This window comes from Saccharopolyspora sp. MMCC62 (genome assembly GCF_057736575.1).
Map to the genome: position 1 here is coordinate 56410 of NZ_JBYKCM010000003.1, position 57476 is coordinate 113885.

50 protein-coding genes (1 of these 50 running past the window's edge) are annotated in these 57476 nt (G+C 72.7%); 28 read left to right on the top strand and 22 right to left on the bottom strand.

All coding sequences use genetic code 11. From position 1 onward, the window contains the following. Nucleotides 1-1039 carry the 3' portion of a basic secretory protein-like protein gene (locus AC29IT_RS07855; RefSeq protein ID WP_488218280.1) on the top strand. 206 nt of this gene lie to the left of the window's left edge, so only the last 1039 of its 1245 coding nucleotides appear in the window; the start codon falls outside the window, past its left edge; the stop codon is at nucleotides 1037-1039. Between the two features lie 42 nt (nucleotides 1040-1081). Here the strand turns inward: AC29IT_RS07855 and AC29IT_RS07860 are convergent, their stop codons facing one another. Continuing rightward, nucleotides 1082-2875, bottom strand: a complete 1794-nt coding sequence (locus AC29IT_RS07860; protein ID WP_358432826.1) for an AMP-dependent synthetase/ligase — start codon at nucleotides 2873-2875, stop codon at nucleotides 1082-1084. Nucleotides 2876-3284: 409 nt separating this feature from the next. On the opposite strand from AC29IT_RS07860, the gene AC29IT_RS07865 reads away from it, so the two are divergent. The 5 genes from AC29IT_RS07865 to AC29IT_RS07885 all read left to right on the top strand — a co-directional run bounded on the left by AC29IT_RS07865 (nucleotide 3285) and on the right by AC29IT_RS07885 (nucleotide 7579). Continuing rightward, entirely contained in the window at nucleotides 3285-4073 is a 789-nt protein-coding gene (locus tag AC29IT_RS07865) for a metallophosphoesterase family protein (protein ID WP_488218281.1), read from the top strand. Nucleotides 4074-4153: 80 nt separating this feature from the next. Then, nucleotides 4154-4594: an SRPBCC family protein gene (locus AC29IT_RS07870; protein WP_358432830.1), complete on the top strand. Its 441-nt coding sequence runs from the start codon at nucleotides 4154-4156 to the stop codon at nucleotides 4592-4594. A gap of 181 nt (nucleotides 4595-4775) precedes the next feature. Next, complete coding sequence (locus AC29IT_RS07875; protein ID WP_488218282.1) at nucleotides 4776-5996, top strand: ArsA family ATPase; 1221 nt, start codon at nucleotides 4776-4778, stop codon at nucleotides 5994-5996. Between the two features lie 33 nt (nucleotides 5997-6029). Continuing rightward, nucleotides 6030-6626, top strand: a complete 597-nt coding sequence (locus AC29IT_RS07880) for a hypothetical protein (RefSeq protein WP_488218283.1) — start codon at nucleotides 6030-6032, stop codon at nucleotides 6624-6626. Further along, nucleotides 6620-7579 (top strand): ROK family protein, encoded by a 960-nt coding sequence (locus tag AC29IT_RS07885; RefSeq protein WP_358432836.1) that lies wholly within the window; start codon nucleotides 6620-6622, stop codon nucleotides 7577-7579. Before AC29IT_RS07880 ends, AC29IT_RS07885 begins: the two co-directional genes overlap by 7 nt. A gap of 66 nt (nucleotides 7580-7645) precedes the next feature. Here the strand turns inward: AC29IT_RS07885 and AC29IT_RS07890 are convergent, their stop codons facing one another. Continuing rightward, a complete protein-coding gene (locus AC29IT_RS07890; RefSeq protein WP_488218284.1) occupies nucleotides 7646-8098 on the bottom strand; it encodes a DUF308 domain-containing protein in 453 nt (150 codons plus the stop codon). After that, nucleotides 8095-8862 carry an alpha/beta hydrolase gene (locus tag AC29IT_RS07895; RefSeq protein WP_358432840.1) on the bottom strand — a complete coding sequence of 256 codons (768 nt, stop codon included), beginning with the start codon at nucleotides 8860-8862 and terminating at the stop codon, nucleotides 8095-8097. The genes AC29IT_RS07890 and AC29IT_RS07895 overlap by 4 nt, the downstream gene beginning before the upstream one ends. A 175-nt stretch (nucleotides 8863-9037) precedes the next feature. Here AC29IT_RS07895 and AC29IT_RS07900 point away from each other — a divergent pair, with 175 nt between their 5' ends. The 9 genes from AC29IT_RS07900 to AC29IT_RS07940 all read left to right on the top strand — a co-directional run bounded on the left by AC29IT_RS07900 (nucleotide 9038) and on the right by AC29IT_RS07940 (nucleotide 18657). After that, on the top strand, nucleotides 9038-9802 hold the full coding sequence (locus AC29IT_RS07900) for a lysophospholipid acyltransferase family protein (RefSeq protein ID WP_358432842.1): 765 nt from the start codon (nucleotides 9038-9040) through the stop codon (nucleotides 9800-9802). 78 nt (nucleotides 9803-9880) lie between these two features. Beyond that, the gene (locus AC29IT_RS07905; RefSeq protein WP_358432844.1) at nucleotides 9881-10381 is read left to right on the top strand and encodes a polyadenylate-specific 3'-exoribonuclease AS; all 501 of its coding nucleotides are present in this window, start codon (nucleotides 9881-9883) and stop codon (nucleotides 10379-10381) included. Between the two features lie 156 nt (nucleotides 10382-10537). Beyond that, a complete protein-coding gene (locus AC29IT_RS07910) occupies nucleotides 10538-11575 on the top strand; it encodes a 6-phosphofructokinase (RefSeq protein ID WP_358432846.1) in 1038 nt (345 codons plus the stop codon). Between the two features lie 154 nt (nucleotides 11576-11729). Next, nucleotides 11730-13115: a class II 3-deoxy-7-phosphoheptulonate synthase gene (locus AC29IT_RS07915; protein WP_358432848.1), complete on the top strand. Its 1386-nt coding sequence runs from the start codon at nucleotides 11730-11732 to the stop codon at nucleotides 13113-13115. 409 nt (nucleotides 13116-13524) lie between these two features. Beyond that, on the top strand, nucleotides 13525-14286 hold the full coding sequence (locus AC29IT_RS07920) for a DeoR/GlpR family DNA-binding transcription regulator (protein WP_358432850.1): 762 nt from the start codon (nucleotides 13525-13527) through the stop codon (nucleotides 14284-14286). A gap of 22 nt (nucleotides 14287-14308) precedes the next feature. Beyond that, complete coding sequence (locus AC29IT_RS07925) at nucleotides 14309-15664, top strand: ABC transporter substrate-binding protein (RefSeq protein WP_358432852.1); 1356 nt, start codon at nucleotides 14309-14311, stop codon at nucleotides 15662-15664. Beyond that, nucleotides 15661-16584, top strand: coding sequence for a carbohydrate ABC transporter permease (locus AC29IT_RS07930; RefSeq protein WP_488218285.1), 924 nt, complete (start codon nucleotides 15661-15663; stop codon nucleotides 16582-16584). The genes AC29IT_RS07925 and AC29IT_RS07930 overlap by 4 nt, the downstream gene beginning before the upstream one ends. Then, complete coding sequence (locus AC29IT_RS07935) at nucleotides 16581-17399, top strand: carbohydrate ABC transporter permease (RefSeq protein ID WP_358432854.1); 819 nt, start codon at nucleotides 16581-16583, stop codon at nucleotides 17397-17399. The genes AC29IT_RS07930 and AC29IT_RS07935 overlap by 4 nt, the downstream gene beginning before the upstream one ends. A gap of 256 nt (nucleotides 17400-17655) precedes the next feature. Further along, a complete protein-coding gene (locus AC29IT_RS07940) occupies nucleotides 17656-18657 on the top strand; it encodes a zinc-dependent alcohol dehydrogenase family protein (RefSeq protein WP_358432856.1) in 1002 nt (333 codons plus the stop codon). 115 nt (nucleotides 18658-18772) lie between these two features. Here AC29IT_RS07940 and AC29IT_RS07945 read toward each other — a convergent pair whose 3' ends face one another. The 3 genes from AC29IT_RS07945 to pknB form a co-directional block, all read right to left on the bottom strand. After that, the gene (locus tag AC29IT_RS07945; protein ID WP_488218286.1) at nucleotides 18773-19921 is read right to left on the bottom strand and encodes a Cmx/CmrA family chloramphenicol efflux MFS transporter; all 1149 of its coding nucleotides are present in this window, start codon (nucleotides 19919-19921) and stop codon (nucleotides 18773-18775) included. Between the two features lie 472 nt (nucleotides 19922-20393). Next, nucleotides 20394-22100 carry a polyprenol phosphomannose-dependent alpha 1,6 mannosyltransferase MptB gene (gene mptB, locus AC29IT_RS07950; RefSeq protein WP_488218287.1) on the bottom strand — a complete coding sequence of 569 codons (1707 nt, stop codon included), beginning with the start codon at nucleotides 22098-22100 and terminating at the stop codon, nucleotides 20394-20396. Nucleotides 22101-22206: 106 nt separating this feature from the next. Further along, a complete protein-coding gene (gene pknB, locus AC29IT_RS07955) occupies nucleotides 22207-24213 on the bottom strand; it encodes a Stk1 family PASTA domain-containing Ser/Thr kinase (protein ID WP_488218288.1) in 2007 nt (668 codons plus the stop codon). Between the two features lie 162 nt (nucleotides 24214-24375). On the opposite strand from pknB, the gene AC29IT_RS07960 reads away from it, so the two are divergent. Both AC29IT_RS07960 and AC29IT_RS07965 read left to right on the top strand, forming a co-directional pair. After that, nucleotides 24376-24741, top strand: coding sequence for an Rv2175c family DNA-binding protein (locus AC29IT_RS07960; protein WP_224955337.1), 366 nt, complete (start codon nucleotides 24376-24378; stop codon nucleotides 24739-24741). Between the two features lie 359 nt (nucleotides 24742-25100). Further along, the gene (locus AC29IT_RS07965; RefSeq protein WP_358432864.1) at nucleotides 25101-25670 is read left to right on the top strand and encodes a VanZ family protein; all 570 of its coding nucleotides are present in this window, start codon (nucleotides 25101-25103) and stop codon (nucleotides 25668-25670) included. Nucleotides 25671-25797: 127 nt separating this feature from the next. On the opposite strand, the gene crtI is transcribed toward AC29IT_RS07965, so the two are convergent. The 3 genes from crtI to AC29IT_RS07980 are packed head-to-tail and all read right to left on the bottom strand — an operon-like array spanning nucleotide 25798 to nucleotide 29146. Continuing rightward, the gene (crtI, locus tag AC29IT_RS07970) at nucleotides 25798-27258 is read right to left on the bottom strand and encodes a phytoene desaturase family protein (protein ID WP_358432866.1); all 1461 of its coding nucleotides are present in this window, start codon (nucleotides 27256-27258) and stop codon (nucleotides 25798-25800) included. Then, complete coding sequence (locus AC29IT_RS07975; RefSeq protein WP_488218289.1) at nucleotides 27258-28406, bottom strand: polyprenyl synthetase family protein; 1149 nt, start codon at nucleotides 28404-28406, stop codon at nucleotides 27258-27260. Before AC29IT_RS07975 ends, crtI begins: the two co-directional genes overlap by 1 nt. A 59-nt stretch (nucleotides 28407-28465) precedes the next feature. Beyond that, nucleotides 28466-29146: a DUF3153 domain-containing protein gene (locus tag AC29IT_RS07980; protein WP_488218290.1), complete on the bottom strand. Its 681-nt coding sequence runs from the start codon at nucleotides 29144-29146 to the stop codon at nucleotides 28466-28468. Nucleotides 29147-29261: 115 nt separating this feature from the next. Here AC29IT_RS07980 and AC29IT_RS07985 point away from each other — a divergent pair, with 115 nt between their 5' ends. Continuing rightward, nucleotides 29262-30941, top strand: a complete 1680-nt coding sequence (locus tag AC29IT_RS07985) for a DUF885 domain-containing protein (RefSeq protein ID WP_488218291.1) — start codon at nucleotides 29262-29264, stop codon at nucleotides 30939-30941. Between the two features lie 236 nt (nucleotides 30942-31177). Here AC29IT_RS07985 and AC29IT_RS07990 read toward each other — a convergent pair whose 3' ends face one another. Together AC29IT_RS07990 and AC29IT_RS07995 are read right to left on the bottom strand one after the other, a co-directional pair. Further along, nucleotides 31178-31960: a maleylpyruvate isomerase mycothiol-dependent enzyme family protein gene (locus AC29IT_RS07990; protein ID WP_488218292.1), complete on the bottom strand. Its 783-nt coding sequence runs from the start codon at nucleotides 31958-31960 to the stop codon at nucleotides 31178-31180. After that, entirely contained in the window at nucleotides 31957-32490 is a 534-nt protein-coding gene (locus AC29IT_RS07995) for an SAV_6107 family HEPN domain-containing protein (RefSeq protein ID WP_358432874.1), read from the bottom strand. The genes AC29IT_RS07990 and AC29IT_RS07995 overlap by 4 nt, the downstream gene beginning before the upstream one ends. Before the next feature lie 384 nt (nucleotides 32491-32874). On the opposite strand from AC29IT_RS07995, the gene AC29IT_RS08000 reads away from it, so the two are divergent. After that, nucleotides 32875-33450: a GNAT family N-acetyltransferase gene (locus tag AC29IT_RS08000; protein ID WP_358432876.1), complete on the top strand. Its 576-nt coding sequence runs from the start codon at nucleotides 32875-32877 to the stop codon at nucleotides 33448-33450. 89 nt (nucleotides 33451-33539) lie between these two features. On the opposite strand, the gene AC29IT_RS08005 is transcribed toward AC29IT_RS08000, so the two are convergent. Both AC29IT_RS08005 and AC29IT_RS08010 read right to left on the bottom strand, forming a co-directional pair. Beyond that, the gene (locus AC29IT_RS08005) at nucleotides 33540-38129 is read right to left on the bottom strand and encodes an ATP-dependent helicase (protein ID WP_358432878.1); all 4590 of its coding nucleotides are present in this window, start codon (nucleotides 38127-38129) and stop codon (nucleotides 33540-33542) included. Nucleotides 38130-38432: 303 nt separating this feature from the next. Further along, nucleotides 38433-38558 (bottom strand): hypothetical protein, encoded by a 126-nt coding sequence (locus tag AC29IT_RS08010; protein WP_488218586.1) that lies wholly within the window; start codon nucleotides 38556-38558, stop codon nucleotides 38433-38435. A 42-nt stretch (nucleotides 38559-38600) separates the two neighbouring features. Here AC29IT_RS08010 and AC29IT_RS08015 point away from each other — a divergent pair, with 42 nt between their 5' ends. The 4 genes from AC29IT_RS08015 (at nucleotide 38601) to AC29IT_RS08030 (ending at nucleotide 41743) form a co-directional block, all read left to right on the top strand. Next, nucleotides 38601-38795, top strand: coding sequence for a DUF3046 domain-containing protein (locus AC29IT_RS08015; RefSeq protein ID WP_358432880.1), 195 nt, complete (start codon nucleotides 38601-38603; stop codon nucleotides 38793-38795). Nucleotides 38796-39032: 237 nt separating this feature from the next. Continuing rightward, complete coding sequence (gene recA / locus AC29IT_RS08020) at nucleotides 39033-40079, top strand: recombinase RecA (RefSeq protein WP_358432882.1); 1047 nt, start codon at nucleotides 39033-39035, stop codon at nucleotides 40077-40079. Between the two features lie 131 nt (nucleotides 40080-40210). Further along, nucleotides 40211-40930 carry a regulatory protein RecX gene (locus AC29IT_RS08025; RefSeq protein WP_488218293.1) on the top strand — a complete coding sequence of 240 codons (720 nt, stop codon included), beginning with the start codon at nucleotides 40211-40213 and terminating at the stop codon, nucleotides 40928-40930. Nucleotides 40931-41059: 129 nt separating this feature from the next. Beyond that, a complete protein-coding gene (locus AC29IT_RS08030) occupies nucleotides 41060-41743 on the top strand; it encodes an HAD family hydrolase (RefSeq protein ID WP_488218294.1) in 684 nt (227 codons plus the stop codon). 125 nt (nucleotides 41744-41868) lie between these two features. Here the strand turns inward: AC29IT_RS08030 and AC29IT_RS08035 are convergent, their stop codons facing one another. From AC29IT_RS08035 to edd, 4 genes are all read right to left on the bottom strand, one after another. Further along, nucleotides 41869-42612: a hypothetical protein gene (locus AC29IT_RS08035; RefSeq protein ID WP_488218295.1), complete on the bottom strand. Its 744-nt coding sequence runs from the start codon at nucleotides 42610-42612 to the stop codon at nucleotides 41869-41871. 26 nt (nucleotides 42613-42638) lie between these two features. Continuing rightward, nucleotides 42639-44039 carry a polysaccharide deacetylase family protein gene (locus AC29IT_RS08040; RefSeq protein ID WP_358432888.1) on the bottom strand — a complete coding sequence of 467 codons (1401 nt, stop codon included), beginning with the start codon at nucleotides 44037-44039 and terminating at the stop codon, nucleotides 42639-42641. A gap of 181 nt (nucleotides 44040-44220) precedes the next feature. Beyond that, entirely contained in the window at nucleotides 44221-44844 is a 624-nt protein-coding gene (gene eda / locus AC29IT_RS08045; protein WP_358432890.1) for a bifunctional 4-hydroxy-2-oxoglutarate aldolase/2-dehydro-3-deoxy-phosphogluconate aldolase, read from the bottom strand. A gap of 82 nt (nucleotides 44845-44926) precedes the next feature. After that, nucleotides 44927-46786, bottom strand: a complete 1860-nt coding sequence (edd, locus tag AC29IT_RS08050) for a phosphogluconate dehydratase (protein WP_488218296.1) — start codon at nucleotides 46784-46786, stop codon at nucleotides 44927-44929. A 354-nt stretch (nucleotides 46787-47140) separates the two neighbouring features. On the opposite strand from edd, the gene AC29IT_RS08055 reads away from it, so the two are divergent. Continuing rightward, a complete protein-coding gene (locus AC29IT_RS08055) occupies nucleotides 47141-47773 on the top strand; it encodes a transporter substrate-binding domain-containing protein (protein WP_488218297.1) in 633 nt (210 codons plus the stop codon). A 22-nt stretch (nucleotides 47774-47795) separates the two neighbouring features. Here the strand turns inward: AC29IT_RS08055 and AC29IT_RS08060 are convergent, their stop codons facing one another. The 4 genes from AC29IT_RS08060 to AC29IT_RS08075 form a co-directional block, all read right to left on the bottom strand. After that, on the bottom strand, nucleotides 47796-48662 hold the full coding sequence (locus AC29IT_RS08060) for an amino acid ABC transporter permease (RefSeq protein WP_358432896.1): 867 nt from the start codon (nucleotides 48660-48662) through the stop codon (nucleotides 47796-47798). Further along, entirely contained in the window at nucleotides 48659-49309 is a 651-nt protein-coding gene (locus tag AC29IT_RS08065; protein WP_358432898.1) for an amino acid ABC transporter permease, read from the bottom strand. The genes AC29IT_RS08060 and AC29IT_RS08065 overlap by 4 nt, the downstream gene beginning before the upstream one ends. A 73-nt stretch (nucleotides 49310-49382) precedes the next feature. Continuing rightward, the gene (locus AC29IT_RS08070; RefSeq protein WP_358432900.1) at nucleotides 49383-50276 is read right to left on the bottom strand and encodes a glutamate ABC transporter substrate-binding protein; all 894 of its coding nucleotides are present in this window, start codon (nucleotides 50274-50276) and stop codon (nucleotides 49383-49385) included. A gap of 71 nt (nucleotides 50277-50347) precedes the next feature. Continuing rightward, nucleotides 50348-51076: an amino acid ABC transporter ATP-binding protein gene (locus AC29IT_RS08075; protein WP_358433068.1), complete on the bottom strand. Its 729-nt coding sequence runs from the start codon at nucleotides 51074-51076 to the stop codon at nucleotides 50348-50350. Nucleotides 51077-51769: 693 nt separating this feature from the next. Here AC29IT_RS08075 and miaB point away from each other — a divergent pair. Further along, the gene (gene miaB / locus AC29IT_RS08080) at nucleotides 51770-53260 is read left to right on the top strand and encodes a tRNA (N6-isopentenyl adenosine(37)-C2)-methylthiotransferase MiaB (protein ID WP_358432902.1); all 1491 of its coding nucleotides are present in this window, start codon (nucleotides 51770-51772) and stop codon (nucleotides 53258-53260) included. A gap of 188 nt (nucleotides 53261-53448) precedes the next feature. Beyond that, the gene (locus AC29IT_RS08085) at nucleotides 53449-53937 is read left to right on the top strand and encodes an Rv2732c family membrane protein (RefSeq protein WP_358432904.1); all 489 of its coding nucleotides are present in this window, start codon (nucleotides 53449-53451) and stop codon (nucleotides 53935-53937) included. A gap of 248 nt (nucleotides 53938-54185) precedes the next feature. Here the strand turns inward: AC29IT_RS08085 and AC29IT_RS08090 are convergent, their stop codons facing one another. Continuing rightward, nucleotides 54186-55514: a DUF349 domain-containing protein gene (locus AC29IT_RS08090; protein WP_488218298.1), complete on the bottom strand. Its 1329-nt coding sequence runs from the start codon at nucleotides 55512-55514 to the stop codon at nucleotides 54186-54188. Nucleotides 55515-55792: 278 nt separating this feature from the next. On the opposite strand from AC29IT_RS08090, the gene AC29IT_RS08095 reads away from it, so the two are divergent. Both AC29IT_RS08095 and miaA read left to right on the top strand, forming a co-directional pair. Then, nucleotides 55793-56503 carry a class III extradiol ring-cleavage dioxygenase family protein gene (locus tag AC29IT_RS08095; protein ID WP_488218299.1) on the top strand — a complete coding sequence of 237 codons (711 nt, stop codon included), beginning with the start codon at nucleotides 55793-55795 and terminating at the stop codon, nucleotides 56501-56503. 47 nt (nucleotides 56504-56550) lie between these two features. Next, the gene (miaA, locus tag AC29IT_RS08100) at nucleotides 56551-57468 is read left to right on the top strand and encodes a tRNA (adenosine(37)-N6)-dimethylallyltransferase MiaA (protein WP_488218300.1); all 918 of its coding nucleotides are present in this window, start codon (nucleotides 56551-56553) and stop codon (nucleotides 57466-57468) included. Nucleotides 57469-57476: the final 8 nt, after the last annotated feature.

A 57476-nucleotide genomic window follows, 5' to 3' on the forward strand; every position in this document is an offset into this window, starting at 1 on the left:
CACGGCTTCGCTGGACCCGGCGGCCCCCGACGACTTCCAGCGCAGGCAGCGCGAGCTCTTCCGCAGCCTCGCCGAGGTGCCGCTCGCCGAATGGGGCTACGAGGTGCGGGACGCCCCGGCCGCGGGCGGGACGCCGGAGGTGGTGCTGCGCTACGCGCTGGCCGGCGTCGACGAGGTGCCCACCGAACGCCCGACCGGGTTCACCTTCACCCGCCGGGACGGGCGCTGGCTGCTCAGCGGCGACGAGCGGGCACGGGGGCGGTCCTGGCGCGGGCCGTGGGACTTCGGCGACTGCCGGGTCCGGGTGCTGCCGCACGGCGTGATCATCGGCCACGACGGGTCCGAGGAGCTCGCGGACCGGGTGGCGGGGGAGCTGGATTCGGCGGAGGCGGCGGTGACCGCGGTGTGGGGGCCGGACTGGCGGCGCCAGGTGGGCGTGCTGCTGCCGCGCTCCCAGGAGGAGCTGCGCGAGCTGGTGGGCGCCGAGTTCGCGGTGGACGGCATCGCCGCCGTCGCCGTCGCGGACAAGGTGGACACCGCCTCCCGGCGGGTGGAGGGCCCGCGGGTGGTGCTCAACACCGAGACCGCGGACCGGCTCTCGGACACCTCGCTGCGGGTGGTGCTGCGGCACGAGATGGCGCACGTGGCCGCGCGGGCCGACACCGCGGACGGCGCGCCGATGTGGCTGCTGGAGGGCTTCGCGGACTACGTCGGCTACCGGGCCAGCGGGTTGTCGCCGGAGCGGATCGCGCCCGACCTGGCCCGGCGGGTGCGCACCGGGGAGCCGCCTGCGGGGCCGCCGCCGGACACCGAGTTCCACGCCTCCGGCCGCGATCTGGACCTGGCCTACCAGCAGTCCTGGTCGCTGGTGGCGCACCTGTCGAAGCTGGTGGGGGAGCCGAAGGTGGTGCAGCTGTACAAGCGCATCGCGGGCTCCGGCTCACCGTCCGAAGTGGACCCGGCGCTGCACGAGATCGCCGGGTTGTCCACCTCGGACCTGCTCAGGTCCTGGAGATCGGAGCTCCGCAGGATGTTCTGATCGGCCGTTCCCCCTCGCGCGGCGAGGGGATTCCGGGGGAGATCAGCCGTAGATCGCCTCGATGTCGGCCGCGTGGTTCTCCGCGACCTTGTTGCGCTTGAGCTTCATGCTCGGCGTCATCTCGCCGGTGGCCTCGGTGAAGTCCTTCGGCAGGATGCGGAACTTCTTGATCGCCTCGGCGCGGGAGACGGCCTTGTTGGCCTCGTCGATGGCGGCCTGCACGTCGGCGTGCACCTCGGGGTCGTCGACCAGCTCGGTCAGCGGGGTGTCCGCGGAGCGGCCGTGGTTGCCCAGCCACGCGGGCAGGAACTCCGGGTCGAGGGTGACCAGCGCGCCGATGAACGGCTTCTTGTCGCCGACGACCATGCACTGGCTGATCAGCGGGTGCGCGCGCAGGTGGTCTTCGAGCACGGCGGGTGCGACGTTCTTGCCGCCCGCGGTCACGATGATCTCCTTCTTGCGCCCGGTGATCCGCAGGAAGCCCTCCTCGTCGAGGGAGCCGAGATCGCCGGTGTGGAACCAGCCGTCCTCGAGGGATTCCTTGGTGGCGGTCTCGTTGTTCCAGTAGCGGCGGAACACGACGTCGCCCTTGAGCAGCACCTCGCCGTCCTCGGCGATGCGCACGCTGGTGCCGGGGATCGGCTTCCCGACGGTGCCGATCTTGTAGGCCTCTTCGACGTTGACCGCGGCGGCCGCGGTGGTCTCGGTGAGCCCGTAGCCCTCCAGCACCGGCACGCCCACCCCGCGGTAGAAGTGCGCCAGCCGGTCGCCCAGCGGTGCCCCGCCGGAGACGGCGCCGAGGCAGCGGCCGCCGAGCGCGGCGCGCAGCTTGCCGAAGACGAGCTTGTCGAACAGGAAGTGCTTGGCGCGCAGGCCGATGCCGGGCCCGCCGGTGTCCAGCGCCTGGCTGTAGGCGACGGCGGTGTCCTCGGCGGCGTCGAAGATGCGGCCCTTGCCGTCGCCGTGCGCCTTCTGCTTGGCGGTGTTGTAGACCTTCTCGAACACGCGCGGCACGGCGAGGATCAGCGTGGGCCGGAACGATCCGAGGTCGCTGACGAGGTCCTTGACATCGCCGGTGTGCCCGAGCGTGGTGCGCGAGTAGACGCAGGCGGTGGCGATGGCGCGGGCCAGCACGTGCGCCATCGGCAGGAACATCAGCATCGAGTTGCCCTGCCGCAGCAGCTGCGGGAAGACGCTGACGTCGCCGCGGACCTCGGCGAGCAGGTTGCGGTGGCTGAGCTCGCAGCCCTTGGGGCGGCCGGTGGTGCCGGAGGTGTAGATGAGGGTGGCCAGCTCGTCGGCGCGGACTTCGCGGCGGCGCCGGTGGGCGTCCTGGTCGGTGATGTCGGCGCCGAGCTCGGTGAGCGCGTCGACGGCGCCCTCGGCCGCGTCGATCTGCCAGACGTGCTCCAGGGCGGGGAGCTTCTCGACGACGCCGTCGAGCTCCGCGCGGTGCGCGTCGGTCTCGACGAACACGGCGCGGGCGCCGGAGTCGCTGAGGATCCACTCGGCCTGGTCGGCGGAGGAGGTCTCGTACACCGGCACGGTCACGCAGCCCGCGGACCAGATGGCGAAGTCCAGCAGCGTCCACTCGTAGCGGGTGCGGGACATCAGCCCGACCCGGTCGCCGTGCTGCAGCCCGGCGGCGATCAGCCCTTTGGCGATCGCGAGCACCTGGGCGGCGAATTCGGCGGCGGTGACGTCGATCCAGGTGCCGTCCACCCGGCGGCGGAAGCTCACGTTGCCGCCGAAGCGTTCCGCGTTCGCCCACACCATGTCGGTGAGGTTCTCGTCTTCGGCCACGGCCTCAGTCGCGGGGACGCTGAACTCTCGCACCTTGAAACCTCCGATGAAACGCGAAATGTGCGGACAACCTAACGCTGATGGTTACCGAGCGGTAGACCCGAGCCCCCGATTACGAAACTAGTCCGACTCGTTTACTGCCCCCGCCCGCAGCCTGCCACGCCGCGATCCGCCGCGCACCGGTGCCCGCCCGAGTCGTTTCCGCCGGTGGTGAGGATCATGGCAGGCTGTCCGGTGCCACCGCTAACCACGTCCGGAGCAGTCGAGGGCCCGCGGAACCGTCCGCGCGGACCACTCGGCGCCGCCGAACGGCTGGCCCGCGCCGTCCCGGACGGTGATCGCTGCTGGTTCCATCCCGCGCGGCACGGCAGCATGGCGGTGCGGCGGACAGCGGCGTCCGCGCTCGCGACCCGGTCGGCAGAACTGCGGTGAGGAGTAGATCGTGCGCGTGCACGTGGTGTCCGATGTCCATGGCAACGCCGAAGCCCTGAAGCGGGCCGGTGACGGTGCCGACGCGCTCGTCGTGCTCGGCGACCTGATCGACTTCGTCGACTACCACGACCACGGCCGGGGCATCCTCGGCGCGGTCTTCGGCGCCGAGAAGGTCGCGCACTTCGCTGAACTGCGCCGCAACCACCGCGGTGCCGAGATCGGTGCCTACGCGCGCTCCCTGTGGGCCTCGCTGGACGAGCCCAAGCGCGTCGTGCGCGAAGCCGTCCGCGAGCAGTACGCCACCCTGTTCGCCGCGATGAGCGCCCCGACCTACGCCATCGCGGGCAACGTGGACGAACCCGAGCTGTGGCCCGAGTTCGCCCGCGACGGCGTGCACTTCGTCGACGGCACCAGCGTCGAGATCGGCGGCCTGCGGTTCGGCTTCGTCGGCGGCACCGTGCTGTCCCCGGGCGGCGTGCTGCGCCGGGACGCGGCCTGGGTGCCGTACCTGCGGCCGGAGGAGGAGTACGACGCCGCCGTCGCGGCCCTCGAACCGGTCGACGTGCTGTGCAGCCACTTGCCGCCCGCGGTCCCCGACCTGGTCTACGACGTCATCGCCCGCCGCCCCGAGCACGGTTCCGCGGCGCTGCTGGAGCGCATCCACCGGGACCGGCCGCGCTGGTCGCTGTTCGGGCACGTGCACCAGCCGCTGGCCACCCGGGTGCGGGTCGGGAGCACCGAATGCGTCAACGTCGGGCACTTCCAGCGCACCGAGCGGCCCTACGCGCTCCGCTGGTGACGATCACGAACGATGGACGGCGCCGGACACCGGGCCGCCGGTCGCGCCCCGCCCGCGCGCGGACCTGTAATCTTCGGGGCATGGTCGATCAGTCCACCCAGTCCATCGTGATCCAGGCGGCCGCTGCCGACATCATGGCGGTGATCGCGGACTTCGCGAGTTACCCGGAATGGGCGGAAGCGGTCAAGGAGACCGAGGTGCTCTCGACGACCGGCGGCGGGCAGGCCGAGAAGGTGCGCTTCGTGCTCGACGCCGGGGTGGTCAAGGACACCTACGTCAACGTCTACGAGTGGGCCGAGGACGGGCTGTCGGTGAGCTGGACGCTGTCCGAAGGGCAGGTCCAGAAGGCGCAGCAGGGCAGCTACCGGCTCGCGCCGAAGGACGGCGGCACCGAAGTGACCTACAGCCTCGCGGTGGACCTGGCGATGCCGATGATCGGCATGTTCAAGCGCAAGGCCGAGAAGATGATCATGAATACCGCTCTGAAGGAGCTCAAGCGCCGGGTCGAAGCCCGCTCCTGACCCGGGCGCCCCGCACCGCGGTGATCGTCGGTCCGGGTGCGGGTCCCGACCGACGCGGCACCAGCAGCACCGGTCCCAGCAGCACACCGACCACAGCGGCGGTGACCCCCGAGCCGGTGGCCGGACGGCTCGGCGACCGGTCGGCCCCGGCACCAGCCCCGATCCGATCCAGAGACCGCCCTTGCGCATCCTGTTGTTCACCGGAAAAGGCGGCGTCGGCAAGACGACCCTCGCCGCCGCGACCGCCGCACGCCTCGCCGAGCTCGGGCAGAAGGTGCTGGTGGTCTCCACCGATCCGGCGCACTCCCTGGGCGACTCGCTGGGCACGCCGCTGGGCGCCGAACCCGCCGAGGTCGAACTGCGCGCCGAGCAGCGCACCGCCCGGCTGCACGCCGCCGAGGTGCAGACCCGCGACCTGCTCGACCGCGCGTGGTCCGACCTGCGAGAACACCTGCGCACCATGCTGCTCGGCGCGGGGGTCGGCGAGCTCGACGCCGAAGAGCTCACCCACCTGCCCGGGGTGGAGGACCTGCTGGCGCTCGCCGAGGTGCACCGCTTCGCGTCCGACGGGGTGTGGGACGCCGTCGTCGTCGACTGCGGGCCCACCGCCGAGACGCTGCGGCTGCTGGCGCTGCCCGAATCGCTGTCCGGGTACCTGGAGCGGCTGTTCCCGGCCCACCGCCGCGTGGTGCGCGGGCTGCTCGCGGGCGTCGCGGGCAGCGAGAACGTGGAGCGCTGGGACGGGGTCGCCGAAGCGCTCGGCAGGCTCGCGGACCGGTTGGCGGAGCTGCGCGGCACGCTGCTCTCCCCGCAGACCGGGGTGCGGCTGGTGCTCACCCCGGAAGCCGTGGTGGCCGCCGAGACCCGGCGCACGCTGACCGCGCTGGCCCTGCAGCAGATCCGGGTGGACGGATTGGTGGCGAACCGGCTGGTGCCGCACCCGGGATCGGCCCGCGGGGAGGCGGCCACCTGGCTGCGCACCCGCCGCCGGGAGCAGGAGAATGTGCTGGCCGACGTGCGGGCGGCGACGGACCTGCCGGTGCGCTCGGTGCTGCACCGGGCTGCGGAGCCGGTGGGCCCGGCGCTGCTGGAGCTCGCCGACGAGCTCTACGGGACCGACGATCCGCTGGCCGGCGCCGCGAGCGCCCCGGAGGTGGAGCTCGGCGGCGGGGGCCGGTCGCTGGACGCGGAGTACACGCTGCGGCTGGGCCTGCCGCTGCACGAGGACGCCGAGGTGGACCTGGCGCGGATCGGCGACGAGCTCGCCGTCACCGTCGACGGCAGGCGGCGGCTGATCGCGCTGCCCGCGGTGCTGCGCCGGTGCACGGTGACCGGTGCGGTGGCCGCCGACGACGGGCTGACCGTGTCGTTCCGGCCGGACCCCGGCCAGTGGATGCGATGAGAGCGGCCCCGATCAGTGGAGGTGGTGGACCAGATGCGCGGTGAGCATGCCGATCCCGCGGGAACGGGCTCCGCGGACGAGTCCCGGACGACCGGGGCCGGTCGCGACCGGATGGCCGAGGAGTTCCGGCTGCTGCTCGACGCGGCGGCCGGGCGCGCGGAGGAGTACCTGCGCGGACTCGGCGGCGCGGAGCACGCCGCGCACGCGAGCACCGGCGACCCGCGAACCGGCGACCCGCGGACCGGCGGCGCCGGGACCGGCGATGCGGGAATCGGCGATGCGGGAATCGGAGACCGGCGAACCGGCGCGGGGCGCGCCGAGCCGGGCACCGGCGACCGCGCCACCACCGGCGCGGACCGCGGCGGTCCCACCTGCGGTTGGTGCCCGATCTGCGCGATCGCGAGCCTGCTGCGCGGCGAGCGCCCCGAACTGACCTCCCGGCTGGCCGACCAGCTGGCCGGACTGCTGGACCTGCTGCGCGAATCCGCCGCCGAGCACCACCCGGCGGGCACCGCGAACCCGCCGCCCGAACCGGCCGCACCGGAACCGTCGAAGGTGCAGCGCATCGACGTGCGACGGGTCCGCGGCCGGACCGCCGCGCAGGCCGCGGGCGGAGGTGCCGAGTGCTGACCGTCGGAGTGGACGTCGGCGGCACCAGCCTGCGCGCCAGCGTCGTCGACCCGCAGGGCACCGTGCTCGACACGCTGCGGGTGCCGTCCGCGGGCACCGGCCCGGAACTGGACTCGGCGATCGCCGACACCGTGCTGTGCCTCGCCGACCAGTACCCGGTGGCCGGGGTGGGCCTCGCCGTGGCGGGCTTCGTCAGCGAGGACCGGCGGGTCGTGCGGTTCGCCCCGCACCTGCCGTGGCGGCACGTCGCGGTCGCCGACAACATCGCCGACCGGGTGCGGCTGCCGGTGGTGCTGGAGCACGACGCGAACGCGGCCGCGATCGCCGAGCAGCGCTTCGGCGCGGCGGCGGGCGCGAAGGTCGCCGCGCTCGTCGCGCTCGGCACCGGCATCGGCGGCGCGCTGGTGCTGGACGGCGACGTGTTCCGCGGTGCGCACGGCGTCGCCCCCGAACTCGGGCACCTGCGGCTGGTGCCGGGCGGGCGCGCATGTCCCTGCGGGAAGCGGGGCTGCTGGGAGCGGTACTGCAGCGGCACCGCGCTGGCCGCGACGGCGCTGGAACTGCTGGCCGAGGACCCGTCCTCCCCGCTGGCCGCCGAGGCCGCCAAGGACCCGGGCGAGATCACCGGGGAGCGGGTCGCGCAGGCCGCCGAGCAGGGCGATCCGGTGGCGGCGCGCGCGGTGGACGAGCTCGCGCGCTGGTTGGGCGAAGGACTCGCGCTGGTCGCCGACGTCTACGACCCGGAGGTCGTGGTGCTCGCGGGCGGCGTGTCCGGCTCGGCGCACCTGTTCCTGCCCGCCGCCCGGCGGCACTACGCGGCGGCGCTCACCGGCGCGGGCCACCGCCCGCTGGCCCAGGTGCGGGTCGCCAAGCGCGGTGACGAAGCGGGCATCGTCGGCGCCGCCACCCTGGCCAGGGAGCACGTGGCCGCCACCGCCACCCACCTCAGCTGAGCACGAACGGCGAAGGACCGACCGGCCCGATCTCCGCTGGGGCGGGCGGGCCGTTCGCCCCTGGGATCAGAGCTGGGCGCCGTCGTCGGTGGGGTCCTCCGGCGGTGTCCGGCGCATCCGGAACAGCAGCCAGCCGATGCCGGCGCTCACCGCGACCAGCCCGATCGAGAGCGCGGGCGTGGTGCCCAGGCCGAGGAGCCCCGGCACCAGCAGCAGCGTCATGCCGAGCGCGACCAGCAGCACGCCGCCGACCGTGCCGACCCCGGGACGCGGCATCGGCGGCGGTTCCGGCGGCTCGTAGTGCCCCTCGTCGGGCGCGTCCGCGGGCGGGGTCCAGTCGCGCGGCGCGGCCGCGGGTTCCGGTGCGGCGGCCGGGGACTTCGGCGCCTCGTCGCCGGTGCCGCGGTCCTCCTCGGGCCACCGCGCCATCGGCTCGTCCTGCTCGAGACCTGCGACGATCTCGGCGAAGGCGGCGTCGATGTCCTCCGGGCCGTCGGCGTTCTCATGACGCGTGCTCATGCGGGTTCCTCGACACGCTCGCGGTGGATCCTGCGGACGAATTCGACGCTACCGGTGAACACCGACGCGGCGTCGTGGTCGAGGGTCGCCACGTGGTAGCTGTCCCGCAGCACGACTTCGGTGACGTCGCCGCTTCGGATGCCTTCCAGCACGATCGTCGAGTTCACCGGCTCCACGACGTGGTCGGTGGCGGAGTGGGCCAGCAGCACCGGCTGCCGCACCTTCCCGAGATCGCGGCGCACCAGCCGCCACAACCGCTGCAGGCTCGCGGCCGCGCGCAGCGGCGTCCGGTCGTAGCCGAGCTCCACGGCGCCCGGCTTGGCGATGTCCCCGGCCACGCCCGGGATCGACGGGAGTACCCGGGACAGCAGGGGAAGCAGGACCGCGTCCTTGCGCAGCGTCGTCACCGACGGGTTCACCAGCACGATGCCGGACAGCTCCGGGTGGTTCTGCGCCAGCCGCAACGTGAGCGTGCCGCCCATCGACAGCCCGAAGACGAACACCGACCGGCAGCGCCCGGTCAACTCGGCGAGGTCCCGCTCCACGGCCGCGTACCAGTCGGTCCAGCCGGTGCGGTTGAGGTCCCGCCAGTGCGTGCCGTGCCCCGGGAGCCGCGGGCAGCGCACCGTGAACCCCTCGGCGGCCAGGTGCTCACCCCAGTCCCGCATGCCCTGCGGGGTTCCGGTGAACCCGTGGCACAGCAGGACCCCGATCTCGTCGGACCCGTCGTGCACGAACGGTTCGGCGCCGGGAAGAACGGGCACCGCAGCCTCCTACCGCCATCGATCCGCCGCTGTCCGGACATCGTCGCACGCGAGAGGCCTCCACGGGGCGATCTCCAGCCGCGTGATCCGTCTCGGGCGGGGTCGCATTGTGCGCGCTGACCGGGCTCCGTAACCTTGAACGAGGCATTCCGGGTGTTCAGAAAGGCAGCGGCGCGTGCTGTACTGGGTGATGAAGCACATCGTGCTCGGTCCGCTCATGAAGCTGTTCTGCCGTCCACGGGTGGAGGGCATCGAACACGTACCGGAATCCGGGGCGGCCATCCTGGTCAGCAACCACGTGGCGGTGGCCGACTCGTTCTTCATGCCGCTGATGATGCCGCGGCGGGTGACGTTCCTGGCCAAGCGCGAGTACTTCACCGGCACCGGGCTCAAGGGCAAGCTGCAGAAGTACTTCTTCTCCGGCGTCGGCCAGGTCCCGATCGACCGCTCCAGCGGTGCCGCGGCGCAGGCCGCGCTGGACACCGGAGTGCGGCTGCTGCGCGAGGGCAAGCTCCTCGGCGTGTACCCCGAGGGCACCCGCTCGCCGGACGGCCGGCTCTACAAGGGCAAGACCGGTGTCGCGCGGATGGCGCTGGAAGCCGACGTGACCGTCATCCCGATCGCCATGTTCGGCACCGACAAGGTCAACCCCATCGGCTCCAAGATGTGGTACCCGCACAAGGTCAAGGTGAAGATCGGCGAGCCGCTGGACTTCTCCCGCTACGAGGGCCTCGCCGGCGACCGGTTCGTGGAGCGCTCGATCACCGACGAGATCATGTACGCGCTGATGGAGCTCTCCGGCCAGGAGTACGTGGACGTCTACGCCGCGAAGGCCAAGGACGACCTGGCCGCGCAGGGCAAGCACGTCGCGGGCTGGAACGTGCAGCAGCAGGGCGGTCCCGGCGGCGCCGACCGGCTCCCGCGCTCGCAGGCCGGCTGAACCCCCAGCACACCGCGCATCGGGTGACCGCGGCCGGGGCCGGTCCTGGCCGGTGGGCGGCGTCTTTACGCTGGGTCGGTGCGGTTCTTCTACGACTGTGAGTTCATCGAGGACGGCCAGACCATCGACCTGGTCTCGATCGGGGTGGTGGACGAGACCGGCCGCGAGTTCTACGCCGTGTCCACCGAGTTCGACGAGTCCAAGGCCGGGCAGTGGGTGCGCCGGAACGTGCTGCCGCAGCTGCCGCCGCCCGCGGACAGGGCGTGGCGCTCGCGGAGCAGGATCCGGGACGACCTCTACGAGTTCCTGACCGCACGCGATCAGGACGTCGAGCTGTGGGCTTGGCTGGCCTCCTACGACCACGTGGCGCTGGCGCAGCTGTGGGGTGCGATGCCCGCGCTGCCGCCGAAGGTCCCCAAGTTCACCCGCGATCTGCGGCAGCGCTGGGAGGACGTGGGCAAGCCGAGGCTGCCCTCCGCGCCGTCGAACGCGCACGACGCGCTCGCCGACGCCCGGCACAACCTGACCCGGTGGAAGGTGATCGAGGAGGTGCAGCGCAAGCGCGGGTTCCCGCTGTGAGCGCCCGGCCGCGCTGACCAGGTAGTTCGCCGATCTTCGCGCCGTTCGCGCCCGATCCGTCGCCCGGTCGGAGTACTTGCTGCACCGATACAGGGCGTGACAGGCTCCCGGACGAGATCCAGATCACCGTGGAGCGGATCAAGGGAGGCGGCGACGATGCCGGCTGGAACGCGTATCGGAGTGTTGACCGGCGGGGGCGACTGCCCGGGGCTGAACGCCGTGCTGCGCGCGGTCACCCGCAAGGGGATCGCGGTGCACGGGCACGAGATCGTCGGGTTCCGCAGCGGCTGGCGGGGGCCGATGGACGGCCTCACGATGCCGCTCGGCCTGGAGCAGGTTGAGGACGTCCTCGCCCGCGGCGGCACCATCCTCGGTTCCTCGCGCACCAACCCGTACCAGGAGCAGGACGGCGTCGAGCGGATCAAGCGGACCCTCGCCGAGCACGGCGTGGACGCGCTGATCGCGATCGGCGGCGAGGACACCCTCGGCGTCGCCGAACGGCTCAACCAGGACGGCGTGCCCGTGGTGGGCGTGCCGAAGACGATCGACAACGACCTCGACGCCACCGACTACACGTTCGGCTTCGACACCGCCGTGCACATCGCGACCGAGGCGATCGACCGGCTGCGCACCACCGCCGAATCGCACCACCGCGCGCTGGTGGTGGAGGTGATGGGGCGGCACGCCGGCTGGATCGCGCTGCACTCCGGGCTGGCGGGCGGCGCGAACGTGATCCTCGGGCCGGAGAAGCGGTTCAGCGTGGACCAGGTCTGCGAGTGGGTGCAGCAGCGCTTCGAACGGCAGTACGCGCCGATCATCGTGGTCGCCGAGGGCGCGGTCCCGCAGGACGGCGAGGAAGTGCTGCTGACCGGCGAGACCGACGCGTTCGGCCACGTGCGCCTCGGCGGCGTCGGCACCTGGCTGGCCGACGAGCTGGCCCGCCGCACCGGCAAGGAGTCCCGCGCGGTGGTGCTCGGCCACACCCAGCGCGGCGGCACGCCCACCGCCTACGACCGGGTGCTCGCCACCCGCTTCGGGCTGCACGCGGTGGACGCGGTCAGCGAGGGCGCCTTCGGGAAGATGGTGGCGCTGCGCGGCACCGACATCGTGCGGGTCCCGCTGGGGGAGGCGACGGCGAAGCTGAAGACCGTCCCGCTGTCCCGCTACGCCGAGGCCGAGGTGCTGTTCGGCTGACGCACCGGCGCCGTCCCGCCCGCCGGGTGGGACGGCGTTCGCACGTCCTGGGCGGGTCGCCGCGCGCGGCCGAGCGGGTGAATCGATTCGCCCGGCGTGCGCTCCGTCTCTCCCAGGTGAAAAGCACTGGCCAGCACGGCCTATCCTGGCAAATGTGAATTGGACCGTCGATGTTCCGGTCGATGAACTTCCGGAACTTCCTCCGCTGCCCCCTGAGATGCGCGCCCGCCTGGACGAGGCGCTGAAGCTGCCCGCCGCACAGCAGCCCGAGTGGCCCGAGGAACAGGTCGCGAAGGTCCGCAAGGTGCTGGAGAGCGTGCCGCCGGTGACCGTGCCCTCCGAGGTGGACCGGCTGCGCGGACAACTCGCCGCCGTCGCCCGCGGTGAGGCGTTCCTGTTGCAAGGCGGGGACTGCGCGGAGACCTTCGCGGACAACACCGAGCCGCACATCCGCGGCAACATCCGCACCCTGCTGCAGATGGCGGTCGTGCTCACCTACGGCGCGAGCATGCCGGTGGTCAAGCTCGGCAGGCTCGCCGGGCAGTACGCCAAGCCGCGCTCCAGCGGCACCGACGCGCTCGGCCTGCCCAGCTACCGCGGCGACATGGTCAACTCGCTGGTCGCCACCGAGGAGGCCCGCAGGCACGACCCGTCGCGGCTGATCCGCGCCTACGCGAACGCCAGCGCCGCGATGAACCTGTCCCGCGCGCTGACCAGCGGTGGCATGGCCGCGCTGACGAAGGTGCACGACTGGAACAAGGACTTCGTGCTCAACTCGCCCGCGGGCGAGCGCTACGAGTCCGTCGCCGCCGAGATCGACCGCGGCCTGCGCTTCATGGCGGCGTGCGGGGTGGACGACACCAGCCTGCACGCGGTGGACCTGTACGCGAGCCACGAGGCGCTGGTGCTGGACTACGAGCGGGCGATGCTGCGGCTGGACGGCTCGCAGGAATCGCCGCGGCTCTACGACCTGTCCGGGCACTTCCTGTGGATCGGGGACCGCACCCGCCAGCTCGACCACGCGCACGTCGCGTTCGCCGAGCAGATCGCGAACCCGATCGGCCTGAAGATCGGCCCGTCCACCACGCCGGAGATGGCCGTGGAGTACGTGGAGCGGCTCGACCCGAACAACGAGCCCGGCCGCCTGACGCTGATCAGCCGGATGGGCAACGGCAAGGTGCGCGACGTGCTGCCCGCGATCGTGGAGAAGGTCACCGCCACCGGCCACCAGGTGGTGTGGCAGTGCGACCCGATGCACGGCAACACCCACGAGTCGAGCACCGGCTACAAGACCCGCCACTTCGACCGCGTCGTCGACGAGGTGCAGGGCTTCTTCGAGGTGCACCACCGGATGGGCACCCACCCGGGCGGCATCCACATCGAGCTGACCGGCGAGGACGTCACCGAGTGCCTCGGCGGCGCCCAGGACATCTCGGACACCGACCTGGCGGGCCGGTACGAGACGGCCTGCGACCCGCGGCTGAACACCCAGCAGTCGCTGGAACTGGCGTTCCTCGTCGCGGAGATGCTGCGCAGCTGACGCGCGCGGCGGGCCGCGAGGACCGGCGGGCCGGGGTGGGCGACCACCCCGGCCCGTTCGCGTTCCGGCCGCCGGCAGGCCCGTGACCGGCGATCTCCGGTCGATCGTTGCCCGAATGGGATCTTCATCGGTTCCGAGACCACGGTTCCGGACGGCCCTGTGGTGCCGATGCCGCACATCCTGGGCCGGATGGCCGCTGCCGCCGTCTGCTTCCGAGTCCTTCTGTTTCTGCGCGTATTCCTGTGGTCACGCTCCGAGTTCGCATTGCGCTGATCGGGGCGAGCGCTGGTCCTATTGCTGGTCGTGCACCCTTGACGGTGGCTGTGAACACCGGCTAAACAAACTCGGTCAGATGGAAGCGGACCGATTCGGGCATCGGAGTCGGGTCGAGACCGGAGGACCGACCAGGGTGTACGCGCGTGAACGCCAGCAGCTCATCGTCGAGCGTGCGAGGCAGGAGGGCCGCGTCGACGTGACCGGACTCGCGGGGGAGCTGCAAGTGACCCCGGAGACGATCAGGCGCGACCTGACCGTGCTGGAAGAGCACGGACTCCTGCACCGCGTGCACGGGGGTGCGATCCCGGTGGAGCGGTGGAGTTTCGACCCGCAGCTGTCCGCCCGAGAGAACGTGATGGTCGCCGAGAAGACCCGCATCGCGCGGGCCGCTCTCGCCGAACTGCCTGCCGAAGGCGCCATCCTCATCGAATCCGGCACCACGTGTGCCCGGTTCGCTGAACTGCTGCCGGCCGACCGGCCGCTCACCGTGATCACGGACAGCTTGAGCATCGCCGTCTCCTTGGCGGCGCGGCCCAACCTGTCGGTGCTCACCCCGGGCGGAAGGGTGCGCGTGACCACCAACGGAGGTGTCGGGACCTGGGCTGCGCAACGGTGGCGGGAAGTGTTCGCCGACGTTGCATTCCTGGGCACCGACGGGGTTTCCCTGCATCGGGGACTCACCACTCCGGACCAGAATTCCGCTGAGATCAAAACACTGATGTTGCGCGGGGCGCGACGACGGGTCCTGCTCGCGGACCACAGCAAGATCGGCCCGGTGTCCCTGCACCGGTACGGCGATCTCTCCGAGGTCGACGTGCTGGTCACCGATACCGGGCTGGACCAGGGCATCGCCGAGGACATCGAGGCGATCGGCCCGCGGGTGGTGCGAGCGTGAGCAACGGCAGAAAGGGATGCCGATGAATTTCGGCAGGAAATGGTGGTCGCTGGTCGCCATGATGGCGGCGGTGCTGCTCACCGCGAGTTGCGCGGGAGCGGGAGCGATCGGGTCCGGCGACGGGCGCCGGGTGCTGCGGGTGGCGGTGGTGTCGAACCCGCAGATGGAGGACATGCAGGACCTGGTCGGGGAGTTCGAGGCGCAGCACCCCGACGTGCGGGTGCGGTTCATCTCGCTGCCGGAGAACCAGGCGCGGGACAAGATCACCCAGTCGGTGGCCACCGGTAGCGGCCAGTTCGACGTGGTGATGGTCAGCAACTACGAGACGCCGATCTGGGCGGCGAACGGCTGGCTGCACGACCTGGATCCGCGGATGGACGCGACTCCGGGGTACGACAAGGACGACTTCATCCCGTCCATCAAGGACTCGCTGTCCTACCAGGGCCACATGTACGCGGCCCCGTTCTACGGCGAGACGGCGCTGCTGAACTACCGCAAGGACCTGTTCGCCGAGGCGGGCCTGACGATGCCGGAGAACCCGACCTGGCAGCAGGTCGCGGACATGGCGGCGAAGCTCGACGGCGGCCCCGGCGGTCGCGCCGGGATCTGCCTGCGCGGCCTGCCCGGGTGGGGCGAGGTGATGGCGCCCCTCAACACCATGATCAACTCGTTCGGCGGGCGCTGGTTCGACGAGAACTGGAACGCGCAGCTCACCTCGCCCGAGGTGCGCGAGGCGGTGAACTTCTACGTGAACCTGGTGCGCGACCACGGCGAGCCCGGCGCTTCCAGCAGCGGTTTCACCGAATGCCTCACCGAGTTCGGCCAGGGCAACGCGGCGATGATGTTCGACTCGACGTCCTCGGCGGGCACGCTGGAGGACCCGAAGGAGAGCACCGTCTCCGGCAAGATCGGCTACGCGAACGCGCCGACCGGCCCCGGCGGCAAGCCCGCCAGCTGGCTCTACACCTGGGCGCTGGGCGTGCCGAAGACCACCGAGATGCCCGACGAGGCGTTCGACTTCATCGCCTGGTCCACCTCCAAGCAGTACCTGCGGACCGTCGGCGAGCGGCTCGGCTGGCAGAACCTGCCCCCCGGCAGCCGCCAGTCCACCTACGAGATGCCGGAGTACAAGAAGGCCGCCGCGGCGTTCGGGCAGCAGACGCTGCACGGCATCAGCCGCGTCGACCAGACCACCCCGAGCTCCCAGCCCACGCCCTACCAGGGCCTGCAGTTCGTGCGCATCCCCGAGTTCGTCGACCTCGGCACCCGCGTGAGCCAGCAGATGTCCGCGGCCATCGCCGGGAGCAAGACCGCTGACGAAGCGCTGGAGCAGGCGCAGCGCTACGCCGACACCGTGGGGGAGAACTACCGGCCATGAGCACTGCGGAGATGACCGCGGCCAAGGGCGCGACCCTCAGCCGCAAGGAGAAGTGGTCCCGCCGGGGACCGTTGCTGCCCGCGCTGATCTTCACGATCATCATCACGCAGGCCCCGTTCCTCGCGACGATCTTCTACTCGTTGCACTCGTGGAACCTGCTCAACCCCGGTTCGTGGGGTTTCATCGGCCTGTCGAACTACGCGGACGTCTTCACCGACAGCGAGTTCTACACCGCCGCGCTGAACACGGTCGTGATCACCGTCGGCTGCGTGCTGGTGTCGCTGGCGCTGGGCGTCGGGCTGGCGCTGCTGCTGGACCGGCCGTTCTTCGGGCGCGGCGTGGTGCGCACCATGCTCATCACCCCGTTCCTGATCATGCCGGTGGCCTCGGCGCTGCTGTGGAAGACGAGCATGCTCAACCCCACCTACGGGCTGGTGGACGCGGTGCTCAGCCCGATCGGGCTGGGCGGCATCGACTGGGTCGGGGAACACCCGATGGTGTCGGTGCTGGCCGCGCTGGTGTGGCGCTGGACGCCGTTCATGATGCTGATCGTGCTCGCCGGGCTGCAGAGCCAGCCGCGCGACGTGCTGGAGGCCGCCAAGATGGACGGCGCCACGCACTGGCAGACGTTCCGCTTCATGACGTTGCCGTTCCTGCGCCGCTACATCCAGCTCGCCGGGCTGCTGGGCTCGATCTACGTGGTCAACACGTTCGACGAGATCTTCATGATGACCCAGGGCGGTCCCGGCATCGCCACCACCAACCTGCCGTACTACCTCTACCAGCGGGTCTTCCAGGGCTTCGACGTCGGCCAGGCGGCCGCGCTCGGCGTCGTGGTCGTGATCCTGACCATCATCGTGGCCACCTTCGCGTTGCGCGCGATCTTCACCGCCATTTCCGGCAAGGAGGTTTCGGAATGAAGCGCCGCACGGCGGGAGGGACCGCACTGACGATCATCGCCTGGGCGCTGGGGATCATGTTCGTGTTCCCGGTGTTCTGGATGGTGCTGACGTCGTTCAAGCAGGAGGCCGACGCCTACACCGACGACCCGAAGTTCCTGTTCACCCCGACGCTGGACCAGTACCGGCTGGTGTTCGACGGGGGCCTCGGGCCGTACCTGGTGAACTCGCTGATCGCCACGGTGATCTCGTGCCTGCTGGTGGTGGTGCTGGCCGTGCCCGCGGCCTACGCGCTGTCCATCCGGCCGGTGAAGGGCACCAAGGACGCGCTGTTCTTCTTCATCTCCACCAAGATGCTGCCGGTGGTCGCGGCGATCGTGCCGATCTTCGTGGCCGCGCAGAACATGCACCTGCTGGACAACATCTGGTCGCTGGTCCTGCTCTACACGGGCATGAACCTGCCGATCGCGGTGTGGATGATGCGCTCGTTCTTCCAGGAGGTGCCCTCCGAGGTGCTGGAGGCGGCGAAGGTGGACGGTGCCGGACTGCGCACCGAGCTCACCAAGGTGCTGCTGCCGATGGTGGCCCCCGGCATCGCGGCGACCGCGCTGATCTGCGCGATCTTCGCCTGGAACGAGTTCTTCTTCGCGGTGAACCTCACCGCGATCAACGCACCCACGGTGCCGGTGTTCCTGGTCGGCTTCATCACCAGCGAAGGCCTGTACTGGGCGCGGCTGTCGGCCGCGGCGACGCTGGCGGTGCTGCCGGTGGTCATCGTCGGCTGGATCGCGCAGCGCCAGCTGGTGCGCGGGCTGTCCATGGGCGCCCTCAAGTGATCGGACCGGTTCACCTCGGGTGAACCGGCGGCGGCCGCGGGGGGCCGCGGCCCGGGGCCCCCGGGGGGGGGGGGGGCGGGGGGGGGGGGGGGGGCCCCCCCCCCCCCCCCCCGCCGCCATGCCCCCCGGATCGCGATCCGGCGGAGGTGCGGTCCCGCCTCCCGGTCCGGTCGGGAGGCGAGGCGGGTACCTCGTGCAAGGAGCGAACGGGCGCGCCCGCCCGTTCGGGGAGAGGCGAGAGGAAAGGATGGCCGGCATGCGTGCGGTCGTCGTCGAAGGACCCGGTCAGATCACGGTCACCACGGTGCCCGATCCCACCCCGGGCCCGAACGATGTCGTGGTGGCGGTGGACGCCTGCGGGCTCTGCGGCACCGACCTCCACCTGGTGGACGGGGAGATCCCGGTGGTGAACTACCCGATCACCCCGGGCCACGAGCTGGCCGGCCGGGTGGTCGCGGTGGGCAGCGAGGTCACCCGCCTCGCCGAGGGCGACGCCGTCGCGGTGGACCCGTCGCTGCCCTGCGGGGAGTGCCGGTACTGCCGCAAGGGCAAGGGCAACCTGTGCGAGCCGTGGCAGGCGATCGGCATCAGCTCGCCCGGTGGTGCCGCCGAGTACGTCAAGGTGCAGGCCAAGAAGTGCTACCCGCTGCCGGAGGGCATCTCGCCCACCGCGGCGGCGCTGATCGAGCCGCTGTCCTGCGCGGTGCACGGGCTGGACAAGGCCCCGCACGACCTCACCGACGACGTGCTGATCTACGGCGCGGGCACGATGGGGCTGCTGCTGGCGCAGCTGCTCAAGCGGGCCGGGGTGCGCAGCCTGTCGGTCGTGGACCGCAGGCAGGACCGGCTCGCGGTGGCCGAGTCGATGGGCGTGAGCGCGATCGCCACCGACGCCTCCGCGCTGGACGAGGCGGCCGAGGGCTGGGACCTGGTGGTGGACGCCACCGGCGTCATCGCCGCGATCGAGGACGGGCTGGGCCGGGTCCGCAAGGCGGGAACGTTCCTGCAGTTCGGCGTCGCGGACGCGGCGAAGACCGCGAACTTCTCCCCGTTCAAGGTCTACAACGAGGAGATCACCATCGTCGGTTCGATGGCGGTGCACAACAGCTTCGACCGGGCGCGGGACCTGCTGGTCGCGGGCGCGATCGACTCGGACGCGCTGATCACGAACACCGCGGGACTGGACGACTACGCCGCCGCGCTGGAGGAGTTCCGCACCGGCACCGGCCTGAAGACGCTGGTCCTGCCCTCCAAGTGACGGCTTCCGCCACCGCCCGGCCCACCCCCGTCCGGCCGGGCGGCGGCGGACACCGAGCCCGCACCCGCGGACTCACCCGGGGGGAACGGCCCGTCGGCCTGGTCGATCGGGCCGTTCACCCGGAGGTGAGGGTGCGGAGCCGGGGGAGGGCCGCGAGCAGTGCGAGCGCGGTGAGCGCGGCCGCCACCAGCACCGGCCCGAGCTCGCCCGCGCTCGTCGTGAGCGCCGCGGCCCCGGCTGCGGGACCGCCGACGGCCCCGACGTTCAACGCGGCCGTCGCGTACGCGCCGCCCAGCACCGGTGCCCCCGCGGCGAAGCGCAGCACCAGCGCGATCAGCGTGCCGCCCACGGCGAACGCCGCGGTGCCCTGCGCGAACAGCAGCACCAGCAGCACCACCGGATGCGCGGCGAGCACCGCCAGCAGCACCCAGCCCAGCAGCAGGACCGGCCCTCCGACGGCGAGCACCACCCCGGGCCGCCGATCCGACAGCCGCCCGGCGAGCGCCACCCCCGCGGACGATCCGGCGCCGAACAGCACCAGCGCGGGCGACACCCACCACTCCGCCAACCCGGCCGCCCCGGTGACCACCGGGGCCAGGAACGTGAACGCGGCGAACGTCCCCGCGTTCACCAGCGCGGCGAGCCCCATCGCCAGCGCCAGCCGCGGCACGCGGAGCTGCGCGAGCTCGGCCCGCAACCGCACCGCCGCCGCGTCCGCGCCCCCGCCGGGCACGCCGCGGGCGACGCCCAGCGCCGCGGGCGCGCACAGCAGCGCGACGACCCAGAACGGTGCCCGCCAGCCGAACACCGCGCCGAGCAGCGCACCCGACGGCACGCCCACCACGGTGGCGACCGTCGTCCCGGACAGCAGCACCGCCAGCGCCCGGCCCTGCCGGTCCGCGGGGACCGACCGGGTCGCGGTGCTCAGCGCGACCGCCAGGAAACCGGCGTTCGCCAGCGCGGCCACCACCCGGGTGCCGAACAGCACCGGGAACGCGGCCGTGAGCGCGCCGACCACGTGGCAGCCCGCGAAGACCAGCAGGCAGGCCAGCAGCGCCCACCGGGCCGACCGGCGGCGGGCGAGGGCCGCCATCGCGGGCGCGCCCACCACCATGCCGGCGGCGAACGCCGAGGTCAGCAGGCCCGCGGACCCGATCGGGACGCCGAGATCGGCGGCGATGTCCGGCACCAGGCCGGCGAGCATGAATTCCGAGGTGCCCATGGCGAACACGGCCAGGGCGAGCAGGGGCAGGACGAGCGGCATCGAGGACTCCGGAACGAGCGGACGAGGACGGGACGTCTCGTGACCGCGTCAGCCGGAACGCGCGAACCGGGCGGCCCGCGGGTGCGGCGGGCCGCTCCGGTGCGCAGCGGCGCCGAGTGCTCGGGCCGGCCGGACGTTCGGGCGAGCCGGACGTTCGGCGGGCGCCGGATGCCTCGGGGCGCTGCGTTGCTCAGGGGCGCGTGCTCACCGCCCGTCTCTGAATCTGCTCGGCGGGTCGTGTCGGTGTCCTGTCAGCGGCGAAGTGCTGAGCAGCGACCACCCAAGACATCGGCACCGCCGCTGAGGTTCCGCCACCCGAGCACTACGCGGCAGAAGTGGCGAGAACAGGCGGTCAGGGGTGCTGGGGGCTGACGGCGGTACCGGCAGCCCCCACCTCGGACGCTTCGGGGCTCGACATGCCGCGCACGCTACCCGGCGGCGGGTGCGGGGCCGCAACCCGTTTTCGGTGCGGCTAGGACGTGGCGTCCGCGGCGGGGGAGCGCCGCTCGGGCGGTGCGATCACGTCCACCTGGGTCACCTGGGGCACCTGCGCCGTCCGGCCGCCGTCCGGTTCCCGGTCCGCGCCGCCCTGCTCCGGCGGCTCCTCCGGACCCGGGCCGCCCCGGAAGCGGTTCAGCCCCAGCGGGTCGAACCGCACCAGCGAGAGCGCGGCGAGCACCGCGGCGGCGGCCCCGACCGCGACGAACGGCCAGTTGTACATCGCCTGCTCGCCGTCCGGGTAGTACGCCAGCACCAGCACCACCGACGCCCCCACCACGTAGGACAGCGCCCGCGGCGTCCACCGCAGCGCGCAGCCCAGCGCCACGCTCCAGGTCAGGTACCAGGGCAGCACCACCGGGGAGAGCAGCGCGGCGGCGAGCAGCGCGATCGCGGCCCGGCGCACCGCGGTGGTGCCACCGTCCTGGGCGCGCCACCACTGCCACACCAGCACCCCGGCCAGCGCCAGCGAGCCGAGGGTGCGGCCGACCTCGACGAACGGGCCGCGGTCGACCTCGACGAACAGCGACACCAGCCCGTGCACGGCCTGGCCGATGCCGGTCGGCGCGGACAGGTAGTTCACGATCATGCCGGGCGCGGAGAGCGCGGGCAGCCAGCCGAACCCGACCTTCGCCAGCGCCATGCACGCGGCGAACACCGGCACGAAGATCGCCACCGAGGCGGTGCCCGCCCGCAGCAGCCGCTGCCAGCGGTTGCCCGGCAGCCGCGCCGCCCAGATCCACACCAGGAACGGCAGCGCCACCCCGGCCGTCGCCTTGATCGCCATCGCCAGGGTGACCAGCGCGATCCCGCTCTTGTGCCTGCCGCGCAGCATCAGCAGCGTGCCCATCGCCAGCAGGCCGATCATGAGCATGTCGTTGTGCGGCCCGCCGACGAGGTGCACCACCGTCATCGGGCTGGCCGCGACGAGCCACAGCGCCACCGGCAACCGGCCCCCGAGTTCGCGGACCAGACCCGGCAATGCGAAGATCAACAAGACCAGGCCGCAGAGCAGCACCAGGCGCATCACGATGACACTCGAGATCATGCCGTCGCCGGCGATCAGGATGACGCCCTTGGCGATGCCCATGAACAGCGGCCCGTACGGGGCCGGCGTGGTCTGCCACGTCGGGTGCACGTTGTCCGGGATCGGCCCGGTCAGCGTCGACGGCCCGACCGCGTAGGGATCGATCCCGTGCAGCGCGAGCAGGCCTTGGCCCAGGTAGCTGTAGACGTCCCTGGTGAACAGCGGCGGGGTGATCAGCATCGGCGCGATCCACGCGGCCGTCGCCGCCAGCACGCCCCGCGCGTCCACCAGCTCCGCCAGCACCCCGCGGCCCAGCCGCACCCACGCCCACACCAGCACGCCGAAACCGGTGTAGAGCACGGCCAGCGCGAGATCGCGTCCGTGGCCGTAGCGCATCGCGGACAGCGGGCCGGAACCGAGGATCGGGTCGTGCACGAGCACGCCCGCACCGCCGAACGAACCGGCCAGCAGCAGCAGCGAACCGATCGCTCCGAGGGCGATGGTCCGCAGCGGTAATCGCCTGCTGCGGGTGCTCAGCTCGCGCGCTGTCTCGCCGGTGGGGCGAGCAGTGCTCGGGACGGGGGCTCCGGCGCCGTTCCGGCCCAGGGGGGCCTCGGTCGCGGCGCCCGGCTCGGTGGGCGGACTCGGGGGCATCGTGCGCTCCATGTTTCCACACGGTGATCCGCCGCCGGGCGGGACCGGGCCCGGTTGACCACTTCGTGATCAACCGGGCCCGGGTGAACGCATGATCAAATCCGGGTCACAGCGCCGTGACGCCGACCGTCGAACCCGGCTCCACCTTGCTGCCCGCGAGCGGCAGCTGGCCCAGGATCATGCTGTCGGGGCGCTCGAAGAACGAGTGCACCTCCAGCGTCAGCCCGAGCGCCGCCAGCTCCTGCTGCGCGTCCTGGGTGCGCTTGCCGTTGAGGTCGGGCACCGTCACCGCGTTGGACAGCACCACGCCCACCCGGGGCTTGCCGGACAGCTTCACGACCGTCTCCGGCGCCGGATCGGTGGTGATCACGTGGTCGCCCTCGACGTTGGAGTCGAACTGCCTGCCCGCCTCGTACGGTTCGAACCCGGCGGCGATGAGCGCGGCGAACGCCTCGTCCTTGCTCGCCCCGGTCACGTCCGGCACCGGCACCGGCGGCGGGCCCTTGCTGACCACGATCCGCACCGTCGAGCTGATCGGCAGTTCGGTGCCCGGGCCCGGGTCGACGCCGAGCACCGCGCCTTCCGGCACCTCGGTGTCGTACTGGTCGGCGGAAGCGTCGCGCTCGGGGCGCAGCGATGCGTCGCGCAGCGCCTGCTCCGCCTGCTCCAGCTCGGTGCCCTTGGCGATGTCCGGCACCTTCGGCTTGCCCAGCGACACCACCAGCTCCACCGACTGGCCGCTGAGGATGCGCGCGCCCTGCTTCGGCGAGGAGCTGATGACGACGCCCGCGGGCACCTCGTCGTCGAGCTGCCTGCTGATCTCGGCGCTGAGGTCGGCGCCGCGCAGCACCTGCTGGGCGACCTGCTCGGTCTCGCCGGTCACCCGCGGCACCTGGATGTAGCGGCCGCTGCCCATCCACCACGCGGTGCCGCCGATCAGGCCCGCGACCACCAGGATCGCCAGCGTGATCAGCGCGAACCGGCGGCCGCCGCGCTTGCGCTCCTGCTCGTGGCGCTCGGCGGGCGACGGGCGCACCGCCGCGATCTCGTGCGTGGTCTCCTCGGGAGCGGGCGGGCGCGGCATCGCGCGGGTCCCGCGGGGTCCGCCGGAGTGGTCGTAGGCGTCGGGCACCGAGGCCTCGGTGATCGGCGCGATCCGCTCCGTCGGCGGCCCGCCCGGATCGGCCGAGACCATCTCGGTGCGCTGTTCGGACACCGGCACCGGGACCGGCACCGGCCGCAGCCCCAGCTCGGCGCTGATCCGCTCCAGCTCGCGCAGGAACGCCGCCGCGTCGTCCGGCCGGCCCGCCGGGTCCCGCCGGGTGGCGCGCAGCACCAGGTCGTCGATCGCGGGCGGCAGTTCCGGGGTGATCTCGCTCGGCGGCGGGACGTCGGCGTTCACGTGCTGGTAGGCCACCGACAGCGCGGTGTCCCCGGCGAACGGCGGACGCCCGGTCAGCAGCTCGTACAGCACCACACCGGCCGAGTACACGTCGGTGCGCGCATCCGCGTCCCCGGTCGTCACCTGCTCCGGGGACAGGTAGGCGACGGTGCCGAGGATGACGTTGCCGGTGGTGCTGCCCGCCGACGCGGTCGCCCGCACCAGGCCGAAGTCGGCGACCCGCACCGAACCGTCCAGCCCGACCAGCACGTTCTCCGGTTTGATGTCGCGGTGCACCATGCCCGCGTGGTGCGCGGCCGCCAGCGCCGAGAGCATCGGGCGCAGCACGCTCACCGCCATCGGCAGCGGCAGCGCGCCCTGCTCCAGCAGCACCTCCCGCAGCGTGCAGCCCTCCACGAGCTGCATCACCAGGTACACCCGGTCCCCGTCGACCTCCCGGTCCACGCCCTGGTCGTAGACGGCGACGACGGACGGGTGGTGCAGCCGGGCCGCGGACCGCGCCTCCAGCTCGAAGCGCTCCACGAACGACGGGTTCGCCGAGTAGTGCGAATCCATCACCTTGAGCGCGACCGGCCGGTCCAGCCGGGTGTCCAGCCCCCGGTAGACGACGGACATGCCGCCGCGCGCGATGACCGAATCCACGCGGTAGCGGCGCTCCAGCATGGTCCCGACGAGCTCCGAGCCGCCGCCGGGTCGTGTTTCAGGAGTCATGGTGTGTCCGCCAACCGCCGGGATTCCGCTTGCCTGCGACGATTGTTCCAGGGCTCGTCACCGCGCCGTCGCCCGGTGGGTCGCGGTGGGCGTCGTGCACCGGATCGATGATGACCCTTCCGGGGCACGCTCGCGGCGGGGCGTTGTGGCATCGTGTTCAAGGTGAGTGCTATCCCCGCTGCCCCGGATGTGCTTGCTCCAGATGTGGAGATGACACCGCTGCCCGACGTCGCAGAACGTCTGGGCCTGGTGGTGACCCGGGTGCACCAGCTGATCCGTGACGGCCACCTGCTCGCCATGCGTCGCGACGGCATCCTCGTCGTCCCCGCCGCGTTCCTCACCGAGACCGCGGTGGTGAAGGGGCTGGGTGGCACGATCACCCTGCTCCGCGACAACGGCTACAACGAGGACGAGATCCTCACCTGGCTGTTCACCCCGGACGATTCGCTCCCCGGCACGCCCATCGAGGCGTTGCGCGGCGACCGCGGTCGCGAGGTGAAGCGAAGGGCGCAGGCGATGGGCTTCTAGGCCACCGCGGCGGGCGCCACCGGCCCCGCGCGCTTCCGGACCGTCGGCGGTCCGGAGAGATGAACCACAGCCGACATCCGTTCCACTCCGGTGCCGGGTCGCTCCTGCGAGCGGCCCGGCACCGTCGTTTCCGCCGGGCAGCGCGCCGCACTCGCCGTGCCGTCCGCCGGCGCACCGGGGAGTTCGTTCACCGAATGGGCCCCGTGATTGAAACGTGATTTCACATTCGGATGTTCTCCTGGGGGAGAACTCGGAACGCATCGCCGCGCCCGCGCTTCGCGCAGCAGCGGCGATCGGGCGCGGCCGGACCAGGAAGGTCAGGTCGACAGTTGCGCCCCTTCACGACGGCCTGGAGCGCTGTGATCCCGGCAGCGTCCTCGTACCTGCTGCTCACGATCGCCGCCGCCGCGTTCGCGGTGCTCGTGCGCAGCAGGCGGTTCACCGTCGTCCCGGCGCTGCTGGTGTCCGGCGTCGACGCGGTGCTGCTGCACTCGGCCTGCCTCGTCGGCTACCTGGTGGCCGCGCCGCAGCCCGCTCCGGCGGGAGTCGCGGTGCGGCTGGTGCCCGGCACCGACCTGGGGGCCGCCCTGCAGGCCTCGCCGGGTGACCTGCTGCCGTGGTTGCAGCTGGTCGGGAACCTGCTGCTGCTGGCTCCGTTCGGCGCGCTGGTGCCGGTGCGGGTGTCCTGGTTCGGCGGCTGGAGCCGGATCGCCGCGGGCGCGCTCGCGGTCACCTGCGGCATCGAGTTCCTGCAGTACACCGTGCTCACCGGGCGGGTCGTGTCGGCCGACGACGTGCTGCTGAACGCCTCCGGCGCGCTGCTCGGCGCGTTGGTCACCCGGCCGTGGTGGGGCCGGTTGCCGCAGACGCTCACCGCCGCCCGGCCCGCCCGCGCCCGGCACGCGCTGCGCCCGCAGTACGCCCGGTGAGGCAGCGGCGAATTCGCGCGGCGCAGTGCGCGGCGCGGAATTCGCGGGAAATCCCCCGAATTCGAGGTGCCGGAATCGGTGTTGCGGAATCCGGGTTCGCGGGATTCGACGGGGCGGTGCGCCGAGATCAACCGGTGATCCGCCGCGCCGCCAGCTTCCCGGAGATCAGCACCGGCGGGACCCCCACGCCGGGCGTCGTCCCCGAACCGGCCAGCACCACGTTCTCCGGATCGCGCAGGAGGTTCCGCGGCCGGAACGGCCCGGTCTGGGCGAAGGTGTGCGCTGCCGAGAACGGGGTGCCCGCCGCGTGCCCCTGCGCCGCCCACCCGGCCGGCGTGACCACGCGCTGCACCTCCACCGAGTCCGCGAACCCGTCGAAACCCCGCGCCTCCAACGCCGCGAACAGCTCGTCCCGGTAGGCCGGGCCGATCCGCTCCCAGTCGAACCCGGCGGTGCGCAGGTTCGGGCACGGCGCCAGCACGTAGTGCAGCTCCCGGCCCGCGGGGGCCAGCCCCGGATCGCTCGCCGTCGGCCGCGTGACCAGCAGCGACGGATCGCTCATCAACCGGCCGTCCCGGATGATCTCGGTGAACGTGCGCTCCCAGGCCGCGCCGAACGAGATCGTGTGGTGCGCGGTCCCCGGCCACGAGCGGGTGGTGCCCGCGTGCACCACCACCGCCGACGGCGACCAGCGCAACCGCCGCTGCCGCCCGCCGAGCAGCCCGTGCACCACCGGCGGGTCCGGGGTGAGCACCACCGCGTCCGCCGGAATCCGCTCCTCCCCGGCGTGCACCGCGACCACCCGGTCGCCGCGCCGCTCCAGCCGCCGCACCTCGGCGCCGTAGCGGAACCGGACCCCGGCCGCGGCCGCCGCGTCCGCCAGCGCGGTGGGCAGCGCGTGCATCCCGCCGCGCGGGAACCACACCCCGCCGATCGTGTCCATGAACGAGATCACCGCGTACAGCGCCAGCGCCCGCCGCGGATCCAGCCCCGCGTACAACGCCTGGAACGAGAACACCCGCCGCAGCCGCTCATCGCGCAGGAACCGCCCGATCGCCGGGCCCAGCCGCCCGAATCCGCCCAGCACCGCCAGCCTGCCCAGCTCCGGGCCGACCAGGTCCAGCGGGGAATCGAAGTTCGCGTCGATGAACCGGCCCATCTCGGCGCGGTACACCTCGGTGAGCCAGCCCCGCAGCCGCCGGTACCCGGCGGCCTCCGCCGGTCCCGCGAACCGGCGCACCTCCTGCTCCATCGCCGCACCGTCGGTGTGCACGTCCAGCGCCGAACCGTCCGCGAACCGCGCCCGGTACGCCGGGTGCAGCGGGATCAGCTCCAGCCGCTCGGCCAGCGACGAACCCACCGCGGCCAGCGCCTCGTCCACCAGCTCCGGCATCGTCAGCACGGTCGGCCCGGTGTCCACCCGGTAGCCGTCCAGCTCCAGCAGGCCTGCGCGCCCGCCCGGCAGCGACTCCCGCTCCACCACCGTGACCGAACGGCCCGCCCCGGCCAGGTGCAGCGCGCACGCCAGGCCCGCGAGCCCGGCGCCCACCACCACGACGTGCTCGGTGCGGCCCGGGACGCGGCGCATCAGTGCGTCCGGTCGGTGACGGCCTCCGCGAGCTCCCCGAGCCGCGTCGCGGCCGGTTCGGCCAAGTCGGCTGCGCGCAACGTGGCGTGCGCGGTGGCGGTGAGCTGCGCGATCCGGTCCTCCACGGCCTGCTGCGCGCCCAGCCGCACCAGCACCTCGCGGGCCGAGTCGATCCGCTCCGGCGACACGTCCGGGTCGCCCAGCACCGAGCGCAGCTCGGCGGCACCCGCCGCATCGCCCCGGTCGCCGGCCACCCGCAGGGCCTCCGCGATCAGCAGCGTGCGCTTGCCCTCCCGCAGATCGTCCCCGGCGGGCTTGCCGGTCACCGCCGGGTCGCCGAACACGCCGAGCAGGTCGTCCCGCAGCTGGAACGCCACCCCGATGTCGTGGCCGAAGTCCTCCAACGCCGCCAGCACTCCCGCGTCCGCCCCGGCGATCTCCGCGCCCAGTTGCAGCGGCCGCGCCACCGTGTACGACGCGGACTTCAGCTCCGCGACCCGCAGCGCCGCCTCCGGCGTCTCGTCGCCGCGGACCTGGCTGAACACGTCCAAGTACTGGCCGGCGAGCATCTCGGTGCGCATCGCCCGCCACGGACCCAGCCCGCGGGCCAGCGCCGCGGGCTCCACCCCGGCGCAGTGCAGCATGTCATCGGCCCAGGCCAGCGCCAGATCGCCCAGCAGCACCGCCGCGCTCATCCCGAACTGGGCGGCACCCCCGGCCCAGCGCTCCCGGTGGTGGGCGTGCGCGAACTCGCGGTGCACCGTCGGACGGCCGCGGCGGGTGTCGGACTCGTCGATCAGGTCGTCGTGCACCAGCGCGCACGCCTGGATCAGCTCCAGCGCGCTCGCGACCCGCAGCATCGCCTCCGCCGCCGGACCCGACGCGGCACCTCCGGCGGCGCGCCAGCCCCACCACGCGAACGTCGGCCGGATGCGCTTGCCGCCGCCGAGCACGAACCGGCTCACCTCGTGCGCCGCGGCGGCGAACCCGGCGTCCAGCTCGGCGCACTCGGCGAGCCGGGAGTCCAGGTGTTCGGCGAGGGTGCGCTGCACCTGACCGGGAAGATCGGAGTCCACGGCGTCCTCGGTGGTCGTGTCCGCGGGGTCGTTCAGCTGCGGTGCGGATTCCTTGATGGGCACGGGCACCATCCTGCGCGACGCGCCCCCTCGGGCGGCGCACGGGGCCGGACGCCCAGCGCGACCACCGGTCACGGCACGCGATCGCGGGTCTCGGCGAGGTCCCGCTCGTGCGTGCGCTGCGCGAGCAACCCGATCACCACCACCGCGCCGATCACCAGCGCCGCCAGCCCCATCGTCCAGGCCCAGCCGACGCCGATCCCGGTGCCCGCGTACTGGAAGGTCGCGTTGAGCTGGCTGACCTCGCCCGGCTCCGGCGCCCAGGTGACGACCCCCGACGTCTCCTTGCCGTTCGTCGACGTGATCTCGCCCGGTGCGGTCAGCTCGATCTGCACCGACGAATCGGTGTCCGCCAGCGGCGTCAAGTCCAGCATCGTGGTGAACTCCACCAGCGAACCGCGGCGTTCCACGTGCAGCTGGTAGCGCGACTCCGACGGGCTCAACGCGTTGCTGAGCCGCTCCAGCTCGTCGAACTCCAAGTCCTGGAACGTCAACCGCGACCCCACCCGGCCCTGCTCCTCGACCGGCGCCACCTGCACCCGGTCCGCGAGATCATCCGGCGGGCGCAGCCGGAACGGCACCTGGCCGTCCGGGGTGTCGGTGGTCAGCACCAACGTGCCGGAAGCCTTGTCGTCCTCGCTCAGCGACACCGACGCCGTCGTGTGCAGGCACCCGCTCAGCAACGTGCCGACCAGCACCAGCAGCAACCCCAGCCCGGCACGGCGGCCGGTGCGCATCGTTTCCCCTCGCACGCCGGTGATGCTCGCACCGGCCCGGACTGATCGCCGTGCTCCGCGGTCGCCGCGCGATCACCGCCGGACACCGAAGGTGGCCGGGCGCCCCCACCGGCGCGATAACCTTCGCCCCATGGCATCCGAGCGCAGTGGCGTCCACCAGATCAGCGACCGCTTCGTCGACGAACTCGCCGAACTGGACCCGATCGAGGCGACGGCCCTCGGCCTTCCGGGTGGTGATGAGCTGCTCACCGACTACTCGCCCGACGGGCACCGCGCCCGCGCCGAACTGGCGCGCCGCGCACTCGCCGAGATGACCGCCGCCGAACCCGCCGACGCGGGCGAGCGCGCCGCGAAAGCGGTCTTCGAAGAACGCATCGGGCTCGACGTCGAACTGCACGACGCCGGTGAGGACCTCGCCTCGCTCAACGTGATCGCCAGCCCCGTGCAGAACCTCCGCCAGATCTTCGACCTGATGCCGACCGACACGCCCGAGCAGTGGCGCACCATCGCGCGCCGCCTCGAACAGCTGCCCGCCGCCGTCGCCGACCTGCGCGCCGGGCTCACCGAAGCCGCCACCCGCGGCCAGGTCGCCTCCCTCCGCCAGGTCACCAAGGTCGCCGAGCAGTGCGACACCTGGGCGGGCGCGGGAGGCCGCGACTCCTACTTCGCCGACCTCGTCGGGCGCGCCGACGTCCCCGACTCGCTGCGGTCCGAACTGGACTCCGCCGCCGCCGGTGCGGCGCGCAGCTACGCCGAATTCGCCGGGTTCCTGCGCACCGACCTCGCCCCGCGGGCACCGCGGGCCGACGCCGTCGGCGAACAGCGGTACCGGTTGTGGTCGCGGTACTTCACCGGTGCCGCCCTCGACCTGCGCGAAGCCTACGAATGGGGCTGGGCCGAGTTCGCCGGCATCGAAGCCGACATGAAGCAGGTCGCCCACCGCATCCGCCCCGGCGCCACCCTCGCCGAGACCGCCGCCCAGCTCGACGCCGATCCGCGCTACCGGGTGCACGGCCAGGACGGCCTCCAGCAGTGGATGCAGCGGCTGTCCGACCAAGCGCTGCACGACCTGCGCGGCACCCACTTCGACATCCCCGACGAACTGATGGCCCTCGAATGCCGCATCGCCCCGCCCGGTGGCGGCGTCGGCGCCTACTACACCGGGCCCACCGACGGATTCACCCGGCCCGGGCGGATGTGGTGGTCGGTGCCCGCCGACCGCGAGGAGTTCCCCACCTGGCGCGAGACCACCGTCGTCTACCACGAGGGCGTCCCCGGCCACCACCTGCAGATCGCGACCGCCGTGCACCAGGCCGAGCGGCTCAACAAGTTCCAGCGGCTCGCCTGCGTCGTCTCCGGGCACGCCGAAGGCTGGGCGCTCTACGCCGAGCGGCTGATGCGCGAACTCGGCTACCTCGAAGACGACGGCGACCTGCTCGGGATGCTCAACGACCAGCTGTTCCGCGCCGCGCGGGTGATCGTCGACATCGGCATGCACCTCGAGCTGGAGATCCCCGCAGGCACCGGATTCCACGAAGGGGAGCGCTGGACCCCGGAACTCGGCGCCGAGTTCATGCTCACCCGCACCGTCGCCGAACCCGCCCAGGTCCACGACGAGATCGACCGCTACCTCGGCTGGCCCGGGCAGGCGCCGTCCTACAAGATCGGCGAACGGCTGTGGCGAGCAGCGCGGGACGACGCGCGCGCCCGCTACGGGGCGGCGTTCGACTCGAAGGACTTCCACCGGCGGGCGTTGGAGCTGGGGTCGATGGGACTGGACACCCTCCGAACCCAACTCTCGGGGCTCTGAATCTCGCTCTGATCGGGCTCCTCGTGCGTGGGGGGTGGGTGAACCTCAGCGGCGTTCTCGCTGCGGGATCGTTTTCACCGGTGGCTCTCCGCCACAGGCCAACGCCGTCCTCGCGAGGAAACCGCTGAGAGCCCGCTGCGGTGCGAGTTGCTCAGGCGGTCGTTCAGCGACTTCGCCGCTGACGGGAGAACGGTGCTGAAGACCTGGCAGTGCCTGGTGCGGGCCGGGGTGGTGGGTCATCTCGTTGCGAGGCGGAGGAGGGCCCAGAGCTGGGCGGTGGCGTCCTGGTCGCCCTCGGTGGTGATCTCGCGGTCCGGCAGGCGGCCCCACAGCCAGAGGTAGAGCTGCTCCGGAGCACCGCTGAGCACCACGTCGGCGGACCCGTGCTCACCGGGCGCGGTGCGCTGCACCGTCGTGCGGTTCGGTTCGGCCCGCACCAGCCAGTCCGCCCCGGCGGTGGACACGCCCACCACGCACGGCCGGGTCGCGTGGATGCCGAGCGCGTGCAGCCGGTAGCCGAGCCACAACCGCAACGCCTCGTCGATGCCGTCCAGCGCCACGTCCACGTCGATGTCGGTGCGCGGCACGCCCGCCGCGCCCTGCACGTCGACCCGGTGCACCGCGGTGGCGTGCAGCACCCGGCGGATCCAGAACCGCACCGAATGCTCTTCCGGCCACCAGGTGGGGCAGGCGTCCTCGGGCGGCCGGGTGCCGAACTCGGCGAGCAGTTCGGCGAGGCGGGCGGTGAACCGGCCGGTGACCTCCCGCAGGCTCGCCGGATCCGGCACCACCCAGGCGCTCGCGTCCTGCTCGGAGGCCCCCAGCCAGGTCAGCGCGTCCTCGCACTGCCCGCCGAGGAACCAGATCGTCTCGGCCACGGTCCGGCCGGAGGCACCGGGCACCCGCGCGTCCGGGTGCACGTCGTGCGTGGCCGCGGTCAGCAGCTGCCCCTCCACCCCGATCAGCTCCAGCATCCGGCCGGTGTCGATGGTGAGGTCGGCGGGCGGGCGCAGGGTCATCGGGCGGCCCCGGACACGCCGCGCTCGACGACGCCGACGAACTCGGTGGCGTGCCGCAGGCAGATCTCGGCCTCGCCCGGGCTGATCCCCGGGCTGCCCGCCTCGGCCGCGGCGCGGCGCAGCGAGCCCGCGGTGAAGTGGGCGGCCCACTCGCGCAGCTCCGGCGCGACCTCGGTGAGCTGCAGCCACACGCTGCCGCCGCGCCGGGAGCGGTGCCGCCAGGACCGGGCGAGCACGACGGCCGTCGCCGCCCGCAACGCCGCGAGGTGCGCGAACACGTACCGCTCGGTCGGCTTCGCGGTGTCCTGCGCGTCGAGCAGGCACGCCCGGGCCTGCGCCAGCAGGGAACGGGCACCCGCGGGCGCGGCGGGCTCGGCCACCGGCAGCCAGTCCGCGCCCTCCTTCCGCCGGTCACCGCGGTGCGCCGGGTTCGCGCACCGCTGCCGCAGCGGCGCGTCGGACGGGCGCCGCTGTGCCGGGATGGGCAGCGGTCCGCGCCGGTACCGGGACGTGGGCAGGTGCTGGGACATCGGTGTTCTCCGCTCGGTCACGACGGTGCCGATCCGGTGCCGGAGCGCCGGATCGCGGTGGGCGTGGTGAGCCGGGGGGAAGCCGGCCGCCCGGCGGCGAGGTGCTTCCCCCACCCCGCCACCGGACGTGACGCGCGAACCGAAGCCCCGCGAGCCCGGGACCCGTGGCGCGGGCCCGGCGTACTCGAACTTCAGTTCGACTGGGTCCAGACTAGACCGGAGCGGCTGCGCGCTCAAGCATGGATCCGTAGATCACCTGTTCGAGTCATGTCGGTACCGCCGCGCCCACCAGCGGCGACGGGGAAGTCCCGGCGCACGGCCGGGTGCACCGCCGACCGAGACCGGACGCCGACGGGCCTTGCCGGACCCTCTAGTGTTCGGCTCGTGACAGCCGCGCCCTCACCGCACATCGACCGCATCGTCGAGCTGACCGCAGACCAGCTCAGGGCACGCTTGGCCGAAGCGCTACAGGTCTACGTGGACGCGATGGGCTACCCCCCGTCCACCGCGCAGCAGCGCGCTCCCATGTGGTCGGCGCACATGATGCGGGCCGGCTGGCGCTGCGTGGCCGCGTTCGACCAGGACGACCAGCTCGTCGGCATCGGCTACGGCTACCTGGGCGTCCCCGGGCAGTGGTGGCACGAGCAGGTCTTCCGCGGCATGTTGACCGTCACCCCGCGGGCCGAGGCCGAGCAGTGGATGCGGAACTACTTCGAGCTCACCGAGCTGCACGTGCGCCCCGACAGCCAGGGTGGCGGGCTCGGCGAGACCTTGCTGCGGCGGTTGCTGGACGGCGCGCCCGGTGAGGCCGTGCTGCTGTCCACGCCGGAGGGTCCGACCCGGGCGTGGAAGCTGTACCGCCGGGTCGGCTTCGGCGACGTGCTGCGCCACTACCAGTTCACCGGCGACCCGCGCCCGTTCGCCGTCCTCGGCCGGACGCTTCCGCTGGAAGCCCCCTGATCGGCTGACCCGGCCGGCCGGCTCGACCGGCCGGCCGGGCCGGCTGACCGTCCTGATCGGACGACGACCCGGACGGCCCGGCGGGTTGGTCACGCGCGGAGGCGGAGGCCCTTCGGAGTGGGGCGGAACCCCGCCTCGGTGAGCACCTCCGCCAGCCGCGACCCCCACGCGTCCTCGCCGTCGGCGCGCTGCACCACCAGCTGCTCCAGCCAGCCGTCCCGCACCGCCCGCGCGAGCCCGGCCGCCCCGGCGCGCAGCGCCTCCTCGTCCGCGGTGAACGACAGCAGCGACTTCCCGCCGCGCTCCACGTACAGCACGGCCGATCCGGCTACCAGCACCACCAGCGAACCCGCCTTGCGGCCGGGGCGGTGCCGGGTGCCGCCGACCGCGTCCGGCCACGGCAGCGCCGCGCCGTACGGCTGCGCCGGGTCCGCGGCCGCCAGCACCAGCGCGTCCCCCGCCGCGGACTCCCGGTCGTCCGGGCCGGACAGCGCGCGCACCCGGTCGATCGCCCCGGGGACCGCGAACTGCGCCGCGCCCAGACCTTCCACCACGTAGCCGCGGCGGCACCGGCCGGACTCCTCCATCGCGCGCAACACCTTGTACACCGCGGAAAAACCACCGGCGACCCGCTCGGCCTCCAACGCGCCGCGGGTCAGCACGCCGTGGCGCTCCAGGAAGGACTCGGCCCGCGCGTGCGCCCGGCGCGTCGGCTCCGGCGCCGGGGTCGGTGCCAGCGACCAGCGCCCGGACACCGCGGGCGGGCCGCTGCGGCTCGGCATCGCGGGCCGCCCGGCGCGCAACCGCGCGTACCGGCCGCGCGGTGCGCCACGGCGCGGTTTGTGCGCCGCCCCCTTGCCGGACACGAGCGCCCGCAGCGGCGCCAGCGTGTCGTTGGTGACCCGGCCGGACCACACCAGGTCCCACAGCGCCGCGATCACCGCGTCGTCGGCCGGCACCTGCTCGCCGCGCTCCACCAGCACCGCGCCCGCCCGGTCCGCCAACGCCCGGAAGAACTGCGCTCCACCGTCCAAAGTGGACAAGAGGGCGTCGTGCAGCGGGCTCTCCGCCGCGGCCTCCGGCAGGTCGGGCAGCAGCAGGTCCGCCACGTCCGCCGGGGCGAGCGCGATCCAGCCGTCCCCACCGGCCAGCGCCCCCGACCCGACCCAGGACACCTCACCGGTCGAGGTCAGCTCGTCGAGCAGCGCGGGCGAGTACCCGGGCAGCCGGGCGGGCAGCACCAGGGACTCCAGCGCGCTCGCCGGGATCGGCGCCCCCGCCAGCTGCTCCACCACCGCGTACACGTCGTCCACCGTCGGCGCCGTCCGCAACCGGGCGCCCACGCCGTGCCACGCGGGCAGGAACCGGCCCAGCGCCGCCGGTTCGACCGGTTCCACCTCGGCGCGCAGCCGGGCCAGCGAACCGCGCCGCAACCGGCGCAGCACCTCGGCGTCGCAGTACTCCAGCGCACCGCCGCCCCCGGCCTCCAGCGGCCGCAGCTCGCCGCGCACCAACCGGCCCGATCCGGCCAGCCGGTCCAGCACGTCGTGCACCACGGCCACCCCCAGGCCGAACCGGCGGGCCGCCGCCTCGGCGGGGAACGGGCCGCGGCAGCGGGCGAACCGGATCAGCAGCTCGCCCAGCGGATCGGCGACCGGCTCGGTGAACGCCTCCGGCACCCCCACCGGGAGCGCCACGCCCAGCGCGTCCCGCACCTTGCCCGCGTCCTCGATCGCGATCCACCGGGCCTCCCCGGCGATGCGCACCTCCAGCGCGCGCCGCTGCGCCCGCAGTTCCGCCAGCCACTCCGGCCGGACGCCGCGCTCCTCCGCCTCCGCGGTGGACAGGTCGCCGAGGAACCGCAGCAGGTCCGCCGCGGACTCGGCGTCCTTCGCGCGCCGCTCCGGATCGAGGCGCTGCAGCTGCCGCTCGACCTCGGCGACCACCTCCGGATCCAGCAGCTCGCGCAACGCCTCCGAACCGAGCAGCTCCGCCAGCAGCGTCGGGTCCAGGCTTAACGCCGCCGACCGCCGCTCCGCCAGCGGCGCGTCCGTCTCGTACAGGAACATGCCGATGTAGCCGAACAGCAGGCTGCGCGCGAACGGCGACGGCGACGGCGTCTCCACCTCCACCACCCGCACCCGGCGGGACGCGACCTGCGACATCAGCTCGACCAGGCCGGGGACGTCGTAGACGTCCTGCACGCACTCGCGCAGCGCCTCCAGCACGATCGGGAACTGCTCGTACTGCGCGGCCACGGCCAGCAGTTGCGCGGACCGCTGGCGCTGCTGCCACAGCGGGGAGCGCTTCCCCGGATCGCGCCGCGGCAGCAGCAGCGCCCGCGCCGCGCACTCCCGGAACCGGGCGGCGAACAGCGCCGAACCACCCACCTCGTCCGTGACGATCCGCTGCACCTCGTCCGGGGACAGCAGCACGTCCTCGGCGCTGGGCAGCACGTCCGCGCCCCCCTCGTCCAGCGCGTCGGCGAGCCGCACCACGATGCCGTCGTCCGAGGACGCCACCTGCGGATCGATGCCGCGCCGCTCCCGCAGCCGGGCACCGATCGCCAGCCCCCACGGTCCGTTGACCTGCGCGCCGAACGGCGAGTGCACCACCATCCGCCAGTCGCCGAGCTCGTCGCGGAACCGCTCCACCACGATCGTGCGGTCGTCCGGGACGTGCCGCGTCGCGGCCCGCTGCTCGGCCAGGTACGCCAGCAGGTTGTCCCGCGCCCACTCGTCCAGTCCGGCCCGCGACATCCGCTCGATCGCGTCCTCCCGGTCCGCGGCCACCAGCTCCCGCACGAACGCGCCCAGCGCACGGCCCAGCTCCAGCGGGCGGCCCGGCGAATCGCCCTTCCAGAACGGCATCCGCGCCGCCCGGCCGGGAGCGGGCACCACGATCACCCGGTCGTGGGTGATGTCCTGGACCTGCCAGGACGAGGTGCCCAGCAGGAACGTGTCGCCCACCCGCGATTCGTAGACCATCTCCTCGTCCAGCTCGCCGACCCGCACCCCGCCGCGACCGGCCTCCTCGTCGCCCGGCGTCGTCACCGTGAACAGGCCGCGGTCCGGGATGGTGCCGCCCGAGGTCACCGCGAGCCGCTGCGCGCCCGGCCTGGCCCGCAGCTCGTCCTGCACCCGGTCCCACACGACGCGCGCCCGCAGTTCGCCGAACTCCTCGCTCGGGTAGCGGCCCGCCAGCATGTCCAGCACCGCGTACAGCGCTGAGTCCGGCAGTCCCGCGAACGGCGCCGCCCGCCGCACCACCCGCGCCAGCGACTCCAGCGGCCACGGCTCCACCGCCACCATCGCCACCACCTGCTGGGCCAGCACGTCCAGCGGATTGCGGGGGAACGACAACGACTCGATGAGCCCGGCCGCCATCCGCTCCGCCACCACCGCGCAGCTCACCAGGTCACCGCGGAACTTCGGGAACACCACCCCGCGCGACACCGCGCCCACCTGGTGCCCGGCGCGCCCGACGCGCTGCATCCCGGACGCCACGCTCGGCGGCGCCTCCACCTGGACCACCAGGTCCACCGCGCCCATGTCGATGCCCAGCTCCAGCGAGGACGTCGCTACCACGCACGGCAACCGGCCGGACTTGAGCTCCTCCTCCACGGCGGAGCGCTGCTCCTTCGACATGGAGCCGTGGTGCGCCCGCGCCACCACCACCGCCGCGCCCGTGGTGATCCCGGAACCGCCGACGGCCTCCGCGGGGAACCGGTCCGGCTCGGCGTCCTCCCCGGCGCGTTCGGAGGCGAGCTCGTTGATGCCCGCGGTGAGCCGTTCGGCGAGCCGCCGCGAATTCGCGAACACGATCGTCGAGCGGTGCTGACCGACCAGGTCCAGCACGCGTTCCTGCACCGACGGCCAGATGGAGGTGCGCGGCTGCTCGCCCGCGGCCGGGCCGTCCACTTCGCCGGTCTGCTGCCCGAGCTCGGCGAGGTCCGGGACCGGCACCTCCACGGTCACCTCGACCTGCTTGGGGTGCTCGGGCTGCACGGTCCGCACCGGACGGCCCCCGCAGAGGAAGGTGCCGACCTCCGAGACCGGCCGCACCGTCGCCGACAGCCCGATGCGCTGCGCGGGCGCGGGCAGCAGTTCGTCCAGCCGTTCCAGCGACAGCGCCAGGTGTGCGCCGCGCTTGGTGCCCGCCACCGCGTGCACCTCGTCCACGATCACCGTCTCCACTCCGCGCAGCGATTCCCGCGCGGCCGAGGTGAGCAGCAGGAACAGCGACTCGGGCGTGGTCACCAGCACATCGGGGGGAGTGCGGTTGAACGAGCGCCGCTCGGCGGCCGGGGTGTCGCCGGTGCGCATGCCCACCCGGATCTCCGGCGGTGCGGTGCCGCGGCGCTGCGCGGCCTGCCGGATGCCGGCCAGCGGGGCTCGGAGGTTGCGCTCCACGTCCACCGCCAGCGCCTTCAGCGGTGACACGTACAGCACGCGGCAGCGCCGCTTCGGGTCCTCCGGCGGTGGTTCGGCGGCCAAGCCGTCCAGCGCGGACAGGAACGCGGCCAACGTCTTGCCGGAGCCGGTGGGCGCCACGACCAGCGCGTGCTCCCCGGCGCCGATCGCCCGCCACGCCCCGTCCTGCGCCTGCGTCGGCGCGTCGAAGGCGCCCCGGAACCAGTCGCGGGTGGCAGGGGAGAAGCGATCCAGCACGTCGTCCACCCCTCCATGCTGAACCAGCGCACCGACACCGGCCCCGGCCACCGACCGCGCCGACCAGCGGAACGCCGTTCGCCGGGCGCAGAGCTCACCCGGCGGAGAGCGTCGTCGTCCTGTCAGCGGCGAAGCCGCTGAGCAGCGACCACCCGAGCAACCGGCACCGCCGCGGGTTCTCAGCTGGTCCCTCGCGAGGACAGCGTTTTCGCATGTGGCGGAGCCACCTGCGAAAACGATCCCGCAGCGAGGGGCCAGCTGAGGTTCCGCCACTCGACCGCTGATCAAGACGAGCCGGACCCCGGGAAAGAGTCAGCGGCGGCGGTTGTGCCAGAGCCAGCGGAGGGTGACGACTATCGCGGCCAGCAACATCGCCGCGATCACCAGCTGTCCCAGCGGGCTGGAGAGCCCGGTCGGGTCCGCTTGCATCGGCAGCACACCTCGACGGTACCCGGCCGGGCCCTCGGTAGGCTGGTCGCGATGCGACACACCGATTTCCGCGAACGCATGGCCGACGAGTTCGGCAGGCTGCGCGCCGAGATGCTCGCCGAGGACCACGTGATGTCGGAGCTCGGTGGCCGCACGGCGGACCAGGCCTTGGAGGCCGGTTTCTCGCCGAAGCAGGTGTGGCTGGCGCTGTGCGACGTCTTCGAGGTGCCGGCCGCGCGCCGCTGATCCGCTGCTCCGGCGGCCGTTCTTCACACGCAAGGGTGACGCGGTTGGCGTGTCGGCTCGATGATCGAACATCCGTTCGCCTATGATCGGATGCGCGGACCGGACCTCGGGATTCCACCGGCCCCGTCGCTCGGAGCACGGGCGACCGGGTGGCCAGGGCATCCACCGGAGTGTCGGTCCCACCCCGTAGCGTCGTGCGCACACGACGAAGTCCGACTTGACCGAGGTGGACCCCCGATGGCAGCGACACCGGACAAGGGCAAGGCGCTCGAACTGGCCCTCGCCCAGATCGACAAGCAGTACGGCAAGGGATCGGTGATGCGTCTCGGCGACGAGACGCGGGCGCCGGTCGAGGTCATCCCGACCGGGTCCATCGCGCTGGACGTGGCGCTGGGCATCGGTGGCCTGCCACGGGGACGCATCGTGGAGATCTACGGCCCGGAGAGCAGCGGTAAGACCTCGGTCGCGCTGCACGCGGTGGCCAACGCGCAGAAGCTCGGCGGCACCGCCGCGTTCATCGACGCCGAGCACGCGCTGGACCCCGAGTACGCCAAGTCGATCGGGGTGGACACCGACGCGCTGCTGGTGTCCCAGCCCGACACGGGTGAGCAGGCGCTGGAGATCGCGGACATGCTGATCCGCTCCGGTGCGCTGGACTGCATCGTGGTCGACTCGGTGGCCGCGCTGGTGCCGCGCGCCGAGATCGAGGGCGAGATGGGCGACAGCCACGTCGGCCTGCAAGCCCGGCTGATGAGCCAGGCGCTGCGGAAGCTGACCGCGGCCCTCTACAACGCCAAGACCACCGCGATCTTCATCAACCAGCTCCGCGAGAAGGTCGGCGTCATGTTCGGCAGCCCGGAGACGACCACCGGTGGCAAGGCGCTGAAGTTCTACTCCTCGGTGCGGCTGGACGTGCGGCGGATCGAGACGCTCAAGGACGGCTCGGACGCGGTCGGCAACCGCACCCGGGTCAAGGTGGTGAAGAACAAGACCGCGCCGCCGTTCAAGCAGGCCGAGTTCGACATCATCTACGGCATCGGGATCAGCCGCGAGGGCTCGCTGATCGACATGGGCGTGGAGCAGAGCATCATCCGCAAGTCCGGTGCCTGGTACACGTACGAGGGCGATCAGCTGGGCCAGGGCAAGGAGAACGCCCGCAAGTTCATGCGGGAGAACCCGGACGTGGCCAACGAGATCGAGAAGCGGATCAAGGAGAAGCTCGGCATCGGGGCCAAGCTCGATGACGAGCAGCAGGCCGCGGAGCCGGCTCCCGTCGAGTTCTGAGCCTGCTCGTGCCGGAAGACGACGACTACGCCCGATCATCCGGGGACGCCGAGTCCTCCCGGACCGGTTCCCGCGGTCAGCGGGCCGGTTCGGCGGCTCGACGGCGCAGCGGCGGTTCCGGTGGGCGAGGCGTGTGGCGCAGCACGGACCACGCGCCCCGTTCGCCGGACGGCGCCGCGGAACCGGAGTCCGCGGCGGGTGCGCCGGGCGACGACTCCGCCCGCTCCGAGTTCGTGTCGGCGGACGGTTCCGCCGCGCGCACCGGGAAGCGCCGTCGCCGCAGCGAGCTGACCGCCGACGAGCCCGAGCCCGCACCGAGCGATCAGCGGAGCGGGCGGCGCCGGGAGGAGCGGCCGCCCGGCGTGCCGCAGTCCCCGGAGGCCACGGCCCGCGACGTCGTGTACCGACTGCTGGCGGTGCGCGCCCGCAGCCGATCCGAACTGCGGAACGCCTTGCTGCGCAAGGAGATCGACGAGGACGTCGCGGACGCGGTGCTGCAGAAGTTCGTCGACGCGGGCCTGGTCGACGACGCCGAGTTCGCCGAGGCCTGGGTGCACGAGCGGCAGCGCAACCAGGGCTTGGGCCGCAAGGCACTGGGCTACGAACTGCGGCGCAAGGGCGTCGACGAGCACCTCGTCGCCGAAGCCCTCTCCGCGGTGGACCCGGACGCCGAGGAGGAGCGGGCGCGGGAACTGGTGCGCCGCAAGCTCCGCTCGGCCCGGGTGGACGACCCGGAGAAGCTGCTGCGCCGGCTGGTCGGGATGCTTGCGCGGAAGGGCTATCCCGAAGGCCTCGCCTTCCGGGTGGCCAAGGACGAGCTCGGCCGAGCGGACGAGCCGGACCTGCCCTGAGCGCGGGAACGGCGCGGTCCGGCACGTCGGACGGGGTGACGTAGCACGCGCCCGGCGGGCGGAACCGGAGATCTCCGGTCTTCGCTAGGCTGCCCGCTCGGACGTCCGGAGTCGAGGAACAGGGGTGACATGCGGGTCGGTGGTGGCGCGGACACGGCGGCACGGCACATCGTGTGGGACTGGAACGGCACGTTGCTCGACGACAACGACGCCGTGGTCGCGGCGGTGAACGCGGTCTGCGCGGAGTTCGGCAGAGATCCGATCGACCTCGAACACTGGCGATCGGTGTTCAGCCGCCCGCTGCAGCAGTGCTACGAGCGGTTGCTGGAGCGCCCGCTGACCGAGGCGGACTGGAACAAGCTCGACGTGCTGTACCACCAGCACTACCGGGAACTGCTGCACACGGCGCGGCTCGCCCCGGGCGTGCCGGACGAGCTGCGCACCTGGGCCGCGGCCGGCCGGACCCAGTCGTTGCTGTCGATGTGGTTCCACGACGAGCTGGTCCCGCTGATCGCGCAGCTGGAGCTGGCGCCGTTGTTCGAGCGGGTCGACGGGCTGCGCACCGACGTCGGCGGCGGCGCCAAGGCCGAACACCTCGAACGCCACCTCGCGGCGCAGCGGCTGCGCCCGGCGGACGTGGTGCTCATCGGGGACGTCCTCGACGACGCGCGCGCCGCCGAGCAGATCGGCACCGGCTGCGTGCTGGTGACGACGGGCGTGATGAGCCGGTCCGCCCTGGAATCGGCGGGCGTGCCGGTCGTCGACTCCATCCCGGACGCCCTCGAACTGATCACCGAGGACCTCGCGGCCTGACGGGGCAGACGGCCGGACGGGCCAGACGGGCAGACGGGTCTGACCGACTCGACCAACCTGACCGAACCGGCCGGACCGGTCGACCCGCCCGAGCTGAAGCCGACCGAACTGAAGCCGACCGCCCGTCACCAGGTCGTCGGCGGCGAGGTCGTGACGATTCGCCGCCACGGCCCGTCGGGCACGTCGGACTCCTCCACGAAGCGCCAGTTCACCCGGTCCTGCGCGCCGTTGAGCCGGGTGAACCCGAGGCAGCCGTTCAACGCGGGCGAGACGTCCAGGCCCGCCCCGTTGAACCGGGTGTTCACCGGCCGCGCGTCGTCGTGCCCGAACACGTAGCGGGCGTCGTGGTATTCGGCCGGCCCCGCGTCCTGCACCTGCCCGAAGCAGACCGCACCGCCCCTGGTGAGCTGCACCCAGCGGTTCTTCAAGTAGCTGAACCCGCGATCGTGCTCGCGTCCCGCGTAGCCGGGGTCGCGGCTCCACGGCACCACGTCGGCGCGCTGCGCGAAGGCGACCGGATCGTTGAGGTCGTCGAACGGCAGGTCCAGGTAGAACGGGTTCTCCCGCGGGGCCATCCGGGTCGGGAAGTACCCGTTGCGCGCCGTGCGCGGTTCCGTCTCGCACCGCCCGCCGACCAGCACCCCGTCGCAACCGCCGTAGTGCTCCTGCCACGCCGAGTCGTAGGTGGAGATCACCTGGCTGCCGTCCGAGGCGTCCGGGTCGAGCACTTCGCCGACCCAGAACGTGGTCGCCACGATGCCGGTGTGCCAGGGGTAGGTGCGGCCGGGCACCGGTTCACCGCCCGCGCAGGACGCGGTGAGCAGGGCCGCGGCCAGCGCCGCCACCGCGCGCATCCCCGGCGGCGGCATCCGCGTTCACCTCGTTCTCCGGTCGGTCACGGGCACAGCCACCGCCGCGGCTGCCACCAGGGCAGTTCGCGGCAGGAGCTCTCGTTGGTGGCCTTCGCGTCCACTCGCACCCGGTAGTCGTCGGTGGTGACCGAACCCGGTGAGAACAGGGCGAGCCCGTAGCTGAGCCCGGTGGCCTCCTCCGGGATCGGCGGGGTCGTCCAGTAGGCCTTCGACCACTGCGCGGCGGGCGCGTACGTAGGACCCGCCACCCAGTAGCGCCACTGCCCGGCCCGGTCCCGGTAGTACACGGCGAGCTGGGTGGGAGCGGTCGATTTGTACCAGGTGCTGAGCGTGTAGTTGTGCCCGGTGTGCGCGGGCAGCGCGTACTCGCCGAGGTCGAGCGTCGTCATCAGCTTCGCGTCGCCGTCGGTGAACCGGGTCATGTCCAGCCGTTGCGCCCAGTTCCCCCCGTGCGCGTCGCGGGTCCTCGTCCACACCGGCGTGTTCGTCCCCCACCCGCCGGTCTCCCAGCCGATCGGGACGCCGTCCGGCCCGGCGTCTTCGAGGGAGGCGTTCACCGGGCGGGCCCGGTCCTGCGGCGGTGGTGCCCGGTGCACGGGTGCGGTCCGGCCGCCCACGACCTCGTGCACGGTGCGCACCGGAGTCCCGCGGTCGTGCAGCCAGCCGGCGAATTCGTCGAGGACCCGCGGGTTGAGGCCGAGCGGGCCGCACATCTCGCAGGTCTGGTGCAGCACCAGCGGCACCCATCCGCCGCCCGCGTCGTCGGCGCGGGTCACGGCGGCTTTGAGGTCGTCGAGGGTGGTCTCCCGCCGGATCATGCCGGGGGAGCGGATCTCGAAGGGGTCGGCGGGCGGCATGGTCTCGGCGTCGGGGCAGTCGGCGCAGTCCCCGGGCGCGCGCAGGCCGCCCATGGTGCGGGCGCTGTTGTACCCGCAGTCCCGCACGGCTTTCCGCACGGCGTCGTCGGTCTCGTTGAACGGCGTGGTGAACGAGGTGGCCGAGTAGCCCCACTGCTCGAGGTTGGCGCGGTCGTCGCAGATCTGCCTGCGCATCTCGTCGGGGCTGACCGAGGTGAGATCGGGGTGGGTGACGGTGTGCCCACCGATCTCGTGCCCGGCGTCGGCGATGCGCCGCAGCTCGTCGTGGCCGAGGTAGCCGGGGCTGCCGATGGCGCCGGAGATGATGTAGAAGGTGCCGTGCATGCCGTGCCGCTGCAGGACTTCGGCACCGGAGGTCTGCGAGACGCTGCCGTCGTCGAAGGTGAAGCTGACGACGGTCCCGCCGCGCGGGGTGCGGTCCGGTTCGGCGCCGGCGGGGACGCCCGCGGCGACGCCGAGCAGCGCGGTGAGCAGCAGGGCGCCGAGCGCTCGCCGGGGCCGTTGCGGCGGCTCCGGCGAGCGGTGTCGGATGGCGCGCAGGTGCATTCGGTGACCGTCCCAGCGTCGAGGTGCCTCGACGCTACGAGTCGCCGCGGGGGATCGGATCGCCTGCGGAGGGGACGACACCTACCGCGTCCGCGGGAGGACGCGCGCGGGGATCAGCCCAGTACCGGGACCATTCCAGTACCGGGACCAACCCAGTACCGGGACCAACCCAACGCCGAGATCAGCCCAACGCCGCGGCCTGCCGGGCCAGCGCTTCGACCTGTCCCCACTGCCCGGCGGCGAGCAGTTGCTTCGGCGCGAGCCACGATCCGCCGACGCAGCCCACGTTGGGCAGCGCCAGGTACCGGCCGGCGTTGTCGACGCTGATGCCGCCGGTGGGGCAGAACCGCAGCTGCGGCAGCGGCCCGGCGAGGGACTTCAGGTACGGCACTCCGCCGCTGGGTTCGGCGGGGAAGAACTTCATCGCGGTGACCCCGCGCTCGGCGAGCCGCATCGCTTCGGAGATGGTGCTGATCCCGGCGAGGTAGGGCAGTCCGGCGGCGTCGACGTCGTCGAGCAGCCGGTCGGTGGCGCCGGGCGTGACGATGTACCGGGCGCCGGCTTCGCGCACCTTGTCGGCTTGGCCGACCTCGGTGATGGTGCCCGCACCGACGACGATCTCGGGGACTTCCGCGGCGAGCCGTTCGATGGCGGGCAGACCGGCGGGGGTGCGGAGGGTGACTTCGATGGTGCGGATGCCGCCGCGCAGCAGCGCCTGGCCCAGCGGGACCGCGTGGGCGACGTCGTCGAGGGCGACGACGGGGACGACGGGGCTGAGTTCGAGCACTTCGGAGGCAGTGTTCATGGTGGTGTTCACCTGTTCTCGGTAAGCGCCGGTGCGGGCGGTCGGCTGTCCTGCGCCGCCCCGGGCGCCTCGGGCGGGTGGATCAGACGGGCAGGTCGCTGGGCGCGTCGGTGCGCTGCTGCGGTGCGAACACGCTAGCGCCCTGGTCGGCGCGGCCGACGGCGTGGCGGAACGCGGTGAACAGTTCGCGGCCGGTGCCGTGCTGGGTGGTGGCGGCGCCGGGGGCGGGTTCGCGGGCGGCGAAGTCCTCGTCGCCGACGAGCACTTCGAGGGTGCCGTTCTCGGCGTCCAGCCGGACCATGTCGCCGTCGCGCACCCGCGCGAGCGGTCCGCCCGCGGTGGCTTCGGGGGTGAGCTGGATGGCGGCGGGGATCTTGCCGGAGGCCCCGGACATCCGCCCGTCGGTGACCAGCGCGACCTGGTGCCCGCGGTCCATCAGCACGCCGAGCGCGGGGGTGAGCCCGTGCAGCTCGGGCATGCCGTTGGCCTGCGGACCCTGGTTGCGGATGACGACCACGACGTCCTGGTCGAGCTCGCCTGCGCGGAACAGTTCGGTGAACCGGTGCTGGTCGTCGAAGACGCGCGCGGGCGCGGTGACGACGCGGTGCTCGGGCTTGACCGCGGAGACCTTGATGACCGAGCCGCCGAGGTTGCCGCGCAGCACCCGCAGGCCGCCGTCGGGCGCGAACGGGTCGTCGACGCCGCGCAGCACGTCCGGGTCGAGGCTGTCGGCGGGAGCGTCGCGCCACACCAGCTCGCCGTCTTCGAGGAACGGCTGCTGCCGGTACCGGTCGAGGCCGTATCCGGCGACGGTGTGCACGTCGGGGTGCAGGAATCCGGCGTCGAGCAGCTGGCCGACGAGCGTCTGCACGCCTCCGGCGGCGGCGAAGTGGTTGATGTCGGCGGAGCCGTTCGGGTAGACCCGCGACAGCGAGGGCACGACGGCGGAGAGCTCGGCGAAGTCGTCCCAGGTGAGTTCGATGCCCGCGGCCGCGGCGATGGCGGGCAGGTGCAGCGTGTGGTTGGTGGATCCGCCGGTGGCGAGCAGGGCGACGACGCCGTTGACGAGCGCGCGTTCGTCGAGCAGTCGGCCGATCGGGGTGCGTTCCTCGCCGCGGGCGAGCTGCACGACGCGCCGTGAGGCCTCGTCGGTGAGGGCGCGCCGCAGCGGGGTGCCGGGGGCGACGAAGCTGGAGCCGGGCAGGTGCAGCCCCATCACTTCGACGACGAGCTGGTTGGAGTTCGCGGTGCCGTAGAAGGTGCAGGTGCCGGGGGAGTGGTAGGAGGCCGATTCGGCTTCGAGGAGGTCTTCGCGGGTCGCCTTGCCCTCGGCGAACAGCTGCCGGATGCGGCTCTTCTCGCCGTTGGGCAGCCCGGAGGGCATCGGCCCGGCGGGCACCAGGATCGTCGGCAGGTGCCCGAAGGCGAGGGCGCCGATGAGCAGCCCGGGCACGATCTTGTCGCACACGCCGAGCAGCAGCGCCCCGTCGAACATCTCGTGGGAGAGCGCGACGCCGGTGGCCATGGCGATCACGTCGCGGGAGAACAGCGAGAGCTCCATGCCCGCGCGGCCTTGGGTGATGCCGTCGCACATGGCGGGGACGCCGCCGGCGAACTGGGCGACGCCGCCCGCGTCGCGCACCGCGTCCTTGATCCACGCGGGGTATTCGTCGTAGGGCTGGTGTGCGGAGAGCATGTCGTTGTACGCCGACACGATCGCCACGCCCGGCTTGGTCTCGCCGCGCACCGCGATCCGGTCGGCGCCGCTACAGCCTGCGAAGCCGTGGGCGAGATTGCTGCAGGGCATCCCGGCGCGGGTCGGTCCGTCGGCGGCGGCGGAGTCGATGCGTTCGAGGTAGTCGCGCCGGGTGCGGGCGCTGCGCTGCGCGATGCGTTCGGTGACCCGCTGAACGATGGGATGGATGGCCGCGTGCGTCGCCATTCCTCGCCTCCTGAGCGATCAGTGCTGATGAGCGCTGTGCGGGGCGACGACATTGGCGCCTTCGTGACGGCAGCCACACTAATGGGTGTGACGGGGAAGTCAAAACCGATCCAGAATTCGTTGCGAGTGTGAACGCTACATGTCGACCGGATGACTAGTGGCCGTACGCACCGTTCACTGTGCTGTTGAGCTGCTGCGATCCGAGCACCGCCGGGCGCCCGCGGGACCGGCGGGAACGGTCCGGTCCCCGACCGCGCCGCGCGAATTCTGGGGTTTTCCCGAGCACCTGGAACGGCGTCCGGTCCGGTCGGGGAAACGCCCGCCGTGATCCGCTCGACTGGCAGGATGGTGCGCATGCGCACGGGAGTGGTGGCAGTGGTGCTCGCTGGCGGAATGGCCCTGGCCGGATGTTCGGCGGGTGGCGGCGAACCGGAGCAGCAGCCACCACCGAGCGCGCCGGCGCCGGTGTCCTCGCCGTCCACTGCTCCGCAGCCCGCCGCGGCCCCGCCACCTCCGGTCGAGCTGGGCGGCTCGTCGACCTTGGAAGAGGTGCGCAGGCGCGGCTCGCTGCTGGTGGGGCTGCGCGCCGAGGAACCCCGGTTCGCGACCCGCGACGGCGGCCACTACCGCGGTTTCGACGTGGAGGTGACGGAGTTCGTCGTGCGGGAGCTGGGCCTGGACCCGCGCATCCAGATCTCGTACCGGATGCTGCCGCCGACGTTGCGCGACGGTTCGCTGGCGCGCGGCGAAGTGGACCTGCTGGTCGGCGGTGCCGAGCCGGGGGACTCGGGGGTGGACGCGGTCGGCCCGTACGCGGTGACCGCGGACGGGACCGAGCACTACCTGGGCATCAAGTCCGGTGATGCGGCGCTGCACGACCGGATCGACGCGGCGCTCGCCACCGCGGTCCGCGACGGTGCGTGGCAACGCGCCTACGACGAGACGCTGGCGACCGAGGGAGTGCAGGCCCGCCCCGCCCCGCGCTGAGGCGGGACGGGGCGGACCCGGATCACTCCGCCGCCTGGGCCTGCGCGGCGCGGGCGGTGGTGCCGCCGCCCTTGCGGCCCTGGCTGAGCCTGCGTTCGGTGTAGACCGCGGCCCGGCTCAGCGCGTAGTTGATCACCACGAACAGCACGCCGACCGCGAGGTACATCTGGATCGGGTTGTTCAGGTTCTGGATGGCGATCTGCCCCAGCCGGACCACGTCGACGTAGGTGATGATGAAGCCCAGCGAGGTGTCCTTCACGACCACCACGAGCTGGCTGATCAGCGCGGGCAGCATCGCCCGGAACGCCTGCGGCAGCAGCACGGTGCGCAGCACCTGCGAACGCCGCATCCCGATCGCGTAGGCGGCTTCGCCCTGGCCGCGCGGCAGCGACTGGATGCCGGCCCGCACGATCTCCGCGATGATCACCGAGTTGTACACGGTGAGGCCGATGACCAGGTACCACATCACCGACATGTCCAGCCCGAACGTGGGCAGCACCCGGCTGGCGAAGAACACCGCGATGACCACCGGCACACCGCGGAGCAGTTCGACGACGCCGACGATGGCCCACCGGTACCAGCGGGCCGCGACGACGCGGGAGACCGCCAGCAGCGTGCCGACCAGCAGCGAGAACACCATCGCCAGCGCGGCGGCCAGCAGCGTGTTGGCCAGCCCGGTGCCCATCAGCGTCCACAGCGGGACGAAGGTGCCGTCGGTCGGGTCGATCAGCGGACCCCACTTCTCGGCGGTCAGCTGGTCGTTGGCGCCGAGGGTGTACAGCACCCAGGCGAGCACCGCGGCCAGCACGACGCACACCACGACGCTGAGCACGACGGCGCGGCGCTTGGCGGCGGGCCCGGGGGCCTCGTAGAGCACGGAGTTCGTCATCGGGCGATCGCCACCTTCCGCTCCAGGGCGCCGAGCAGCAGCCCGGCCGGGATCGTGATCACCAGGTAGCCGAGCACCACGCCGGTGAGCACCGGCAGCGCGGCCTCACCGCGCGCCGAGGTCAGCGTGTCGGCGACGGCGAACAGGTCCCCGCCGACGCCGAACGCGCCCGCGATCGCCGAGTTCTTGATCATCGCGATGAAGACGTTGCCCAGCGGCGGCACCACGGTGCGGATCGCCTGCGGCAACACGATCAGGCGCAGCACCTGGCTGAACCCGAGGCCGATGGCGCGCGCCGCTTCGGCCTGGCCGGGCGGCACGGCGTTGATGCCGCTGCGGATCGCCTCGCACACGAAGGCGGAGGTGTAGAGCGCGAGCCCGATGGTGCCGAACCAGAAGTACGAGCCGTTCAGGCCCAGTTCCGGCAGCCCGAAGGCCATGAAGAACAGCACCACGGTCAGCGGGCAGTTGCGGAACACGGTGACCCACGCGGTCCCGGTGGCCCGCAGCGGCGGTAGCGGCGCGACCCGGAAGGCCGCGATGACGGTCCCCAGGACCAGCGAGATCAGTCCTGCGTACAGGCATATCTGCAGCGTGCGCAGGAGCCCGCTCAGGTAGAGGGGCAGGTTGTCGGTGATGACGTGCACGGTTCTCTCCGGCTCTGCGGACAGGGAGGACCGGTGGGGGCGTCGCTGGACGCCGCCCCGCACCGGGAGGTGATCAACTGCAGGGGTCCAGCTGCGGCAGCGGAGGGGTCTCCGGCGACACCTTGCCCGCGGTGGCCGCCCAGGACTTCGCGTACGTCCCGTCGGCCACGGCCTGGGTGAGGGTGTCGTCGATGAACCGGCAGAACTCCGCGTCGCCCTTCTTGATGCCGACCCCGTAGGGCTCCTTGGTGAACTGCCGGTCGACGAGCTTGAACCGGCCGTTGCCCTGCTGGACCAGGCCCATCAGGATCACGTTGTCGGTGGTGACGGCCTGGACCTGGCCGGTGCGCAGCGCGTCGGCGCACTTGGAGTAGACGTCGAACAGCGTCAGGTTCTCCGGGTCGACGTACTGCTTGATCTGCTCGGCGGGCGTGGAGCCGATGACCGAGCAGACCTTCGCGCCGGTGGGGCGCAGCGAGTCCGGGCCGGTGATCGTGTCGTCGTCCGAGGAGACCATCAGGTCCTGGCCCGCCTCGTAGTACGGGCCGGCGAAGCTGATCCGCTGCTTGCGCTTGTCGTTGACCGTGTAGGTGGCCACGACCATGTCGACCCGGTCCTGCTCGATGATCTCCTCGCGGGTCTTGCTCGGCGCCTCGACCCAGTCGATCTGCTCGGCGGGGATGCCGAGCTTCGCGGCGACGATCTTGCCGATCTCGACGTCGAAGCCCCGCGGGGTGCCGTCGAGACCTTGGAGGCCGAACAGCGGCTGGTCGAACTTGGTGCCGATCCGGACGGTGCCGGACTGCTGCAGCTTCGCCATCGTGGTGCCGGGCTCGAAGTGCGCGTTCGGGTCGACGGGCACGACGGTGCCGGTTTCGAGGCGGTTCTCGCTGTTGCCCCCGCAGGCGGTCAGCGCCAGCGCCATCGACGCCGCCAGCACGCCCCAGCGCACGCTGCGCGCTTTCATCTCGGATGCCCCTCTCTGGAGGTGTACGGCTCCTGCGTCCCCGCGCGGGCGCGGGGACGACGCGAGGGAGGTCAGTGGGTGAGGATCTTGCTGAGGAAGTCCTGGGCGCGGGCGCTCTCCGGCTCGTCGAAGAACCGGTTCGGCGTCGAGTCCTCGACGATGCGTCCGTCGGCCATGAACAGCACCCGGTGCGCGGCGCGCCGGGCGAAACCCATCTCGTGCGTGACGACCAGCATCGTCATGCCCTCGGCGGCGAGCCCGGCCATCACGTCGAGCACCTCGTTGACCATTTCGGGGTCGAGCGCCGAGGTCGGCTCGTCGAACAGCATGACCTTGGGCTTCATCGCCAGGGCGCGGGCGATCGCCGCCCGCTGCTGCTGCCCGCCGGAGAGCTGGGCGGGGTACTTCTCCGCCTGGTTGGCGATGCCCACCCGCTCCAGCAGGGCGAGCGCCTCCCGTTCGGCGGTGGCCTTGTCGGCCTTGCGCACCTTGATCGGCCCGAGCAGCACGTTCTCGAGGATCGTCTTGTGCGCGAACAGGTTGAACTGCTGGAACACCATGCCCACGTCGGCGCGGAGCTCGGCGAGCGCCCGGCCTTCGGCGGGCAGCGGCTTCCCGTCGATCTCGATGGTGCCCGAGTCGATGGGCTCCAAGCGGTTGATCGCGCGGCACAGCGTGGATTTGCCCGAGCCGGACGGCCCGAGCACCACCACGACCTGGCCGGGCGGCACGGTGAGGTCCACGTCCTGCAGCACGTGCAGGGAACCGAAGTGCTTGTCCACCGAGGACATGCGGATCATCGGCGAATCCGGGGAACCGGCGGTCATGCACACTCCTAGCCCGAGAATGTCCGGATCTGATGGCGAAAATTTAAGCTGCCCGTCCCGATTAGTCCATATGGTGCGGGTCAACGCAGGTTGCAACTCGGTTACGCGGGTGGGTCCCGGGTCCGGCGAGGGTTTTCCCGAATTTCAGCGAACGCGGCCATCCGGCTCTCAACTGCACGGACGACCACCGGAAGGAGTGGCCCCACGGCGGGTTCCCGGTACTCCGGCCGCCTCCCGGAGGGCAGCCGAGTCGTCACCTTCCGTGCTCGATGCTGCCTCCGCTCGTCCGGATGGACCGTTCGGGTGTGACCCGCCGTAACCCCTTCGGGTTCGTGGATCCGCACCCCCGCGTACCTCCTCCGCGTTCTCGCGGCGAGTTCCCGCGCATCCCGCGACAACCGGCGAATGCCCACTATGAATGAGTCGCACCCGTCCCCGACGCGGTTTCGCTCGATTCACCGCGACTACTCGAAAAGAATCACCGAATGCCGCTCATCCGGATTCCCGGGAACGGTCCGGACGGGCGCACCCGGTCCGCCGAACGCCGCAGCGGGCCGCGTTTCCCGTCCCGGCGTCCCAGCCCGGTGGCGACGATCTCCGGCCAGGTCGCCGCCCTCGTCCGCAGGCGCTGGCCGACCAGTCCTGAGCAGCCGATATGGTGGCGGGGTGAGCACGACGAGCACTTCCCGGACCTACGAGATCCGCACCTACGGGTGTCAGATGAACGTGCACGACTCCGAGCGGCTGTCCGGAATGCTGGAAGACGCCGGGTACGTGCGCGCCGCGAAGGACCACGATCCCGACGTGGTCGTGTTCAACACCTGCGCGGTCCGGGAGAACGCCGACAACCGGCTCTACGGCAACCTCGGCCACCTGCGGCCCGCCAAGCAGGAACGCCCCGGGATGCAGATCGCCGTCGGCGGCTGCCTCGCGCAGAAGGACCGCAGCGAGATCGTCCGCCGCGCCCCCTGGGTCGACGTCGTGTTCGGCACCCACAACCTCGGCTCGCTGCCGACGCTGCTGGAACGCGCCCGGCACAACGAGGAGGCCGAGGTCGAGATCCTCGAATCCCTCGAGACCTTCCCGTCCACGCTGCCCGCGCGCCGCGAATCCGCCTACTCCGGCTGGGTGTCCGTCTCCGTCGGGTGCAACAACACCTGCACGTTCTGCATCGTGCCCGCGCTGCGCGGCAAGGAGAAGGACCGCAGGCCCGGCGACGTGCTCGCCGAAGTGCAGGCCCTCGCGGACGAAGGCGTCCTCGAAGTGACCCTGCTCGGGCAGAACGTCAACGCCTACGGCGCCGAATTCGGCGACCGCTACGCCTTCGGCAAGCTGCTGCGCTCCTGCGGGGACATCGACGGGCTCGAACGCGTCCGCTTCACCTCGCCGCACCCGCGCGACTTCACCGACGACGTCATCGAAGCCATGGCCGAGACCCCCAACGTCTGCCACCAGCTGCACATGCCGCTGCAATCCGGCTCCGACCGGGTGCTCAAAGCGATGCGTCGCTCCTACCGCTCCGAGCGCTACCTCGGCATCCTGAACAAGGTCCGCGCGGCGATGCCCGACGCCGCCATCACCACCGACATCATCGTCGGCTTCCCCGGTGAGACCGAAGAGGACTTCGAAGCCACCCTCGACGTCGTCCGCCGCGCCCGCTTCACCTCGGCGTTCACCTTCCAGTACTCCAAGCGCCCCGGCACGCCCGCCGCCGAACTCCCCGGCCAGCTGCCCAAGGACGTCGTGCAGCAGCGCTACGAACGGCTCATCGCGCTGCAGAACGAGATGTCCTGGGAGCTCAACAAGGAACTCGTCGGCCGCGGCGTCGAACTCCTCGTCGCCGAAGGCGAAGGCCGCAAGGACACCGCGACCCGCAGGCTCTCCGGCCGCGCCCGCGACGGGCGGCTCGTGCACTTCCACCCCGGTGGTGCCATCGACCGCGAGATCCGGCCCGGCGACATCGTGCACACCGCCATCACCCAGGCCTCCCCGCACCACCTGGTCGCCGACGGCGAGATCACCGCGCACCGGCGCACCCGCGCGGGCGACCACTGGGAAGAAGGCCGCAAGCCCAAGACCTCCGGGGTCGTCCTCGGACTGCCCGGTTTCGGCGCCCCCGCGGCGCAGCCCGCCGCCGAACAAGGATGCGGCTGTTGAGCGATCAGCCTCGTCCCGAACCGGACGACACCCCCGGCCCCGAGACGACCGACGGCCCTGGGACGACCGGCGGGCCTGGGACCACCGGCGGGCCTGGGACCACCGGCGGGCCTGGGACCACCGGCGGGCCTGGGGGAAGCGGCCCCGGCGGCACCGGACCGGGTGAGGACTCGCGAGAAGGGACCGACGTGCAACGCGCCGAACCGACCGACCAGGCGAACACCCCCGAGCAGGCGGACCGGCAGGAACGGGCCCGGTCCGAACGCGAACTGCTGCGCCGCATCGACCCCGGCAGCACCGCCGTGGTCATCGCCGGCGTCATCCTGGTGCTGGTCGCCAGCTCGCTGCTGCCGTGGATCGGCGACGCCACCGGCCTCCAGATCCTTCTCGGCCACGCCGACCCCGCGCTGCAGGTCGGGCTGCTGCCCCGGCTCTTCTCGATCAACGCCACCATCGTCGGCGTGCTCATCGGCTCGCTCGCGCTCGTCACCCGCCGCTGGGCCGTCGCCTGGGTCGCGGGAATGGCCGCGATCATCGTGTCCTTCGAAGGCATGATCGCCATCTGGTCCCGGCAGACCACCCCCGCGGGCGGGCCCTCCTGGGGGCTTGTCCTGGCGGCGTTGTGCATGGTCGTACTAGCGGTCCAATGGCTCCGCGTGGTCTTGACCAGGCCTTGATGTCCGGCCCTGCTCGCTCTGCTTCGTGGTGAGGTGGCCGAACCTCAGCGCTTTCCTCGCTGCGGGATCGTTTTCACCGGTGGCTCCGCCACAGGCGAAAACGCCGTCCTCGCGAGGACAGCGCTGAGAACCCGCGGCGGGGCCGGTTGCGTGCGTGGTCGCTGTTCAGCGGCTTCGCCGCTGACAGGATGAGAAGGCGCTTCGTGGGGGTTGGTGTGGCCCGCCCTGGGAGCAGGGCGGGCTTCGGGTCAGCGGTCGGCCATGGCCTGTTCGGCTGCGGCGAGCCAGACCCGCCACTGGTCGGCCTGCTCGTCGGCCTTCTTGGCCCGCTTCGCGTCGCCCGCCGCGCGCGCCTTCTCCGCCTGCGCCTCGAACTGCTCGACGCGCTCCCGGAACTGGTCGACGCGGGCCTGCGCCTCCGGGTCGGTGCGCCGCCACTGCGTGTCGGAAGCCGACCGGACCCGGTCCACGACCGTGCGCAGCCTGCCCTCCAGCTCCCGCATCCGCTCGCGCGGCACCTTCCCGGCCTCGTCCCAGCGCTGCTGGATGCGCTGCAACTGGGCCTGCGCGGCGTGCAGGTCCGCGCCCGGATCGATCGCCTCCGCCTCGACCAGCAGTGCTTCCTTGTGCTTCGCGTTCTCGGCGAACTCGGCATCGCGCTCGGAGAACGCCGCCGACCGGCGGGCGAAGAACGCGTCCTGCGCGCCCCGGAACCGCTGCCAGAGCGCGTCATCGCTGTCCTTCGGAGCCCGGCCGCTCTCCTTCCACTCGGCCATGAGCTCCTTGTAGCGCGCCGCCGTCGCCCCCCAATCGGTGGACTCGGTGAGCGCTTCGGCGGCCTCCACCAGCTCCTGCTTGCGGGCCTTCGCCGCGGCCCGCTGCCGGTCCAGGTCGGCGAAGTGCGAGCCGCGCCTGCGGTTGAACGCGTCGCGGGCCTTCGAGAACCGGCGCCACAGCTGCTCGTCGGTCTTGCGGTCCACGCCGCGCACCGACTTCCACTCCTCGAGGATCGCGCGCAACCGGTCCCCGGCGGACTTCCAGTGCGTGGCCTCCGCGGCGATCTGCTCGGCCTCGGCGGCGAGCGCCTCCTTGCGGGCCACCGCATCCGTGCGGGCCTGCTCCTTGTGCGCCTTCGCCTCCTCGACGGCCAGCTCGGCGTGCTGCACGAGGTGCTCCGCCAGCGCGCCCAGCGCCGCCAGGTCACCGACGACGGCGGCATCGGCCAACCCGTCGCGCAGGTGCTTGGCGCTGGTCAGCGACTGCTTCGCGTCCCCGGACCGGCTGTTGAGCCGGTTCTCCAGCAGTTCCGCCTCGGTGCGCAGGTCGTCGAACTTCCGCGCGAAGTGCGCCAGGCCCTCGGCGGGCTCACCGGCCTGCCACGAACCCACCTCGCGCTCGCCGTCGGCCGTCCGCACCCACACGGTGCCGGCCTCGTCGACCCGGCCCCACTGCTCCGGGTGCGCCGAAGCGGCCGGGACCGAGGGCGCCGTCGAGGTGGACCCGGTCCCAGCGGCGGCCGCGGCCGCATCGGGCGTGGCGCCCGCAGTGCTGTCGGGGGTCGTGTCCTGGTGCGTCATGACCGGAATCCTCCTCGGGTACCCGCTTCGGTGCCCGTGCCGGGCACGGGCGCCCCGCACGTGCGGGGCCGGTGCGCGGCGATCCGGACTCGGGCGTCGAGTCCGATCTCCGCTGGCGCATTCAAACAGGTCGGCACCCGAGCCGGAATTCCGGCGGTCCTCCGCGCGGTTCGCCCGGCCGAGCGCACCGGCCGCGGGCGGGCGCCTCGAACGCCCGCGTCCACCGATCGGATGCCTGCTCCGCTCACCGCTGACCGTGACCTCTACCGTGCACGGGTGTGATCACCCGCATCGCCGTGGTGCCGTACCCACCGCTGCTCGTCCCCGAACTGACCGTGCGGTCCGCTCCGGTGATCGAGCCGGTGCGACGCGCATGCCTGCGCGCCACCACCATTTTGACCGAATCCGCAACCGAATGGGTGGCGGTCGGGGTAGATCGTTCCGGTCCTCTCGAACTCGCGCCGGGCACGACGGGCACCTTCGCCGGGTACGGCGTCGACGTCCCCGTCTCGCTGCACGAACACCAGCGCACGACCCCGGACCCGGAGCTGCCGCTGCCCGCGCTCATCGCCGGGCTGCTGCGCGCCCGAGCGGGCGCCGCGTCGGTGCGGATGCGGCTGCTCGCCCCTGACACGCCCGCCGAGCAGGCCGCTGAACTGGGTGAACGGCTGGACCGGGTCGGGCCGGAGACGGCGCTGCTGGTGCTCGCCGAAGGCGGCAGCCACCGCGACGAACGCTCCCCGCACCCGCCGGACCCGCGCGCCGAAGTCCTCGACGAGGTGCTGCGCCACGCGCTGCGCGACGTGGACCGCGCCGCGCTGCTCGGCCTCGACCCCCGGGAGTGCGCCGAGCTGGGCGTGCACAGCCGCGCCGCCTGGCAGGTCGCCGCCGGAGCCGCCTCGCGCGGGACCTGGCGGGCCGAACCGCTGTACTCCGACACCCCGCTGGGCATCACCTACCACGCGGGCGTCTGGACCCGGACCGGCTGACCGACCTCCGCGACCCCCGACCGGTGGCAGGCCTTACAGTCCCCTCCGTGTCCGCCGCATCCCCAGCTCGACCGGTGGCGATCGTCGGGCCCACCGCCACCGGCAAGTCCGACCTCGCCGTCGCACTCGCGACCGAACTCGGCGGTGAGGTCGTCAACGCCGACGCGATGCAGCTCTACCGGGGCATGGACATCGGCACCGCCAAGCTCACCGCCGAGGAGCGGCGCGGCGTGCCGCACCACCTGCTCGACGTGCTGGACGTGACCGAAGCCGCCTCGGTGGCCGCCTACCAGCGTGACGCGCGCGCCGCCGTCGACGACGTGCTCGCCCGCGGCCGCACCCCCGTGCTCGTCGGCGGCAGCGGGCTCTACGTGCAGGCCGTCCTCGACGACCTCCGGTTCCCCGGCACCGACCCGCAGGTGCGGGCGCGCTGGGAGGCCGAACTCGCCGAACGCGGATCGGACGCGCTGCACCGCCGCCTCGCCGAACTCGACCCGTCCGCAGCCGAAGCCATCCTCGCCTCCAACGGGCGACGCCTGGTGCGGGCGCTGGAGGTCATCGAGATCACCGGCGAACCGTTCTCCGCGAACCTGCCCGTGCCCGGCCCGCCGCGCCACGGCACCGTGCTCGTCGGCCTGGACCGGCCGGTCGCGGAGCTCGACGACCGGGTGGACCGGCGCGTCACCCGGATGTTCGACGACGGGCTGGTCGCCGAGGTCCGCGCACTCGTCGAGCAGGGCCTCCGGCACGGGCGCACCGCCTCCCGCGCCCTCGGCTACCAGCAGGTCCTCGCCGAGCTCGACGGCTCCGGCGACATGGCCGCGGCCGCCGCCGAAACCGCCCGGCTCACCCGGCGGTTCGTGCGCAAGCAGCGCTCCTGGTTCCGCCGCGACGACCGCATCCGGTGGCTGGCGCCCGAACCGGCCGACGCGGTGCCCGCCGTCCGCGCACTGCTGCGCACGTAGACTCGCGG

Coding starts and splice junctions, on each gene's coding strand:
- AC29IT_RS08060 (WP_358432896.1), bottom strand. CDS start 48,662: ATGACGAACTCCGTGCTCTACGAGGCCCCCGGGCCCGCCGCCAAGCGC.
- mptB (WP_488218287.1), bottom strand. CDS start 22,100: ATGCCCCCGAGTCCGCCCACCGAGCCGGGCGCCGCGACCGAGGCCCCC.
- AC29IT_RS07890 (WP_488218284.1), bottom strand. CDS start 8,098: ATGAGCACGCGTCATGAGAACGCCGACGGCCCGGAGGACATCGACGCC.
- eda (WP_358432890.1), bottom strand. CDS start 44,844: ATGAACACTGCCTCCGAAGTGCTCGAACTCAGCCCCGTCGTCCCCGTC.
- AC29IT_RS07990 (WP_488218292.1), bottom strand. CDS start 31,960: ATGACCCTGCGCCCGCCCGCCGACCTCACCATCGACACCGGCCGGATG.
- AC29IT_RS08090 (WP_488218298.1), bottom strand. CDS start 55,514: ATGACGCACCAGGACACGACCCCCGACAGCACTGCGGGCGCCACGCCC.
- AC29IT_RS07910 (WP_358432846.1), top strand. CDS start 10,538: ATGCCGGCTGGAACGCGTATCGGAGTGTTGACCGGCGGGGGCGACTGC.
- AC29IT_RS07995 (WP_358432874.1), bottom strand. CDS start 32,490: ATGTCCCAGCACCTGCCCACGTCCCGGTACCGGCGCGGACCGCTGCCC.
- AC29IT_RS07985 (WP_488218291.1), top strand. CDS start 29,262: ATGGCATCCGAGCGCAGTGGCGTCCACCAGATCAGCGACCGCTTCGTC.
- crtI (WP_358432866.1), bottom strand. CDS start 27,258: ATGCGCCGCGTCCCGGGCCGCACCGAGCACGTCGTGGTGGTGGGCGCC.
- AC29IT_RS07945 (WP_488218286.1), bottom strand. CDS start 19,921: ATGCCGCTCGTCCTGCCCCTGCTCGCCCTGGCCGTGTTCGCCATGGGC.
- AC29IT_RS07925 (WP_358432852.1), top strand. CDS start 14,309: ATGAATTTCGGCAGGAAATGGTGGTCGCTGGTCGCCATGATGGCGGCG.
- pknB (WP_488218288.1), bottom strand. CDS start 24,213: ATGACTCCTGAAACACGACCCGGCGGCGGCTCGGAGCTCGTCGGGACC.
- AC29IT_RS08030 (WP_488218294.1), top strand. CDS start 41,060: ATGCGGGTCGGTGGTGGCGCGGACACGGCGGCACGGCACATCGTGTGG.
- AC29IT_RS08040 (WP_358432888.1), bottom strand. CDS start 44,039: ATGCACCTGCGCGCCATCCGACACCGCTCGCCGGAGCCGCCGCAACGG.
- AC29IT_RS07880 (WP_488218283.1), top strand. CDS start 6,030: ATGCGCGGTGAGCATGCCGATCCCGCGGGAACGGGCTCCGCGGACGAG.
- AC29IT_RS08055 (WP_488218297.1), top strand. CDS start 47,141: ATGCGCACGGGAGTGGTGGCAGTGGTGCTCGCTGGCGGAATGGCCCTG.
- AC29IT_RS08035 (WP_488218295.1), bottom strand. CDS start 42,612: ATGCCGCCGCCGGGGATGCGCGCGGTGGCGGCGCTGGCCGCGGCCCTG.
- AC29IT_RS07870 (WP_358432830.1), top strand. CDS start 4,154: ATGGTCGATCAGTCCACCCAGTCCATCGTGATCCAGGCGGCCGCTGCC.
- AC29IT_RS08070 (WP_358432900.1), bottom strand. CDS start 50,276: ATGAAAGCGCGCAGCGTGCGCTGGGGCGTGCTGGCGGCGTCGATGGCG.
- AC29IT_RS07930 (WP_488218285.1), top strand. CDS start 15,661: ATGAGCACTGCGGAGATGACCGCGGCCAAGGGCGCGACCCTCAGCCGC.
- AC29IT_RS07940 (WP_358432856.1), top strand. CDS start 17,656: ATGCGTGCGGTCGTCGTCGAAGGACCCGGTCAGATCACGGTCACCACG.
- AC29IT_RS08015 (WP_358432880.1), top strand. CDS start 38,601: ATGCGACACACCGATTTCCGCGAACGCATGGCCGACGAGTTCGGCAGG.
- edd (WP_488218296.1), bottom strand. CDS start 46,786: ATGGCGACGCACGCGGCCATCCATCCCATCGTTCAGCGGGTCACCGAA.
- AC29IT_RS08075 (WP_358433068.1), bottom strand. CDS start 51,076: ATGATCCGCATGTCCTCGGTGGACAAGCACTTCGGTTCCCTGCACGTG.
- AC29IT_RS07975 (WP_488218289.1), bottom strand. CDS start 28,406: ATGGTGCCCGTGCCCATCAAGGAATCCGCACCGCAGCTGAACGACCCC.
- recA (WP_358432882.1), top strand. CDS start 39,033: ATGGCAGCGACACCGGACAAGGGCAAGGCGCTCGAACTGGCCCTCGCC.
- AC29IT_RS07935 (WP_358432854.1), top strand. CDS start 16,581: ATGAAGCGCCGCACGGCGGGAGGGACCGCACTGACGATCATCGCCTGG.